Below are 54,412 nucleotides of genomic sequence, written 5' to 3'. Positions count from 1 at the left end.
GGACGTGGTCGGCATCGCGACCGACTACTGCGTGCGCGCCTCCGCGCTGGACGCGATCGAGCACGGGCGCCACGTGCGGATCCTCACCGACCTGGTGGCCGGTGTCGCCGCCGAGTCGTCCGAGCGGGCGCTCGCGGAGCTCGCTCACGCGGGTGCGGCGCTCGCGGAGTCGGGCGCCTGAGCCGCGGAGGTGGAAGGGTGGGCCCCGTGGGGCTCGAACCCACGACCCGCGGATTAAAAGTCCGATGCTCTACCGACTGAGCTAGAGGCCCTCAGCCTCCAGCCTACTTGGGCCACCGCATCCTCCCGCACACGACGAAGCCGCCGACGCGCGGTGCGTCGGCGGCCTCATCTCGTGATCACATCGGGGGCATGAGCACCGTGTCGATGAGGTAGACCGTGGCGTTCGCGGTCTGGACGCCGCCGCAGATGACCGTGGCGTCGTTGACCATCAGCTCGTCACCGCTGCCGGTCACCTCGAGGTCCGCACCCTGCACGGTGGTGTGGGTCCCCACGATGTCGGCCGGCTCGATCTGGCCGGGCAGCACGTGGTACGTGAGGATCGACGTGAGGGTCTCGCTGTCGGTCTTCAGCGACTCGATCGTCGCGGGGTCGATCTTCGCGAAGGCGTCGTCGACGGGGGCGAAGACGGTGAACTCGTCGCCGTTGAGCGTGTCGACGAGGTTGACGTCGGGGTTGAGCTCGCCGCTCACGGCGGCGACGAGGGTCGTCAGCATCGGGTTGTTGGATGCGGCGACCGCGACCGGGTCCTGCGACATCCCCTGGATGGAGCCGTCGCCGTCCGGCACGGCTGCCGCGTAGTCGGCGCAGCCGGCGCCGACGAGGTTGGCCATGGGGTCGTTCTCCATGGCGGTTTCGCTGGGCTCGGACGAGGGCATCGACTCGGCCGAGGTGTCCTCGGACGGCGTCGAGGACGACCCGCCCATGGAACAGGCCGAGAGGGCGATGGCAGCGGCGAACGCGAGCGCGATCCCCGTGGTGGCACGTGACGTGGTGGTGAGCATGGCTTCCTCCGGTGTCGGAGAGTCCGAGGACTCGGGCTGTGCGGTCCGAGGACCTGTCCGCCGGTTCGGCGTGTACAGGTGGTTCGGCGCCCCGTGGCGATCGGATTGCCGGGTCGCCGAGATCAATCCGTTCGGCCGCTCCTGCCGAACAACCCCCGACGCAAAGGGGGAGCGCATGTCGCTCATCATCATCGGCCTGCTCGGCGGGCTCATCACGGGGATCTCCCCGTGCATCCTGCCGGTGCTGCCGGTCATCTTCCTCACCGGCGGGGCACAGTCGGCCCGATTCGCCGACGAGCCGGCGCCCGCGTCGCGATGGCGGCCGTACCTGGTGATCCTCGGCCTCGTCACGAGCTTCACGATCGTCACCCTCATCGGCACCCTCATCCTGGGCGCCCTGCACCTGCCGCAGGACATCATCCGGTGGTTCGGCATCGGCGTGCTGGTGCTCATCGGCGTCGGCCTGCTGGTGCCCAAGGTCGAGCAGCTGCTCGAGAAGCCGTTCCAGTGGATCCCGCGGCGCGAGGTCTCGAACAAGGGGAGCGGCTACGGGGTGGGACTCGCTCTGGGAGCCGTCTTCGTCCCCTGCGCCGGACCCGTGCTCGCCGCGATCATCGTCGCCGGATCGACCGGGCGCATCGGCGCCGACACCGTGCTGCTCACCGTCTCGTTCGCGGTCGGCGTCGCCCTGCCGCTGCTGTTCTTCGCCCTCGCCGGCCGCGGCCTCATCGAGCGGATGAAGGCCTTCCGCACCAGGGAGCGGGGGCTGCGGATCGCGGCAGGCGTGGCGATGCTCGCGCTGGCCGTCGGTCTCGCGTTCAACGTGCCGCAGGCGCTGCAGCGTCTCGTGCCCGACTACACCGCCGGCCTGCAGAAGGAGCTCACCGACAACCCTGACGCGCAGCGCGCGCTCGACCTGGGCGGGCTCGTCACCGACGAGAATCGCGACCTCGACCAGTGCACCAACGGTGCGGACGAGCTCGAGTCGTGCGGCACCGCCCCGCGCATCCGCGGGATCGACCAGTGGCTGAACACCCCGGACGGCGCCGCGATCGACCTGGCAGACCTGCGAGGGAAGGTCGTGCTCATCGACTTCTGGGCGTACTCGTGCATCAACTGCCAGCGCTCGATCCCGCACGTCGTCGCGTGGGATGAGGCATACCGTGACGCCGGGCTGCAGGTGATCGGCGTGCATTCGCCTGAGTACGCGTTCGAGAAGGACGCGGGCAATGTCGCCGCGGGCGCGAAGAGCTTCGGCATCGAGTACCCGGTCGCCCTCGACAACAATCTGTCCACGTGGACGAACTACCGCAACCGGTACTGGCCTGCTCATTACCTGATCGACGCGGAGGGCACCGTGCGCCACATCGCGTTCGGCGAGGGCAACTACGCCGCGACCGAGAAACTCATCCGCGAGCTCCTGCAGGACACGGATCCGGATGCCGAGCTGCCGCCCGCGACAGAGGTCGCCGACACCACGCCCGATGCCGGCTCGACGACGCCCGAGACCTTCCTGGGCTCCTCGAAGGACGTGAACTTCGCCGGGGATGAGCCCTATGGAGCGGGCGAGGGCGATTTCGCGCTCCCCGAGGACCAGCAGGCCGACTCGTTCGCGCTGGATGGGCGCTGGCGGATCGAGACCCAATACGCGACGCCTGGGACGGATGACGGCGGCGGCATCCGACTCGATTTCCACGCGGATGAGGTGCGGATGGTGCTGGCCGGTGACGGCGAGGTGCGCGTGCGCGTCGATGACGGCAGCGAGCAGATCGTGCCGGTGTCGGGAACACCCCGGTCGTACGAGGTGGTGACCGGACACGGCGGCGGCGCCGGTGTCGCCGAGCTCACCGTCTCGCCGGGCGTCGAGGTCTACTCGTTCACGTTCGGCTGAGTCCGGCGCGAGGAACCTGGCGGCGGTCACCCCGGATAGGGAGGTCCTAGGGCATGCTGGTTGACGTGGTGATCGACGGCGTGGACGTGCCCGAGGAGGGCAGTGACCGCGTCGACCACGCCGGCGACCTGATCGAGCGCGTCGCCGGCGGAGACCAGACGGCGTTCGCCGGGCTCTACGACATGCTGTCCTCGCGGGTCTTCGGCCTCATCCTGCGCGTGCTCGTCGACCGGTCGCAGAGCGAGGAAGTGCTGCAGGAGGTCTTCCTGGAAGTGTGGCAATCCGCCGGGCGGTTCGCTCCGAACAAAGGTCAAGGCAGGTCCTGGGTTCTCACGATCGCACACCGCCGGGCCGTCGACCGCGTGCGGTCGGCGCAGGCGAGTGCCGACCGTGACGTCAAGGTCGGCCTGCGCGAGGTCGAGGTCGCATATGACGGCGTCGCGGAGCAGGTGGAGCTTCGGATCGAGGGGAGGCGCGTCTCACGGGCGCTGACCGCCCTGCCCGACCCGCAGCGGGAGGCGATCGTTCTCGCCTACTACGGAGGTTACAGTCAGAGCGAAATCGCGGCTCTCGTGGGAGCGCCGCTGGGGACGATCAAGACACGGATGCGCGACGGACTGTCGCGACTGCGCACCGAGATGGGGGTGACATCGTGACAGAGCAGGAGTTCGCCGAACTGGCAGCAGGACACGCGCTGGATGCGCTGTCACCGGTCGACGAGGCTGCCTACCAGACCGCGCTCGCCGCTCACCCGGAGTGGGCTGCCATCGCGGAGCAGGATGCCGCGGCCGCCGCCTTCCTCGCCGACGGCGTCGCCGAGGTCGCGCCCCCGGCCGGACTGCGCGATGCGCTCGTGGCCCGGATCGCGGAGGATGTCGCCGCCGCGTCCGTGCCGCCCGTGCCGGAGGTGCCGGCGCCCGTGGCGGCGGAATCCGCCCCGGAGCCGCCGGCGCAGAGCTCGGCGCCGTCGACCGAGGAGATCCAGACGGTCGAGCGCCGCACCTGGACGCGCGGGCTGCTCGCGCTGGCAGCATCCGTCGTCCTCCTCGTCGGCATCGGCTTCGGCGCCGCCACGATCGGCAATCTGCTGACCACGCCGCCCGCTGTCTCGGCGCTCGCCCAGATCGAGGATGCGCCGGACGCGCAGGAGGTCAGCGCCGACGTGGTCGACGGCGGCACCGCGACACTGCACTGGTCGGAATCGGTCGGCAAGGCCGTGCTCGTCAGCGACGGGCTCCCGGAGATCACCGACGAGCAGACCTTCCAGCTCTGGTTCGTCCGTGACGACGGGGCGGTCTCCGCCGGCACGTTCACCGCCGAGGACGGCGAGACGGCCGCGCTGCTGGAGGGCGACGTGGAGACCGGCGACACCGTCGCGGTCACGGTCGAGCAGGCGGGCGGATCTCCGACCGGCCAGCCCACGACCGAGCCGATCACAGCGATCCCCACCGCGTAGCGTCAGCGGGCGCGCGAGACCGTTCGCCCGCCAGGGGAGCGGATGCGGCGCGAGGCGTCTACCCTGGCATCCATGTCAACGATCCGCGACCGCAGCACCTACGACGATGACGAGATCGCCGGCGCGCACGCGTGGTTCTACGCCGCAGCGGAAGCGGCCCGAGACGCCGGCGACGACGTGCGCCTGGCTGAGGCGCTGCTGCTGAGCCTGGACCGCTGGTTCGTGCACCGCCAGCGCGAGGTGGCCGGCGACGGCACGAACCCGCTCACCGAGCTCGGGCTCGTCGTCTCCGGCATCATGTCCGGCGGCACCTTCATGCCGGCCGACGGAATCGACTACCGGCCGGAGGACTCCGTGCTGGGGATCCGCGCGGGCGCCCAGTTCTCCCTCACGCTCGACGATGCCGAGACGCTCGCGGGCGCCTTCTTCGGCGAGCTCGAGGCCCGATTCGGCGAGTAGCCTGGATGGGTGAGTGACGCCTCCAGGGACTTCCACAAGCCGGTGCGCCGCCCCGCCGAGGTCTTCGACCGGCTGTTCGCCTCGCAGGATCCGGCGGACGTGTCGCGGGCGGCCCACTCGACGGCCCATGCCCTGCTCGCACGGGTCCGGGCCGAGCCGCAGGTGGAGGTGATCGACCGCCTCGTCGCGTTCACCGACCTGCATGGCATCGACGACATCGCCGAACTGTGGTCGCGTTCGCCTGCGCGAAGCCTCCCGGGCGCGCTGTGGCGCCTGTACCTGCTGCAGCTCATGATCCACGACGACCCGCAGACGGCGGCACTGCTCTACGAGCGAGGTCGGGTCGAGATCGGGTCGGCGGATCCCGTCGTCGCCGGTGCTCCGACGCCCGCGGCCCCCGAGGAGCTCATCGCCCTCGTCGACACCATCCTGCGCGGACTCTTCGAGGGCGACTTCGCCGTGGCGCTCGACCGTGCGGCGGCGTTCTGCCGGGTGCAGGCGTCCGGCGCCACCCATCTGGCCGATGACTACGAGGCCACGGAGTCGGAGCGTGCGACGGCGCTGACCACGCGCGCGCTGCGTCTGTCGACGTACGCGGCAGATCTCACCGCCTGCGCCGGGCTCTGGCGCCGCGACAGCCTGACCTGAGCCGGGCAGAGTGAAGCCGGGCCGCAGAACGCCTCTCGGCGCAAGGCCGCTCATAGCGGCAGAAGATGGAGCCCGGGGTTACTGCGGCCCGGCCGATCCAGTGTAACCGACGTGCACGGCACCGTATTCCCCGCGGCGTAGGCTCATGGCATGGCCGCGCGCTTCGCCCTCGTGATCGACCCCGCAGCATCCGACGACCCGCGGACCGACTTCGCCGACACGTTCACCGTGATCGACCCGGGCGCGCCGGCGCTGAGCGTCAGCGAGCTCAGCACGCAGCGCGGCGACGGCATCTTCGAGTCGATCGGCGTCATCGACGGGCATGCCCAGGAGGCTGACGCACACCTGCAGCGACTCGCCCACTCCGCGCGACTCTGCGACCTGCCGGAGCCTCATCTCGTGCAGTGGAGCCAGGCGGTCGCCCGGGCGGCGGAGTCGGCCGGCGACGGTGAGGCGGTCATCAAGCTGATCCTCAGCAGGGGAATCGAGCACGGACCCACCCCCACCGCGTGGGTCACGGCGGCGCCCGCGGCCGACTTCTCCGGCCCGCGCAGGGACGGCATCCGCGTCGTCACCCTCGACCGGGGCCTCGACAGCGGGGCGCCCGCTCGGGCGCCGTGGCTGCTGCTCGGCGCCAAGACCCTGTCGTACGCCGTGAACATGGCCGCGATCCGCGAGGCGCACCGCCGCGGAGCCGACGACGCGGTGTTCGTCTCGTCCGACGGCATCGTGCTCGAGGCGCCTACGGCGTCGCTCATCCTGAAGGTGGGGGAGCGGTTCGTGACGCCCGCCCCCACCGGCGGCATCCTGCACGGCACGACGCAGCTGAGCCTGTTCGAGCACCTGGAGGCGCGGGGTGCGTCGACCGCCTACGAGACCGTGCCCGCGGCGGCCCTCCGCACGGTGGATGCCGCCTGGCTCGTCTCGAGCGTCCGGCTCGCCGCGCCCATCACGTCCATCGACGGACTGCCGGTCGCGGTCGACGCCGAGCTGACCGCATCCTTCAACGAGTACCTGCTGAGCCCCCGCGTCTGACGGCCCCGCAGCCTCTGCCTGCCGACGCGCACCCGCGGTCTGCATCTGGCCGCGCCACTTCGCGTCATCCGCGTCATGAATTCCTGGCGCGGATGCGACGAACTGGAGCGCGTCCGGGCGCGAGCGGAGGCCGCCGCCCGGGGAAGTCGGCGAGACGGCGCCGCCCCCGCCTTACCCGAAGCGACCGGAGACGTAGTCCTCGGTGGCCTGCACGGCGGGGGTGGTGAAGATCGTCGACGTGTCGTTGTACTCGATGAGCTTGCCCGGCTTGCCGGTGCCGGCGATGTTGAAGAACGCGGTCTTCTCCGACACGCGCGAGGCCTGCTGCATGTTGTGGGTGACGATCACGACCGTGTACTCGTTCTTGAGCTCGCCGATCAGCTCCTCGATCGCGTAGGTCGAGATCGGGTCGAGGGCCGAGCACGGCTCGTCCATCAGCAGCACCTGCGGCTCGACCGCGATCGCCCGCGCGATGCACAGACGCTGCTGCTGGCCGCCCGACAGACCCGAGCCGGGCTTGTCGAGGCGGTCCTTAACCTCGTTCCAGAGGTTCGCGCCCTTCAGCGACTTCTCGACCAGGGCGTCGGCGTCCGACTTGGAGATGCGCTTGTTGTTGAGCTTGACGCCCGCCAGCACGTTCTCCTTGATCGACATCGTCGGAAACGGGTTGGGCCGCTGGAAGACCATGCCGACCTGGCGACGCACGAGCACCGGGTCGACACCGGGGCCGTACAGGTTGTCGCCGTCGAGGAGGACCTCGCCCTCGACGCGTGCGCCGGGGATGACCTCGTGCATGCGGTTCAGCGTGCGCAGGAAGGTCGACTTGCCGCAGCCGGACGGGCCGATGAAGGCCGTCACGGTGCGCGGCTCGATCTCGAGGCCGACGCCTTCGACCGCGAGGAAGTCGCCGTAGTAGACGTTGAGGTTGTTGACTTCGATGCTCTTGGACACAGTTTTCCTTCGGCGGTGCGGGTCAGCGACCCGTCTTGGGCGAGAAGATCTTCGCCACGAGACGGGCGACGAGGTTCAGCACCATGACGATGATGATGAGGGTGAGGGCGGCGGCCCAGGCGCGGTCGACATAGGCCTGGGCGGGGGTGCCCTGGTTCATGTACTGGGTGTAGGTGAAGACCGGCAGCGTCTGCATGCGGCCGTTGAACAGGTCGTAGTTGACGGATGCGGTGAACCCGGCCGTGATGAGCAGGGGCGCCGTTTCGCCGATGACCCGCGAGATCGAGAGCATGATGCCCGTGGTGATGCCCGCGATGGCGGTCGGCAGCACCACCTTCGCGATCGTGAGCCACTTCGGCACGCCGAGGGCGTACGACGCCTCACGCAGCTCGTTCGGCACGAGGCGCAGCATCTCCTCGCTGGAGCGGACGACAACGGGGATCATCAGCACCGCGAGGGCGACCGCGCCCATGATGCCCATCCGGATGCCCGGGCCGAAGAAGAGCGCGAAGAGGGCGTAGGCGAAGAGACCGGCGACGATCGACGGGATGCCGGTCATCACGTCGACGAGGAAGGTGATGCCGCGGGCGATCCGCTTGCCTTCGCCGTACTCGATCAGGTAGATCGCGGTGAACAGGCCGATGGGGATCGAGATGACGGCGGCCGCGAGCGTGATGAGCACGGTTCCGACGATCGCGTGCACCGCGCCGCCGCCCTCGCCCACGACGCTGCGCATCGAGTAGGTGAAGAACATGGCGTCGAAACGGGCGATGCCGTAGCTGACGACGGTCCACGCCACCGAGATCAGCGGCACCATCGCGATCGCGAAGGCGCTCGTCACCACGCCGAGGACCATCCGGTCCACCGCGCGGCGCGTGCCCTCGACGATCGACGAGATCACCGTGATCAGGACGAGGTAGATGAGCGTGCCGACGATGATCCAGCCGGCCACGCTGAACTCGGCGCCCTCGGCCATCGCGAAGATCGCGAACACCGGCAGGGTGAGCAGGAGCGACGCTCCGAGCAGGCCCCACGGCACCCACGCGGCGAGGCGGCCGCTGGTCAGCCCGCGCGGCTTGTCGAGCGCGGGCGCCTGGGGACGGGTCTCAGTGATGGTCATGTCAGTTGGCCCCCGAGAATTCCTTGCGCCTGTTCACGATGTAGCGCGCGACGGCGTTGACCGCGAAGGTCACGATGAACAGGATGAGGCCGGTCGCGATGAGCACGTTCACGTTCAGGCCGTAGGCCTCGGGGAAGCGCAGGGCGATGTTCGCGGCGATCGTGGAGGGGTTGCCCGAGGTGAACAGGGCGAAGGTGATGCCGCCCGAGACGGAGAGCACCATCGCGACCGCCATCGTCTCGCCGAGCGCGCGGCCGAGGCCGAGCATGGCGGCCGAGACGATGCCGCTGCGTCCGAACGGGAGCACAGCCATCCGGATCATCTCCCAGCGGGTGGCTCCCAGCGCGAGGGCGGCCTCCTCGTGGAGGGTGGGGGTCTGCAGGAAGATCTCGCGGCAGATCGCCGTGATGATCGGGACGACCATCACGGCCAGCACCATCGCGGCGGTGAAGATCGTGCGTCCGGTGCTCGAGACGGGGCCCGCGAAGAACGGGATCCAGCTGAGGTTGTCGACGAACCAGGAGTAGACCGGCTGGACGGCCGGGGCGAGCACGCCGATGCCCCAGAGGCCGAAGACGACCGACGGCACCGCGGCGAGCAGGTCGACGACGTAGCCGAGCGCCTGCGCCAGCCGGCGGGGCGCGTAGTGGGAGATGAACAGGGCGACGCCGAGCGAGAGCGGGACGGCCATGAGCAGCGCCAGCGCGGCGGCCCAGACGGTGCCGAAGACCAGCGGCCAGACGTAGTCCCAGAAGTTCGTGGAGAGCAGCGACGCGGTTTCGGGGGTGGCGACGAACGCGGGCAGCGACTGCACGATCAGGAAGATCGCGACCGCGGCCAGCGTGACGAGGATCATGATGCCCGCGAACAGCGCGGTGCCCGAGAACCAGCGATCGCCGGGGCGCTGCTTCCCCTGCATCTGGGCGGCGGCCGGAGGCGCCGCGGGGACTGTCGTCATGTCTCGAACCTTCGTGTGCTCAGTGGATGTCGTGAGAGTGCCCGGCTCCCACCGCACGGGCGGTGGGAGCCGGGCGGGCTCCCGTTACTTGATGACCGCGATCGCTGCTTCGATCTCGGTGCGCAGCGTGTCGGAGATCGGCGCGTTGCCGGCCTGAGCGGCGGCTGCTTCCTGACCCTCGGCGCTGGCGGCGTAGCTGAAGAAGGCCTTGACGAGCGTGGCCTGCTCGGCGTCAGCGTACTCGGCGCAGCCGATCAGGTAGCTCACGAGCACGATCGGGTAGGCGCCGGCCTCGGTCGTGGTGCGGTCGATGGCGATCGCGATGTCGCTGTCGGCGCGGCCCTCTTCCTCAGGCGAGGCGTCGATGACGAGCGCGGCGGCCTCGGGGGAGTAGGAGACGAACTCCTCGCCCACCTGGATGGCGACGGTGCCGAGCTCGGTGTCGGCGACGCGCGAGGCGTCGGCGTAGCCGATCGCGCCCTCGCCGCCCTGGACGGCCTCGATGACGCCGGAGGTGCCGTTCGCAGCCTCGCCGCCCTTCAGCGGCCAGACGCCATCGGGCTCGTTCGTCCAGACGTCGCCCGCCGTCTGGAACAGGTAGTCGGTGAAGTTCTCGGTGGTGCCCGAGTCGTCCGAGCGGTGAACCGGCGTGATGGCGGTGTCGGGCAGGTCCACGCCGTCGTTGAGGGACGCGATCGCGTCGTCGTTCCACGTGGTGATCTCGCCGGCGAAGATGCCCGCGACGGTGGCGGCGTCGAGGTTCAGCGACTCGACACCGGGCAGGTTGAAGGCCACGGCGATGGGGGAGATGTAGGTCGGGATCTCGACCAGGTCGGAGCCGTCGGCGCAGACCTCCCACGGGCCGGCCTCGATCTCGTCGGTCTTGAACGCGCGGTCGGAGCCGGCGAACTGCACGGCGCCGTTCTGGAACGACTCGCGACCGGTGCCGGAGCCGGCCGGGTCGTAGTCGACCGTGAAGTCGGGGTTCGCGGTCTGCAGGCCGGCGGCCCAGGTCTGCACGGCCACTTCCTGCGACGACGCGCCGCCGCCGACGAGGGTGCCGGTGAGCGTGGCGGCCTCGGATGCGTCACCCGACGGGCTGGTGGCGGGCGTCTCGTTGGCGGCGCACGCGGTGAGTGTGAGGGCCGCGACGGCGGCGACAGCGCCCAGCTGGGCGAGGCGTGAGATCTTCACTGTGGATCCTTACGGGTCAAGGGGTTCGAACCTCGGTGCGGGGTTCGGCACGACCGTAGAGGGCGACTCTTAAGAGATTGGGCGACGAGGGTGAACGAGAGGTGAACGGCCCCGGACTTACAGGGCTCGCGAGGGGGTCCTCACCGCACCGGTGAGAGCCCGATCAGTCCTTCGGGACGTGCGTCTCGATCGCGACGATGCCCGAACCGGGGCTGTCGACGGAGAGGTGCACGACCGAGAATGCGCCGGTCTCGAGGGCCGAGGCGCTGCCCAGATAAGAGCCCCGGAGGGTGCCGGTGGCGAGCGCGAGCTCGCTGAGGATGTCGGGCAGCACGGGACCGTGGCTGCACAGCAGGGCGGGCTGGCGCGCACGCACGCGCGCGCCGACGACGGTGCGGCAGTCCGACCTGCCCTCCTCCCACGCATCCTGGCTGATCATCGGGGTGGTCTCGATCTCGCCGCCGATCGCCTTCGCGAGCGGCTTGACGGTCTTCACGCAGCGCACGGCCGGGCTGGAGATGATCTTGCGCACACCGAAGCTCTGCAGCGGCCCCACGATCGAGTGCGCCTGCACCTTGCCGCGTGGGGCGAGCGGCCGCGCCGCATCCTCGCCCGTCCAGCCGTCGCGGGGCTCCGCCTTCGCGTGCCGCAGCGCGATGAGGGGGAAGGTGCGCAGCACCCCGTCATCGACCAGCTTCAGGAAGTTCTCCACGATCTCGACGTCGACCGGGTAGCTCAGCTTCTTCAGGGCCTTCTTCGGCGAGATCCACTCCAGGCCGGCGATCTCGCGGTTCGGCACGAACGCCGACGCCCGGATCGCGTCGTCCGACGCCTCCGCCGCCCAGTAGTGCACGATCTTCTGCTTCTTGCTCGGCAGGCGATATCGCGAGACGCCGACCGGGACCCCCAGGTGCACCCGGATGCCGGTCTCCTCGAAGATCTCGCGCACCGCGGTCTCGGCGAGCATCTCGCCGGGGTCGACCTTGCCCTTGGGCAGGGTCAGGTCGCGGTACCGCGTGCGGTGGATCAGCAGGATGCGCAGCTTGCCCTCGATCAGGCGCCACACCACCCCGCCCGCGGCGTACACGGCGGTGTCGGTCATCGCACCGCCCGTGCGCGGCGCTTGCGCTGCACGCCGGCCATCGTCTTGTCCTGGAGGTCGTTGAGGGGCTTGCCGTGCTCGTCGAGGTGATGGCGCGTCCACACGCCGTCCTCCCCGAGGTGCCACGAACTGGTCGTGTCGCTCATGGCGAGGTCGAACAGCCCGACCATCTCCTTGAGGTGCGCCGGTTCGGTGACGCGCACCAGCGCCTCGACGCGGCGATCCAGGTTGCGGTGCATCATGTCGGCGCTGCCGATGAACACCTGCGGGTCGCCGCTGTTGTGGAAGGCGAAGATGCGCGAGTGCTCCAGGTAGCGACCCAGGATGCTGCGGACGGTGATGTTCTCGCTGACGCCCTCGATGCCCGGCTTGATCGAGCAGATGCCGCGCACCCACACGTCGACCTTCACGCCCGCCTGGCTGGCCCGGTACAGCGCGTCGATGATCTGCTCGTCGACCATGGAGTTCACCTTGATGCGCACGTGGGCGGGCTTGCCGTCCACCGCGTGACGGCGCTCGCGCTCGATCTGGCGCAGCAGGCCCTTGCGCAGGTGCAGCGGGGCGACCAGCAGGCGCTTGAACTTCTTCTCGATCGCGTAGCCGCTCAGCTCGTTGAACAGGCGGGTGAGGTCGCGCCCGACCTGCTCGTCGGTCGTGAACAGGCCGAAGTCCTCGTACAGCCGGCTCGTCTTGGGGTTGTAGTTGCCGGTGCCGATGTGGCTGTAGCTGCGCAGCATCCCGTCCTCCTCGCGGATGACGTGGAGGAGCTTGCAGTGGGTCTTCAGCCCGACCAGCCCGTACACGACGTGCACGCCGGCCTTCTCGAGCTTGCGTGCCCACACGATGTTCGCGGCCTCGTCGAACCGGGCCTTCACCTCGACGAGGGCGAGCACCTGCTTGCCCGACTCCGCGGCGTCGATGAGTGCCTTGACGATGGGGCTGTCACCGGAGGTGCGGTACAGCGTCTGCTTGATGGCGAGCACGTGCGGGTCCTTCGCCGCCTGCTCGAGGAATGCCTGCACGCTGGTCGCGAACGACTCGTACGGGTGGTGCACGAGCACATCGCCCGCGCGGATCGCGGCGAACAGGTCGGCGCGCCCTGCCTGCTCGCCCGGCTGGAAGGCGAGGGCGGTCGTCGGCACGTGCGGGGCGTAGTGCAGCTCGGGCCGGTCGATGCGCGCGAGGTCGAACAGGCCGCGCAGGTCGAGCGGACCGGGGAGGCGGTAGACCTCCTGCTCGGTGATGTCGAGCTCGCTGATGAGCAGGTCGAGGGTGAGGCGATCCATGTCGTCGCCGACCTCGAGGCGGATCGGCGGACCGAACCGGCGGCGCAGCAGCTCGGCCTCGAGCGCCTGGATGAGGTTCTCGGTCTCGTCCTCCTCGATCTCGACGTCCTCGTTGCGGGTGAGGCGGAAGGCGTGGTGATCGAGGATCTCCATTCCAGGGAAGAGGTCGGCGAGATTGTGCGAGATGAGGTCTTCCAGCGGCAGATAGCGCACGCGCTCGCCGTCGCGGCTCACCTGCACGAACCGGGGGAGCATCGGCGGCACCTTGAGGCGCGCGAACTCCTGCCGGCCGGTCCGCGCGTTGCGGATGCGGATCGCCAGGTTCAGCGACAGGCCGGAGATGTAGGGGAACGGGTGCGCCGGATCGACCGCCAGCGGCATGAGCACAGGGAAGACCTGCTCCTGGAAGTACTCGTACAGCCGGTCGCGCTCCTCCTCGGCGAGGTCGTCCCAGACGATGACCTCGATGCCCACGTCGGCGAGGGCCGGCTTGACGTGCGTCGCCCAGGTCCCGGCGTGACGCAGCTGCAGGGCGTGGGCGTCGCCGGAGATGTCGGCCAGCACATCGTGCGGTGAGCGGCCGACGTTGGTCGGCACGGCCAGACCCGTCAGGATGCGGCGCTTGAGGCCGGCGACGCGGACCATGAAGAACTCGTCCAGGTTGCTCGCGAAGATGGCCAGGAAGTTCGCCCGCTCGAGCACGGGGACGGTGGGGTCCTCTGCGAGCTCGAGGACCCGCTGATTGAACGCCAGCCAGCTCAGCTCGCGGTCGAGATACCGACCGTCGGGCAGCTGTGCATCGTACGCCTCGTCCAGGTCGAAGTCGTCGTCGTCCGCATCGCCGAGTCCGGCGTCCAGCACCTCGTGTTCCAGCATCCCCTCATCATTGCAGTCTGAGGTGACGGACGGGTTAACCCGGTCAGGAGACGGTGCGCTCGCGCGGAGCGGGCACCTGGTCGTCCTCGTACACGTTGAAGCGGTAGCCGACGTTGCGGACGGTTCCGATCAGCTGCTCGAGGTCGCCGAGCTTCGCCCGCAGACGGCGCACGTGCACGTCGACCGTGCGGGTGCCGCCGAAGTAGTCGTAGCCCCACACCTCGCTGAGCAGCTGCTCGCGCGTGAACACGCGCGACGGATGCGTGGCGAAGAAGTGCAGGAGCTGGAACTCCTTGTAGGTGAGGTCGAGCGGCTTGCCGTGCACCTTCGCCGAGTACGAGGACTCGTCGATGGTGATGCCGGAGGTCTGGATGCGGGTGGACACCTGATCAGCGGTCTGCCGGCCGATGGCGAGCCGCACCCGCGCGTCGACCTCGGCGGGGCCCGCCGTCACCAGGACCACGTCGTCGACGCCCCAGTCGGTCGACACCGCGGTCAGACCGCCCTCGGTGACGATGAGCAGCAGCGGAGCGTCGAGCCCGGTGGTGTTGAGGATCTTGCACAGCGACTTCGCGCCCACGAGATCGACCCGCGCATCGACGAAGATGACGTCGGCACTGGGGGCGTTCACGAGCTGTGCCGGCTCGGCCGGGATCTGCCGGACGCGGTGGCTCAGCAGTTCGAGCGCGGGCAGGGCAGGCCCACCTCCGGGTGCGGAGCTCAAGACCAGAAGCTGTGCCAACTCGCCGTCCTCTCGGCGCGCGAACACGCACCGTGTGCTGACAGTTTAGGGCGTGACACAATGGGCTCGTGGCCGTCCCTGAACTCGCTCCCCGCCGCACGTTCGGCGGAGTGGTCGCGGTGTGGGTGGCCGCGGCGGTGATCGGGGTCGCGATCGGGCTGTTCGTGCCGGAGGACGACCGCGCCGCGTGGCTCACGCTGGGCCTCGGGTTCAGCCTGGTCCTGGCGTTCGCCGTGCAGCTGTCCGCCGGGCGGTCGCAGGGGTTCATCCGGCGGGTCGCGCTCAGCATCCTGGGCGCTCTTCTCGCGCTCGGTGTGATCAGCGTCGCGTTCGGGCTGGCCGCACTGGTTCCGGGATAGAGTGGGCCTATGGATCTCGTCGCGCTCGAACTCTTCTTCGTGGGCCTGCTGGCACTGGCGTCGCTGGCGATCGCGTTCGTCTCGGGCGTGGTGATCAAGAACCTCTACCGCGGCCAGCGCTGACGGGCGCCCCGTGCTCGATCTTCCGACCGATCTCCCCGCCGACCTCGCGCCGCTGTCGTGGCTCGTCGGCGTCTGGGAGGGCTCCGGCGTCATCGACTACGAGACCGCGGAGCACCGCTACGCCGGCGAGTTCGCCCACCGGGTCAGCTTCAGCCATGACGGCGGCGCGTACCTGAACTACTCGGCGACGGCATGGATGCTGGATGCCGACGGTCACAGCGACGTCCCCCTCGTCTCGGAGATCGGGTTCTGGCGGCTCTCCCGGGTCGCGGACGACAGTGATGCCGGTCCCGGGCTGCTGCCCGCTCGCTCCGCAGCGTCGGCGCCGCGCACCGCCGACGACGTCGAGGCGCTGCGCAACGCGGCCGGCGGCTTCGACATCGAGGTCTCGCTCGTGCACTCCGACGGCGTCACCGAGCTGTACCTCGGCCAGATCAAGGGACCGCGCATCGACATCGCGACCGACGCGGTCGTGCGCACGGCGGCGGCGAAGCCCTATACGGCGGCCACCCGCATGTACGGTCTCGTCGACGGACATCTGCTGTGGGCGTGGGACATCGCCGCCCTCGGCAGCGAACTCGCCTCGCACGCGTCCGCGCGCCTCGCGCGGGTGGACTGATGACGAGCCCGTTCGCGCGCGTGCCCGGCGCCGTCGTCGACGAGGGCGGCGTGCTGCAGCACCTCGGCGCACCCCTCGCGGAGCAGCGCGCCCTGGCCCGCGGCACGGCGATCGCGCCACTCGGCGACCGGGCGGTGCTCGCAGTCCCCGGCGAGGACAGGCTGAGCTGGCTCGACTCGCTCACGTCGCAGGCGGTGACGGCCCTCGCGCCCGGTGAGGGCAGCGAGCTGCTGGTCCTCGACCCTAACGGGCGTATCGAGCATGCGGCCGCGATCGTCGACGACGGGGAGACCGCGTGGCTGATCGTCGACCGCGCCGACGCGGAGGCCCTGCTGGGCTGGCTGCGCAGGATGCGGTTCCGGCTGCGCGTCGACCCGCGCGACGCGAGTGCCGAGTTGGCCGTCGTCGGCGGAACCGCCGCGGCCCTCGCGGCGGTGCATGCGGCCGCACCCGCCGGGGTGCCGCTGGTCTGGCGCGACCCCTGGCCGGCGGTGAGCGCCGGTGGGCACGCCTATGCCGCGATCGCGCCGCACCCCGGCGCCGACCGCGAGTGGAGCGAGGCGCTCGTCGCGCCGGAGGAGCTCGACCGCATCGCCGACGAGGCGACCGCCGGCCGGATCGCCCTGGCGGGCGCCGCGGCGGCCGATGCGCTGCGCGTCGCCGCCTGGCGGCCGCGCTGGGCGGCCGAGGTCGATGAGCGTGCCCTGCCGCACGAGACCGACTGGCTGCGCACCGCGGTGCACCTGCAGAAGGGCTGCTACCGCGGCCAGGAGACCGTCGCCAAGGTGCACAACCTCGGCCACCCGCCGCGCCGCCTGATCGCGCTGCACCTCGACGGCAGCGACAGCGTGCTGCCGGTGCGCGGCGCTGAGGTGCGCGTGGGTGACGACGTCGTAGGTGCGGTCACCTCGACCGCGCTGCACTACGAGGAGGGTCCGATCGCCCTCGCGATCGTCCGCCGGTCGACGCCGATCGACGCCGCACTGGTCGTCGCGACCGACGACGGCGACATCGCCGCGGCCCAGGAGGTCATCGTCCCGCCCGAGGCGGGAGCGACGGCTCAGGTGCCGCGCATCACCCGTCTGTCGCGCCGCGCCGCGGCCCAGTGAGCGCCGGATGACCGACGCGCCGCCGCCGCTGACCGTCCAGGTCCCGACCGGCTGGCGCCGCCGCCTCGATCCCCGCCCCGGCCTCGCACGGCTCCGGGACTCGGCGGCTGCGATCGTGCAGATCGTGGTCGCGGCGACCGGGGCGTACGTGTTCGCGAACATGGTGCTGGGCCATCCGGCGCCGCTGCTCGCGGCGACCGTGACGATCTCCAGTCTCGGCCTCGTGCGCGACGCGCGCCCGCGGCGGGTGCTCGAGACGGTGCTCGGGATGCTGGTGGGCATCCTCGTGGCCGAGCTGCTCCTGATCGTCGCGGGCTCCGGCTGGTGGCAGCTGGGGCTCGCGCTGGCGCTGACGCTCACGGTGGCGCGGTTCCTCTCGCCCCAAGCGAGCTTCGCGATCGCCGCCGCCATCCAGTCGCTCATCGTGATGGTCTCGCTCGGGGCCCCGTTCCTGCGGCTGGTCGACGGCATCGTGGGCGGGGTGGCTGCGCTGCTGGTCACCGCGCTCGTGCCGCGGAGCACGGTGCGCGTGGAGGTCCGTGACGCCCGGCGGCTGTTCACGGCGGCCGACGGCGTCATCGCCACCCTCGCGTACGCGCTGAGCCGGGGCGAGCGGCTCCGTGCCGAGCGGGGGCTGGAGAAGGCGCGAGCCGTGGGATCGGTCGTGGACGCCTGGCGCACCTCGCTGGAGTCGGGCGCGGCGATCGCGCGGATCTCGCCGTTCCTGCGCCGCCAGCGCGACGAGCTGGCCCGTCATCAGCGCATCTGCCAGTCGGTGGATCTCGCCACCCGCAACCTCCGGGTCGTGGCGCGCCGCGTGGTGTACCTCTCCAGCGACGGGCAGCCGCGGCCGGTCGCTGCGAGCATCCTCACCGATCTTGCGAGGGGGATGCAGCTGATCGCCGCCTCCCTGGAGGACATCTCGCTGGAGCCCGCGGCGCGGGAGTCGCTGCGCGCCGTCGCGGTGCGCCTGGATCCGCCTCGGCTGCTGCCGGGCGCCGGCCTCGGTGAGCACAACCTCATCGTCGCGATGCGGCCGCTCGCGGTCGATCTGCTCATGGCGACGGGCATGAGCTCCGACGAGGCGCACGCGACGATCCCGCGGATCTGATCGGGCCGCTCAGGCGGGTGCGACCGCCGCCCAGGGCACCGTCACCTCGCCGAGCCGCCAGCGTGACCGTGCCTGCAGCGGCCACCCGGCCGCAGTGAGCGACGAGAGCGCGCCGACCCAGCGCTGCGCAGGGCCGAAGGTCGACAGCGCGGCCGCGCGCTCCCACTCCAGGTCGAGCGCCGCGAGGAAGTCATGCACACGCTCGCCGCTCACATTGCGGTGGATGAGCGCCTTGGGCAGCCGCTCCGCCGCGACCGAGGGGCGTTCCAGTCCCGCGAGCCGCAGCGAGACGCTGAACGTGCGGGGTGCGGCATCCGCGCCGACGGCCACCCACGTCATGATGCGGCCGAGCTCGTCACAGGTGCCCTCGACGAGCAGGCCATCAGGGGCGAGTCGGCCGGCCATCTGATCCCACGCGCCGCGCACCTGCGCCTCGTCGTACTGGCGCAGCACATTGAAGGCCCTGATGACGGCCGGGCGGCGCTCGCCGGTCGGGACTTCGAACCCGCCCGCGGCGAACGACACCAGGGCGTCCGGGGCAAATGTCGAGCGCCCTGCCCGCACCTCGCCCAGCTGCGCCCGTGCCCGGGCGACCCGCTCCGGCGCGATCTCCAGGCCGAGCACCTCCACGTCCGGCCGCGCGCGAGCCAGGCGCGCGTGCAGCTCGAGCGCGGTGACCCCGCTGGCGCCGTATCCGAGGTCGATCACGAACGGGTCAGCGCTGCGCAGCAGCGCCGGATGCCGGGCGATCCACCGGTCGACGCGGCGCAGGCGATTGGTGCCCGTCGTCCCGCGGGTGACCTGTCCGACAGGTGCGGATCCACGGGCCATGGCCCCATGATCCCACGGCTATCATGGGGCCATGACTGCGCCTTACACGCTGATCCTCCTCCGCCACGGGCAGAGCGAGTGGAACCAGTCCAACCAGTTCACGGGCTGGGTCGATGTGCGCCTGACGGAGCTCGGCAAGAGCGAGGCTCAGCGCGGCGGCGAGCTGCTGAAGGAGTCGGGTCTGCACCCCGACATCCTCTACACCTCGGTGCTCAGCCGCGCGATCCAGACCGCGAACATCGCGCTGGATGCGGCCGATCGCCTGTGGATCCCGGTGAAGCGCTCCTGGCGCCTCAACGAGCGCCACTACGGCGCCCTGCAGGGCAAGGACAAGGCGCAGACGCTCGAGGAGTTCGGCAACGACCAGTTCATGCTCTGGCGCCGCTCGTTCGACGTGCCGCCGCCCGAGCTCGCCGACGACGACCAGTACAGCCAGATCGACGACCCGCGCTACGCCGGCATCGACGGCGAGGTGCCGCGCACCGAGTCGCTGAAGCTCGTCATCGACCGGCTGCTGCCCTACTGGGAGAGCGAGATCGTCCCCGACCTCCGCGCCGGCAAGACGGTGCTCGTCACCGCGCACGGCAACTCGCTGCGCGCGCTGGTCAAGCACCTCGACGGCATCAGTGACGCGGACATCGCCGAGCTCAACATCCCGACCGGGATCCCGCTGGTCTACCGCCTCGACGAGGACCTGAAGCCGATCGGCGCGGGCGAGTACCTCGACCCCGCCGCTGCGGCCGCCGGCGCGGCCGCCGTGGCGAACCAGGGCGCGAAGCACTAGAACACGACACGACGCAGAAGAGCGGATGCCCCTTCGGAGGGCATCCGCTCTTCTGCGTGTAGGGGCGCGGTGGCGCTCAGGCGCCGCCCGGCTGCCCGGCGACCGCGCTGTCGACCGTCGTCCAGTCGCCGGTCGACAGGTAGAGCACCTTCTTGGCGACCGATACCGCGTGGTCGGCGAAGCGCTCGTGGTAGCGGCTGGCGAGGGTGGCGTCGACCGTCGCGGCCGCCTCGCCCTTCCACGAGTCGCTGAGGACCTTCTCGAACACGCTGGCGTGCAGCTCGTCGAGCTCGTCGTCGGCGTTGCGGATGAGGTCGATCAGCGAGTGGTCCTCTGTGCGCAGCAGCTCGGTGAGCTGCCGTGCCACCTCGACGTCGAGCTCGCCCATCTTGGTGAACGTCGACTTGAGGCCGCGCGGGATCGCGCGCTCCGGGAACCGCATGCGCGTCAGCTGCGCGATGTGCTCGGCGATGTCGCCCATGCGCTCCAGCGACGCGCTCACACGCAGGGCGCTGACGACGATGCGCAGGTCGCGGGCGACCGGCTGCTGCCTGGCCAGGATCTCGATCGCGAGCTCGTCGAGGGCGATGGCCTTCTCGTCGATGATGTCGTCGGCTTCGATCACCTCTTCGGCCAGCGCCACGTCGCTGGTCCCGAACGCACGGGTCGCCTTGTCGATCGCCTCGGCGACCAATTCGGAGATCTCGACCAGCCGCGCCTGGACGTCCTCAAGGGACTGATGGAAGACTTCGCGCATTGCCGCACCTCTCTGATCCGCGCACGCACCCGCATCCGCGTCTGCGGCGATTGTCGCCAGCGAAGGTTAACGAACGGTGCTGCGCGAGTGAATAGTATCCGCCGTGCCCCCGCAGCGACGGCTTCCGGCGGATCGTCCGTTCACCTGCCCTCTACGCTGGAGCCATGGATACGGTGCAGCTGGCGCTGCTCGCCCTGCTTCTGGGCGTGGCGATCGGCGGCTCCGTGACGGCGATCATCGTGGCCGCGCTGCGCACGCGCGACCGGGCGCGGACCGTCACCTCGGTCGCCATTCCCGAAGGCGTCCTCGATGTGCTGCACGGTCTGGACGACCCGGCCGCGGTCGTCGACTCGTCCTCGACGGCGGTCGCCGCATCCGATGCCGCTCGTGTCTTCGGCATCCGCGAGGGTGAAGCGATCGTCGAGCCGGCGCTGCGCACGCTCGCCCGCCAGGTGCGGGATGCCGGCACCACCGCGACGGTCACCCTCCGGCTGCGACGCGCGGGCCGCACGGCGGAGCCGCGCCTCGTGTCGGTGCGCGCCACGCGCATCACGCCGCGCCTCTCGCTGCTCGTCCTGCGCGACATCACCGAGCACGAGCGGGTCGAGCAGATGCGCCGCGACTTCGTCGCCAACACCAGCCACGAGCTGAAGACGCCCGTGGGCGCGGTCAGTCTGCTGGCCGAGGCGATCGAGTCCGCCGCGGACGACCCGGATCAGGTGCGCATCTTCACGGCGCGGCTGAGCGCCGAGGCGGCGAGGCTCGGTCTGCTGAGCTCCCGCATCATGGACCTGTCGCGGCTGCAGTCGGCCGACCAGCTGATCTCCCAGCGGACCGTCGCGGTCGACGAGGTCGTCGTCTCGGCGCTGGAGGCGCACGCCATCCAGGCCGATGCCGCCGGAGTCGATGTGGTGCGAGGAGGGCAGCGGGGCCTCCACGTGCAGGGCGACCCCCAGGTGCTCAGCGAGGCCGTCGGCAACCTGGTCGCCAACGCCATCGTCTACTCGCCGAAGGGCGCGAGCGTCGGCGTCGGCGTGAAGGAGGTCGAGGGGGCGGTGGAGATCGCCGTCACCGACCGTGGCATCGGCATCCCCGAGGCCGACCAGGAGCGCGTGTTCGAGCGGTTCTACCGCACCGATCAGGCCCGTTCGCGCCGCACCGGCGGCACCGGGCTCGGGCTCTCGATCGTCAAGCACGCCGTGCAGAGGCACGGCGGCGATGTGCGCGTCTGGTCGCAGCCGGGGCAGGGATCCACCTTCACGATCCGGCTGCCCATCAGCGGACCGCCGGAAGAGCTCACGCCCGGTGGGCGCAAGGAGCGCAAGCCCAAGAAGAAGAAGAAGAAGCGCGCCCCCGCGGTGCGCATGAACGGAGAACCCGCATGACCCGCGTACTGATCGTCGAGGACGAGCCCGACCTCGCCGACCCGCTGGCCTATCTGCTGCGGCGGGAGGGCTACGACGTCGACATCGCCGAGGACGGCCCGAGCGCGCTGACGTCCTTCCGCGAACGCGGCGCCGACATCGTGCTGCTCGACCTGATGCTGCCCGGCATGTCCGGCACGGAGGTCTGCCGCCAGATCCGCAGCACCTCCGGTGTTCCGATCATCATGCTCACCGCGAAGGACTCCGAGGTCGACATCGTCGTCGGGCTGGAGCTCGGCGCCGACGACTACGTCACCAAGCCGTACTCCGCCCGCGAGCTGCTCGCGCGCATGCGGGCGGTCCTGCGCCGTCAGGTGCAGGTGGGCGACGACCTCGACGAGCGGGTGCTCGACAGCGGCCGGGTGCTCCTCGACGTCGACCGGCACACCGTCGCCGTCAACGGGGCGGAGATCAGCATGCCGCTGAAGGAGTTCGAGCTGCTCGAGTTCCTGATGCGCAACGCCGGACGCGTGATGACCCGCGGTCAGCTGATCGACCGGGTGTGGGGGAGCGACTACTTCGGCGACACGAAGACGCTGGACGTGCACATCAAGCGCATCCGCTCGCGCATCGAGCAGAACCCGGGCGAGCCCGAGCTGCTGAAGACCGTGCGCGGGCTCGGATACCGCTTCGAAGGCTGAGCGTCAGGGCGCGAGCGCGGAGTACTGCGGCAGCGTGCCGTCCAGCACGGGCACGCTCACGAGTGCGCCCTCGCCGTCGCCGGACTGCACCAGCATCGTGATGTCGCTGCCTGCGGGGGTGTCGATGCCCTCGAGGAGCAGCGGCTCGTCCTCCCCGCCGAGGGAGAGGGTCGTGCGCGCGGGCACCAGGATCGTCTCGGTGATCGACGGGTCCTCGGAGTCGAGGGTGACGGTCTGCGCCTGATCGGTGTCGTTGACGAGGGCCGCGACGAAGTTGCCCTGCGCGCCGGTCTCGTCGGTGACGATGAGGGCGTTGCGCACCTGCACGGGCCCCGAGCTGTTCGGAACATTGACGCCATCGGACGCCGAGTAGGGGATGGTGGTCGCCTGCGTCGACATGAAGCTGCAGCCGGTGGTCCCGGCGAGGACGGCGGCACTCAGGGCGAGCGACGCGATGAAGCGCGAATTCACGGATCCTCCCAGGACGGATGACGGCACTCAGTCATTCTATGACCACGCTGTTCCCGGCATCGACGTGCCTCGACTCCCAGCGGCGGAACTCTAGCGTATGTCGCCTGTGGTATCATTAAGGTTGCCGAAAGGACATAACTGCATGCTTTTTGAGGTTGGCGAGACGGTCGTTTACCCGCACCACGGGGCCGCGACGATCATTGAGGTCAAGGACCGGGTCATCAAGGGCGAGACCAAGAAGTACCTGAAGCTCAACGTCACGCAGGGCGATCTGATCATCGAGGTCCCCGCTGAGAACGTCGACTTGGTCGGCGTCCGTGATGTCATCGGCAAGGAAGGCCTCGACAAGGTGTTCGAGGTGCTCCGCGCGCCGTTCACCGAGGAGCCGACCAACTGGTCGCGCCGGTACAAGGCGAACCTCGAGAAGCTGGCGTCCGGTGACGTGATCAAGGTGAGCGAGGTCGTCCGCGACCTGTGGCGCCGCGATCAGGACCGCGGACTGTCGGCCGGAGAGAAGCGGATGCTGGCGAAGGCCAAGCAGATCCTGGTCTCCGAGCTGGCGCTCGCCGAGAAGACCGATGAGGAGAAGGCTTCGGTCATCCTCGACGAGGTCCTCGCCTCCTGAGCCGGCCACCGTCGAGCGCGTAGTCTCGGTGGGGTGAGCATCACCCCCGTTCCGCGTGTCGGCGTCATCGTGGTCGCTGCGGGCTCCGGCTCGCGTCTCGGTGCCGATGCCCCCAAGGCGTTCGTCGGCCTCGACGGCCACACCATGCTTCGCCATGCCCTCCGGGGCGTGTTCGACGGCCCGACCGCGCAGGTCGTGATCGTCGTGCCGCGCGGACGCGAGGGCGACGCGCGCACCGACGCCCTCGAGGCCGCCGGCGACCGCCGCGACCTCGTCACCGTCGTGACCGGTGGAGACAGCCGCCAGGCGTCCGTCGCGGCCGGGCTCGCTGCCCTCTGGGGAGACGTCGAGGTCGTGCTCGTGCACGACGCCGCGCGCGCGCTCACCCCTGCGGCGGTGTTCGCGCGCGTGGCGGATGCCGTCGCCAACGGCCGCGGGGCGGTGCTGCCGGTGCTGCCCGTCGTCGACACCATCAAGCAGGTCGACGGCGACGCCGTCGCCGCAGCCGTCGATCGCGACGTCCTCGCGGCCGCGCAGACGCCGCAGGGCTTCCGTCGCGACATCCTCGACACGGCCTATCGGGTCGCGGACCGCGACTACACCGACGACGCCGCGCTGGTCGCCGCTGCGGGGCATCAGGTCTTCACGGTGGCCGGCGACCCGCTCGCGTTCAAGATCACCACCCCTGCCGACCTCGAGCGGGCGCGAGCCGTGCTGACACCGCGGACCACGGTGCCGCTGCCGCGCGTCGGCGTGGGCACAGACGTGCACGCGTTCGGCGGCGAAGGCACCCTCTGGCTCGCGGGGATCGAATGGCCCGGTGAGGCGCCGCTGTCCGGGCACTCCGACGGCGATGCCGTCGCCCACGCGATCGTCGACGCGCTGCTCTCCGCGGCCGGCCTCGGCGACATCGGCACCCACTTCGGCACCGACCACCCCGAGTACGCGGGCGCGCATGCGGACGCCTTCCTGACCCGCACCCTCGCCCTGCTCGCTGAGGCCGGCTGGCGGGTGGGCAACGTCTCGGTGCAGGTGCAGTCGAACCGTCCGAAGTTCGCGCCGCGGCGAGCGGAGGCCGAGGCGGCGCTGTCGGCCGCGCTCGGGGGAGCGCCGGTCTCGGTCGCCGCGACGACGACCGACGGCCTGGGGTTCACCGGTTCGGGCGAGGGCGTCTCCGCCTTCGCGGTCGCCCTGATCGTCCCGGGGTGAGCGTCAGAGCGTCAGGGTCATGAACACGGAGTGCCGGTCGGGCACGTAGCCGTCGAACGGCCCGCACTCCACGAAGCCCTCCCGCGCGTAGAGCGTGCGCGCAGGGACGAACTCCTCGGTCGCGCCGGTCTCCAGCCAGAGGCTCGCGAGCCCGCGCGCCCGGGCGTCGGCGACGATGTGCCGCAGGATGCTGCGCCCCACCCCGCTGCCGCGGAACCGGTCGTCGACCCGCATCGACTTGAGCTCGCCACGGCGCGTGTCGAGCATCTTGAGCGCGCCGATCCCGGCGACCTGGCCGTCGATCCAGGCCGACCAGAACGTGATCGACGGGTCACGCAGCGCGTCGACATCGAGCGCGTGGACGCTGTCGGCCGGAGAGGTGGCGTGCATCCCGTCGAGGTGGAACGCGATCAGTCGGCGGGTGGCGTCGCCGGAGAGGTCGTCGACGCGGATCTCGAGGGTGGTGCTCATGGCGTGCTCCAGTGTGCCACCGCGGTGTTTCGGAGCGGTTTCAGGCCTCCACGGCGAACGGCGCGGGGTCGCGGGTGGTGCGCGAGCCCCACGCGAGGAGCACCAGGCCGGCGCCCAACACGATGAGCCCGACGATCGCGAGCACGCTCAGCCGTTCCCCGAGCACCACGATGCCCAGGATGCTCGCCGTCAGCGGCTCACCGAGGGTGAGGGTCGCGGCGGTCGCGGCCGTGAGTCCGCTCAGGCCCCACGTGAACAGCACGTACGCGATCGAGATGGTGGCCAGGCCCAGCCACAGCGCCATGGTGAGACCCGTGGACGTCGCGAGCCAGGTGACGTCGACGAACGGGAGCACGAGCGCCGCCAGCGCCGCCGAACTCGCGCCCATGGCACCCACCACGGTGAACGGATCCCATCCTTCGTCGAGCAGTCGCCGCTGCACGTTCGCGATGACCGCGAACGTGGCGCCGGCGCCGACCGACCCCAGCAGCCCGACCGGATCGGTGCCCGTCGTGGCACCGGCTTCGCCCCCGAAGCCGAGCAGCACGACCCCGGCGGTCGCGAGGGCGGTCGCGCCCATCCAGGTCGGGCTCGGCAGACGGCGAGTGAGGGCCCACTCGAGCAGCCCGGCGAGGATGGGCGCCGAGCCGAGCGCGATCACCGTGCCCACGGCGACGCCGTTTCGTGCGGTGCCCAGGAAGAAGAGCGGCTGGTAAAGCGCCAGGCACAGCCCCGTGACCGCCATCAGCGCCAGCGTCCGCGCGTCGAGCCGGGGCCGGTCGGTCGGCGCGGTGCGGCGGGCGTGCCGTGCCGCGAGCGTGAACGCGAGGAGCGCGAGACCGGTGCCGCCGATGACCATGCGTATGACCCCGATCGACAGCGGGGTGGTCCCGTCGGGGCCGAGGGCCTGCGAGGTGCCGGTGGTGCCGAAGAGCATCGCGGCGGCGAGGACAGCGAGGACGTGGAGCATCGTTCCCATTTGTACCGCAAACCCGGCCGGTAGGCTGGGGAGGTGACGGTACGGCTCTATGACACCAAGGCGCAGGCGCTGCGCGACTTCGTGCCCCTCGATCCGGAGAACGTCACGATCTACGTGTGCGGTCCGACGGTGCAGTCGGGGCCCCACATCGGGCACCTGCGCGGTGCGCTGAGCTTCGACATCCTGCGCCGCTGGCTCACCCACCGGCACGGCCGGGTCACGTTCGTGCGCAACGTCACCGACATCGACGACAAGGTGCTGGCCAACGCGACCGACGGCGAGCCGTGGTGGGCGCTGGCCTACCGGATGGAGCTCGAGTTCACGCGCGCGTACAGCGCGATCGGCATCCTCCCGCCGACGTACGAGCCGCGGGCGACCGCATCCATCCCGCAGATGCACGAGATCATCCAGCGGCTGATCGACGCGGGGCACGCCTACGCGTCGGCCGGCGACGTGTACTTCGACGTGCGCTCGTGGCCCGCGTACGGCGCGCTGACCAATCAGTCGCCCGATGCGATGGAGGCTGCGGAGGATGCTGATCCTCGCGGCAAGCGGAGCCCGCAGGACTTCGCGCTCTGGAAGGGCGGGAAGAGCGACGAGCCCGCATCGGCGACATGGGACTCGCCGTGGGGTGCCGGGCGACCGGGCTGGCACATCGAGTGCTCGGCGATGTCGCGCCGGTACCTCGGACCGGAGTTCGACATCCACGGGGGCGGACTCGACCTGCGATTCCCGCACCACGAGAACGAGCTCGCGCAGTCGACCGCGGCCGGCGACGCGTTCGCGCGGTACTGGGTGCACAACGGACTCGTCACGGTCAACGGCCAGAAGATGTCGAAGTCGCTGTTCAACTTCGTCCTGGCGGAGGATGTGCTGCGCGAGCACGACCCGCTGGTCGTGCGCTATGCGCTCGCAGCCGCGCACTATCGCTCGAGTCTCGACATCACCGCGTCGACGTTCACCGAGGCCGAGGCGGCGATCGACCGGATCCGCACGTTCCTCGACCGGGTGACGCGCGCCGGCGAATTCGGGTGGCTCTCGTACGGCAACGACGATTTCTCCGCGGCGCTGGATGACGACCTCGGGGTGCCGCAGGCCCTTGCCGTGATCCACGCCCGGGTGCGCGACGGCAACACCGCGCTGGACAGCGGCGACGTCGGCTCGGCGCGCGAGATCGCCGGGGAAGTGGCTGTGATGACCGACGTGCTCGGCATCAACCCGCTCGCCGCTGAATGGGCGTCGACGGATGCCTCGGCCGAGGCCTCCGCGCTCGACGCTCTCGTGCAGAGCCTCATCACCCAGCGCGCCGAGGCGCGCGCCACCAAGGACTGGGCTGCCGCGGATCGCATCCGCGACGCCGTCGCCGCCGCGGGCATCGCCCTCGAGGACACCGCCGACGGCACCCACTGGAACCTCGCCGGGGATCGCCCCGGCACGAAGGAGTAGATCATGGCCGGAAAGCCGGGGCGCCCGGGCGCCAGCAAGGGCAACAAGAAGGGCCCCACGAAGGGCACGGGCGGCAAGAACAAGCGCTCCCTCGAAGGGCGCGGGCCGACGCCCAAGGCGGAGGACCGCGCCTGGCACCCCGCGGGCAAGCGCAAGGCCGCGGCCGAGCGCTACGCCGCGGCGGGCGGGCGGGGGAAGCCGGCCGGCCAGTCGCAGTCGCGGCCCCGTGCGGCGAAGAAGGAAGACGACACCGAGACGGTCACCGGCCGCAACTCGGTGCTCGAGGCGCTGCGGGCGAAGATCCCCGCCAGCGCGTTCTACATCGCGCAGCGCGTGGAGATGGACGACCGCGTCAAGGAGATGCTGTCGATCGCGACCCACCGCGGCATACCCGTCCTCGAGGTGACCCGTCCGGAGCTCGACCGCATGGCCGGCTTCGACGGCGTACATCAGGGCGTCGCCCTCAAGGTGCCGCCGTACGAGTACGCGCACCCGCAGGACCTGCTCGAGCAGGTCATCGACCGCGGCCAGGTGCCGCTGTTCGTGGCCCTCGACGGCATCACCGACCCGCGCAACCTCGGCGCGATCATCCGCTCCACCGCCGCCTTCGGCGGGCACGCGGTGATCCTGCCCCAGCGCCGCTCCGCGAGCGTGAACTCCGCCGCCTGGAAGACCAGTGCGGGAGCGGCCGCCCGCGTGCCCGTGGCCATCGCGGCGAACCTGACCGCGATGCTCAAGGAGTTCAAGAAGCAGGGCGTGTTCGTCCTCGGCCTCGACGGCGGCGGCGATGTGTCGCTGCCCGCGCTCGAGCTCGCCGACCGGCCCGTCGTGATCGTCGTCGGCTCCGAGGGCAAAGGCCTGTCGCGCCTCGTCACCGAGAACTGCGACCAGATCGTCTCCATTCCGATCTCGGCATCGACCGAGTCGCTGAACGCCGGCATCGCCGCATCCGTCGCGCTGTACCAGGTCGCGTCGCTGCGCGCGGGAAAGGACGCCTAGCATGACCCGCATCGCCGTCATCGGCGGAACCGGCTACGCCGGCCGCCACATCGTCGTCGAGGCCGTCCGCCGCGGACACGACGTCGTCGCCGTCTCCCGCAAGATCCCGGCCGAGCGCATCGAGGGCGCCACCCACATCGAGGGGACGATTCTCGACGTCCCAGGCCTCCTGCACGAGCTGCAGGGCGTCGACGCGATCGTGACCGCGATCGCGCCGCGCGGCGACATGGCCGATGCGGCCGTCCCCGGCGTGCTCGAGCTCGCCGAGAACCTCGCAGGCACCGGCATCCGCCTCGGCGTCATCGGCGGCGCAGGCAGCTCGCTGTCGGCACCGGAGGGTCCGCGCCTCATGGAGCTCGACTTCCCGGAGGAGTACCTGTTCGAAGCGCAGACCGGCCTCGATTCGCTCGAGGGGCTGCGCGCCACGCCCGCGTCGGTCGACTGGTTCCTCGTGCACCCGGCCGAGACCTTCGGCGCCTGGAACCCGGGTGAGCGCACCGGCGCCTACCGCGACGGGGGACAGGTGGTCGTGCGCGACGCGGACGGGGTGTCGAACATCTCCGGCCCCGACCTGGGCGTCGCCGTCGTGGACGAGATCGAGAGCCCGCAGCACCGCCGCGAGAACTTCACCGTCGGCTACTAGACCAGGTCGCGCCAGTCGACGTCGGGCTCGTCGTCCTCATCGGCGACGACGGCCCTGCCGCTGCGTGTGATCACGGGCAGTGACATGGTCTCGGTGGTCGGGCCCATCACCGTCGCCTCGTCGCGGCGGTGCCTCAGCACGTTGTCGATGTAGCTGCTGAGGGCCTCGGCGAGCGGCACCGACTTTCCCTTCGCCTGCGAGAGATACCAGCGGTGCTCCAGCAGCTGGTGGAACACCTCCGCCGGCTCGAGCTTCGCCCGCATGTCGAAGGGGACGGCCTTCACGACGGGTTCGAACACCCGTGTGAGCCACTCGTGCGCGGCCATCTCCTCCTCGTCGCCGAGGCGCGAGATGCGCGCGCGGAACTCGTCGAGGTCGTTCAGCAGGCGCCTGGCCTGGTTCTCCTCGACGTCGAGCCCGGTCAGGCGCAGCAGACGCCGCTGGTGGTGACCGGCGTCGACGACCTTCGGCTCGATCGACACCGTGGTGCCGTCGTCGGTGGCCTCCATCGACATCTCGCCGATGTCGAAGCCCAGGTCGTTGAGGCGACGCACCCGCTCGGTGATGCGCCACGACTCGTCGACGGCGAACGTCTCCGCGGCCGTGAGCGCGGCCCACAGCGAGTGGTACGACGAGACGATGCCGTCGGCGATGGCGATCGCATCCACCCCGCCCTCGAGGCGGCCGCCGGCTTCGAGATCCATGATCTCGCCGGCGATGTTGGTGCGGGCGACGTCGAGGTCGTGCGCCCGCTGACCCGGGGTCAGGCCGCTCTCGTGCAGCTCGCCGGTCTCGGCGTCGACGAGGTATGCGGCGAATGCGCCCGCGTCGCGGCGGAAGAGCGTGTTCGACAGTGACACGTCGCCCCAGAAGAACCCCACGTTGTGCAGGCGGACGAGCAGCACCGCGAGCGCATCCACCAGCCGGCCCGCCGTGTCCGGCCGCAGCACCTGGGTGAAGAGGGCGCGATAGGGAAGCGAGAAGCGCAGGTGCGTCGTGACGAGAGCTGCCGGCAGCGGCTTGCCCGCAGCATCCGTCCGACCGGCGATGACGGCCGCGCGCTCGACGCAGGGCGAGTTCAGGCGCGTGAGATGGCCGAGCATGTCGTACTCGCGGCGGGCCATCTCCTCGGTCGTCTCCTTGACGGCGACGACGCCGCCGGAGAGGTTCGCGAACCGGACGAGGTGGCGGGAGAGACCCTTGGGAAGGTAGACGATCGTGCTGGACGGCCAGTCCGCCAGGGGCGTCGACCACGGCAGGGCGAGCAGGCCCGGATCGACGGTGCGGGCGGTGATGCTCAGCGACTGGGGGGCCATGCGCGCCTCTCGACGAAACACCGCGGCGCGGGCGGTCGGTGACGCGCCCGCGCCGCGGTGGTTGATCCGGTCAGGCCGAGGCGATCGCCTTGTCGGTCAGGCGCTCGCCCGACTCGACGTCGAACACGTGCACGTGTCCGGGGACGGCGGCCAGGACGACCTTGTCGCCCGCGTTCGGGTGACGGCGGCCGTCGACGCGCGCGACGATGTCGGTGCGCTTGCCGTTGATCTCGGTGTGGCCGTAGAGGTAGCCGTCCGCGCCGAGCTCCTCGACGAGGTCGACATCCACCGGGAGGCCCTGGCCGTCCGACGGGTTGACGACGATGTCCTCGGGACGCACGCCGATGGTGACCTGGGAGCCGTGCGCCCGGGCGAGCGTGTCCGCCTCGACGCCGACGACCGACGAGCCGAAGCGCACGCCGCCCTCGGCCAGGTCAGCCGGGAACAGGTTCATCGCGGGCGAGCCGATGAAGCCGGCCACGAACACGTTGTTCGGCTTCTCGTACAGGTCGCGCGGCGTGCCCACCTGCTGGAGGAGGCCGTCCTTGAGCACCGCGATGCGGTCGCCCATCGTGAGCGCCTCGGTCTGGTCGTGCGTGACGTAGACCGTGGTGACACCCAGGCGACGCTGCAGCGACGCGATCTGGGTGCGGGTCTGCACGCGCAGCTTGGCGTCGAGGTTCGACAGCGGCTCGTCCATGAGGAACACCTGCGGCTGGCGGACGATCGCGCGGCCCATGGCGACGCGCTGACGCTGGCCACCCGAGAGGGCCTTCGGCTTGCGGGTGAGGTACTCCTCGAGGTCGAGGAGCTTCGCGGCCTCGAGGACGCGCTGTGCACGCTCCTCCTTGCCGACGCCCGCGATCTTCAGGGCGAAGCCCATGTTCTCCGCGACGGTCATGTGCGGGTAGAGCGCGTAGTTCTGGAACACCATCGCGATGTCGCGGTCCTTGGGCGGGACGTCGGTGACGTCGCGATCGCCGATCAGGATGCGGCCCGAGTTGACCTCTTCGAGGCCGGCCAGCATGCGCAGCGAGGTGGACTTTCCACAGCCGGACGGACCGACCAGGACGAGGAATTCGCCATCGGCGACCTCGAGGTTGAGCTTGTCCACGGCGGGGCGAGTGCCCCCGGGGTACAGGCGGGTTGCGTTGTCGAACGTGACGGACGCCATTTTCTTCTCCTTCACCGGCAGGTACGTGCCGGACGATCCGTTGTGAGGAATGTGCGGGGGCTTTCCCGCGCGCCCCTGATGGGACGTGATGCCAGTATGGCATGCGCCCCTGTGCAGGGGCCGTGCATGCTGTGTCTGGGCTTTTCCCAGCCTGTCTCGTTAGCATCGTTTCGGCCGCGTGTCCGTTGCGCCCCGGGTTCCCGTGCCCGATTCCCCGAGAGGTTCCATGTCCAGCGACGAGAGTTCCCAGTCGTCCTCGAGCGACCGCCGAGAGGCGGTGCGTGAGAAGGCGCTGCAGGTGCAGACCCAGCAGTCGCGCATGCGGATGCTGCGTCGCGGCACGATCGGCGCCGTCGTGGTCGCCGCCATCGTCGCGACCACGGTGATCATCACCTCGGTGGTGTCCTCCGCGGTCAAGCCCAACCTCGTCCCGGCGAACGCGGCCGACGACGGCTTCGTGGTGACCTCGTTCGACGGCATCCCGGCGGGTTCGGGTGCGATGGACGTCTCGGCCACGCCGAAGGCGAGCGAGGACACGGGGAAGTCGTCCACCCCCGCGGCGAGCGACCAGGCCGTCGTCGACATCCGCGTGTACGTGGACTACCTGTCCGAGGGCTCTGGCATGTTCCAGCAGGCCAACGTGCAGCAGCTGGCCCAGTGGGTCGGCACCGACACCGTCTCGCTCACCTACTACCCGGTCGCGATGCTCACCGCCAAGTCCAACGGCACGAAGTACTCGCTGCGCGCCGCGAGCGCGGCGGCCTGCGTGGCCGGCTACGCGCCCGAGCGGTTCGCCGCCTACAACCACACGCTGCTGACGCAGCAGCCCGCGGTTGACAGCGGCGGGTACAGCGACACCGAGCTGGCCGACATGGCGCAGGCGTCGGGCGTGAGCAACCCCAAGCCGGTGCGCGCATGCATCGAGGACGAGAAGTACCTCAGCTGGGCCAAGGAGGCGACGGAGCGCGCCCTCGAGGACCTGCCGGACACCGACGGGCTCGTGCTCACCGGCACGCCGACCGTGCTTGTCAACGGCATTCCCTACATCGGCGCCCTCGACGACGCGCAGGAGTTCTCGCAGTTCGTCATGACCAGCGCGAGCGACGCGTACTACCAGACGCCGAGCCCGACGCCGACGCCCTCCGACTGACCGGGTCCTGTGCCGCCTGTCGGATTCGAACCGACGACCTTCGCTTTACAAGAGCGCTGCGCTACCACTGCGCCAAGGCGGCATGCCGCGCTCGGGGCACGGCGGCATCGAGTCTAGTCGGCCCTGCATGATGGGATGATGACCCGACGCCGTCTTCCCGTCTGGCTCGCGCTCGGCGGAGCCGTCCTCATCGGCGTGCTCACCGCCCTGCAGGCCCGCATCAACGGCCAGCTCGGCGTGCGCCTCGACGACGGGTTCGCCGCGGCCGTCGTCTCGTTCGGCTCGGGCCTGGTGATCCTCCTCGCCCTGTCGGCGCTGCTGCCGTCGGGGCGGCGAGGGTTCGCGACGCTCGTCACCGAAGTGCGCGGGCGCCGGATCCCGTTCTGGATGCTGTGCGGCGGAGCGGCGGGCGCCCTCACCGTCGCGACCCAGGGGCTCGCCGTCGGGATCATCGGGGTGTCGCTGTTCACGGTCGGGGTGGTGGCCGGCCAGGCCGTGTGCGGTCTGGTGATCGACCGGATCGGGTACGGCCCCGCCGGCATCGTCGCGGTCACGCTCGGCCGCGTCGGCGGTGCCGCGCTCGCGCTCGTCGCCGTCGGCGTCTCGCTCACCGGCTCCGGGGTCCATGATGTGCCGGCATGGATGCTGGTGCTCCCCGTGCTCGCCGGCGCGGGCATCGCGTGGCAGCAGGCCACGAACGGACGGCTCCGGCAGCGCGTCGGCACCCCGTTGACGGCGACGCTCGTCAACTTCATCGGCGGCACGCTGCTGCTGGCGATCGCCGCGGCCGTCCACATCGCGATCGACGGCCCGCCCGCGGCCTTCCCGACCGACCCCTGGCTGTACCTGGGCGGCGCAACGGGAGTCGTCTACATCATGCTGTCGGCGGGACTCGTGGCGCACACGGGCGTGCTGCTGATGGGCCTGGCCTCCGTCGTCGGACAGCTGTCCATGTCGCTCATCCTCGACCTGACGTGGCCGGCGCCGGCGAGCCCTGGTCTCGCGCAGGAGCTCATCATGGTGGCGATCGCGATGGCCTCGGTGGTCGTCGCGACCGCGCGGCGGCGCCGTGGTCAGGCGGGCATGCGCGAGAGGAGCGGGCGGGCGTCCAGCGCCTTGCGGCGTCCGCCGCCCGAGCGCTCCGGCTTGCCGCCGACGTAGAGCCAGCCGAGCAGCTCCTCGTCCTTGCCGAGGCCGTGCGCCTTCGCGACCGCCTTGCTGCGCGTGTAGTGCCCCGTGCGCCAGATGACGCCCCAGCCCGCCTCGTCCAGCAGCAGGCTCAGCATGTGCGCGACGCCGGAGGCGACCGCCTCCTGCTCCCAGCGGGGCACCTTGCCGCTCTTGCGGTAGCTGGCGACCACGGCGATCAGCAGCGGCGCGCGCAGCGGCTTGGTCGAGTGGCCCTTCTCGCCGTCCGCCTTGTGGATGGCACGCCCGAGCACCTCCCGGTCACTGCCGCGCAGCTCGATGAGCCGCCACGGTCGCAGCGACGAGTGGTCGGCGACCCGGCCGGCAGCGGAGACGAGCCGGAGCAGCTCCGCGTGAGTGGGTGCGGCATCCGTCACCTTCGACCAGGAGCGCCGCGCCCGCACCGCCTCGAGGGCGCCGGTCACTGCTCCTCCGGGGCGAACGACAGCGACAGCGAGTTCATGCAGTAGCGGTCGCCGGTCGGGGTGCCGAACCCATCGGGGAAGACGTGGCCGAGGTGCGAGCCGCAGTTCGCGCAGCGGACCTCGGTGCGCAGCATCCCGTGGCTGCGGTCCTCGATCAGCTGGACGGCGTCCGGCCGCACCGACTCGTAGAAGCTCGGCCACCCGCAGTGCGAGTCGAACTTGGTGCCGCTCTGGAACAGCTCAGCACCGCACGCGGCGCAGGTGTACAGGCCGGCGCGGCTCTCGTCGAGCAGCTCGCCGGTCCACGGCCGCTCGGTGCCCGCCTCGCGCAGCACCGCGTACTGGTCGGGGCTCAGCTCGGCGCGCCACTGGTCATCGCTCTTGTCCACGGCGTAGGTCATGGGTTCCTCCTGGTTCGCTCCTATTCAACCGCAGCCGCCTGCCGCCTGTTCCGTGGTCGCTGGGCGTTCGCCGCGAGAATGGGGGAATGGACCACGACCTCTCCGCCGTCGCCGACCGCTACCGCCGGTTCGCGCAGACGGAGGCCCCCGGCCGCTCTGCGCTGTACGGCGAGTGGGCGGCGGGAGTGGCCGCGGACGTGGAGATCGCGGGCATCATCGCGCGCATCGACGCCGCGCGCCGGCAGCCGCCGCTCGTCTTCGCCGTGACACGGATGCTGGGAGCCCCCGAATCCGGGTACCCGGCTTGGGCCGCGTGGCTGCGGGCGAACGCGGACGCCGTCGTTCGAGAGTGCGGGCGCCGTGCGCTGCAGACCAACGAGCCCGGCCGATGCGCCGCGCTGCTGCCCGCGCTCAGCGCCATCCGCGGCCCGATCGCCCTGCTCGAGCTGGGCGCGAGCGCCGGCCTGTGCCTGTACCCGGACCGCTACTCGTACCGCTACCGCGGCGGCCCCGACCTCGACCCCGCGGACGGCGCCTCGACGGTCGTCCTCGAGGCCGAGGCCCGGGGCGCGTTGCCGGAGCTCCGGCTGCCCGAGGTCGTCTGGCGGGCTGGCGTCGATCTGCACCCCCTGGATGCCGCCGACCCGGACGACCGCCGGTTCCTGACCACCCTCGTCTGGCCGGGGGAGGACGGCCGTGCCGAGCGCATCGCTGCCGCGCTCGACATCGTCGCCGCCGACCCGCCGCTGCTGATCGGCGGGGACGCGACGGATCCCGCCGTGCTCGATGCCGCGATCGCTCTCGCGCCGCGGGAAGCCCGTCTCGTGATCACCACGCCCGGCCTGCTGCCGCACGTCCCGTGGGCCGCCCGCGAACGGCTGTTCGCGCACCTGCGCGAGGTCGACGCGGAGTGGGTCACGATCGATCCGGTCGGCCTCCACACCCAGTGGGAGCCGGCGCCGGCCGCGGACCTGACGGGGTTCGTGCTCGGCCGCAACCGGCGAGCGCTCGCCGTGGTCGACCCGCTCGGCGGTTTCGTGGAGTGGCGCGCGGGCGCTGAGCCCGTGGATGGCTAGCGTGGAGGGGTGCCCCTCTCCGACCGCGATCGCGCCATCCTGGCGTTCGAGACCGAGTGGACCAGGCACGCGGGTGCGAAGGAAGAGGCCATCCGCGCGCAGCTGAGCCTCTCGCCCGCCCGGTACTACCAGCTGCTGGGCCGCCTCATCGAGACGGCCGATGCGCTCGAGCACGATCCCATGCTCGTCAAGCGGCTGCGCCGCATCCGGGACGCCCGCGCGCGGACACGGCTGGAGCGTGCCGCCCGGTAGCATCGTGGGGTGGCGAAATCGACGTACCCCAGGGATCGCTTCGACGACCTCCCGGCGGACGCCGGCCGGATCGGCGCCCATCGTGCCGAGAACCCCCGCATGAACGGCTGGGTCGTGATGATCTGGGCTGTCGTGGCCACCGTCGTGCTGGTGGCCGCCGGCATCCTCGGCACCCTCCTGGCCACCGGGCGGATCGACCTGTTCCCGGCCCCCGAGGCGACCGTCGCCTCGACCCCCGCGCCGGAGATCACGCCGGTGCTCGACCCGACCTACACGGTGCTGGTGCTCAACGCCACGTCGCAGGACGGTCTCGCCACCGAGGTGAAGACCGAGATCGAAGCGGCCGGCTGGGCCGCGGAGGACGTGCTGGCCAGTGAGGCCAGCCAGGACGACTTCGAGACGACCACCGTCTACTACGCGTTCGAGGAGGACGCCGCGGCCGCCGCAGGACTCGCGGATGTGCTCGGCGGCGCCCTCGTCGCCCAGAGCGACCAGTATCTCCAGACGGCCGCCGGCGAGGGCGACGAGCAGCCCAAGCAGCTGACGGTCGTGCTCGGCATGGACCGCGTCGAAGAACCCTGATTCCGGGGCGTGTTTCGCGCCGGTAAACACTTGGATGCGGCCATGTCAACAGTTCCGCATCTGGCGCGAAGCGCGGATTCTCCCTGCATACGATGACGTTGTCGCACCAGCAACAGGAGATTCGCATGACCCAGGGCACCGTCAAATGGTTCAACGCTGAGAAGGGCTTCGGCTTCATCACCGCAGAGGGCCAGGACGTCTTCGTCCACTACTCGAACATCGACATGACCGGCTTCCGCGTCCTCGAAGAGGGGCAGACCGTCGAGTTCACGGTCGGAGCCGGGCAGAAGGGCCCGCAGGCCGAAGCCGTGCGCGTCGTCGCCTGACACGGCGCGGCTCTCGATATGCTCCGCGGGTGACCTCCCGACCCCTGCGCCGCAGCGCACTCGTCGCACTCGCTCTGACCGCCGTGCTGCTGGCCGGCTGCACCGGTGCGCCGGAGGCGGCCGTGACGTCGGCGACACCGTCGCCGACGGCGACCGAGACGCCCACTCCGACGCCGACCCCCACACCGACGCCGAAGCCGACGACCGGCAGCTCGCCGCTCACGGGCGAGGAGGTGGCGCTGGGGAAGATCACCGGGCCGTCCCTGGCCGCGAAGATCGACAACCACTGGGACGCTCGCCCGCAGTGGGGGCTCGACCACACCGACATGCTCTACGAGGAGCTCGTCGAAGGCGGGCTGACGCGGTACGTGGCGGTGTGGTTCTCGGATGTGCCGAAGGAGATCGGGCCGGTGCGCAGCATCCGTCCCATGGATCCGGACATCATCAGCCCGCTCGGCGGGATCGTGGCCTATTCGGGCGGCAAGCCCCAGTTCGTCGCGATGATGCACGACACCCCGGTCCACAACGCGGTCCACGGCGGCGCGGACGACGAGTACATGTTCCGCTCGAACGCGAAGTACGCGCCGCACAACGTCGTCGTCAACGCGCGGGAGCTGCGCGCCGCGTACAAGGACATCGACCCGCCGCAGCAGCAGTTCGCGCACGCGAAGATCGCCGAGACGGCATCGGCGACCGTGTACGGGACGCCGGCGAAGGGCATGGACGTGGCGTTCTCGCCCGTGTCCGCCCGCGGCTGGCGCTGGAACGCGCACTCGGCGACGTACCTGCGCACGCAGGACGGCAACAAGGACATGGACTCGGCGGGCAAGCAGCTGCGGGCCACGAACGTCGTGGTGATGCAGGTCGACATCGACTGGTCGTACGGAATCGTGCCGCGCACCGTCATGGTCGACTCGGGGAAGGCCTGGGTCTCCACCGGCGGCAAGGTCGTCAGCGCCACGTGGTCGAAGAAGAGCAAGACCGCGCCGATCACGCTCACCAACGAGCACGGCGTGGACATCTACCTCGCTCCGGGCAACACCTGGATCGAGCTGGTTCCGACGAGCGGCTCCGTGAAGGTCGTCCGCTGACCCACCGCCCTCGCGGCGGCTTGCACTCGACTGGGGCGAGTGCCAGAATGAATTAGCACTCACTCTTGTTGAGTGCTAATGACTGATCCAACGTCCGGGAGGGACGACACACACATGGCAAAGATCATCGCTTTCGATGAGGAAGCCCGCCGTGGCCTCGAGCGGGGCCTCAACATCCTCGCCGACGCCGTCAAGGTGACCCTCGGCCCGCGCGGCCGCAACGTCGTGCTCGAGAAGAAGTGGGGCGCCCCCACGATCACGAACGACGGCGTCTCGATCGCGAAGGAGATCGAGCTCGACGACCCGTACGAGAAGATCGGCGCGGAGCTCGTCAAGGAGGTCGCCAAGAAGACGGATGACGTCGCGGGCGACGGCACCACCACCGCCACCGTGCTCGCTCAGGCGCTCGTGCGCGAGGGCCTGCGCAACGTCGCCGCCGGCGCCGACCCCATCTCGCTCAAGAAGGGCATCGAGAAGGCCGTCACCGCCATCACCGACGAGCTGCTGGCCTCGGCCAAGGAGGTCGAGTCGAAGGAGCAGATCGCCGCGACCGCGTCGATCTCCGCCGCAGACACCTCGATCGGCGACCTGATCGCCGAGGCGATCGACAAGGTCGGCAAGGAGGGTGTGGTCACCGTCGAGGAGTCCAACACCTTCGGCACCGAGCTCGAGCTCACCGAGGGCATGCGCTTCGACAAGGGCTACCTGAACCCCTACTTCGTGACCGACCCGGAGCGTCAGGAAGCGGTCTTCGAAGACCCCTACATCCTGATCGCGAACCAGAAGATCTCGAACATCAAGGACCTGCTGCCGATCGTCGACAAGGTGATCCAGGACGGCAAGGAGCTCCTCATCATCGCCGAGGACGTCGAGGGCGAAGCCCTGGCCACCCTGGTGCTGAACAAGATCCGCGGCATCTTCAAGTCGGCTGCCGTCAAGGCTCCCGGCTTCGGCGACCGTCGCAAGGCGCAGCTGCAGGACATCGCGATCCTCACCGGCGGCCAGGTCATCACCGAGGAGGTCGGTCTCAAGCTCGAGAACGCCACCCTCGACCTGCTCGGCCGTGCGCGCAAGGTCATCATCACCAAGGATGAGACGACCATCATCGAGGGTGCCGGCGACGCCGCGCAGATCGAGGGTCGCGTGACCCAGATCCGCCGCGAGATCGAGAACACCGACAGCGACTACGACCGCGAGAAGCTGCAGGAGCGCCTCGCCAAGCTCGCCGGCGGCGTTGCCGTCATCAAGGCGGGCGCGGCCACCGAGGTCGAGCTCAAGGAGCGCAAGCACCGCATCGAGGACGCCGTTCGCAACGCGAAGGCGGCCGTCGAGGAGGGCATCGTCCCCGGTGGTGGCGTGGCCCTCATCCAGTCCGGCCGCAAGGCGCTGGCCAGCCTCGAGCTGACCGGTGACGAGGCGACCGGCGCGAACATCGTGCGCGTCGCGATCGAGGCCCCGCTCAAGCAGATCGCGCTGAACGCCGGTCTCGAGCCGGGTGTCGTCGCGAACAAGGTGGCCGAGCTGCCCGACGGTCACGGCCTCAACGCCGCGACCGGCGAGTACGGTGACCTGTTCGCACAGGGCATCATCGACCCCGCCAAGGTGACCCGCTCGGCGCTGCAGAACGCAGCCTCGATCGCCGGCCTGTTCCTCACGACCGAGGCCGTCGTCGCCGACAAGCCGGAGAAGTCGGCGGCTCCGGCCGGCGACCCGACCGGTGGCATGGACTTCTGATCCAGCGCTCGTCGTAGCAGTTCAGGAAGGCCCCTCTTCGGAGGGGCCTTCCGTCGTCGGTGGGGGTTCGTGTCGGCGGATGTCCGGCGGACCGAACTCAGAGCGATGGGTGTCGACACTCCCATGGCGGATGCCGGCGCCCGGCGTGTCGGCGACGATCTCACTCGGTTCTGCTCGCCACCCCTGCGCCGTCGGCCCAGAGTGCGCCGAGGATCGCGGCCTCGACCAGGTCCCAGTCGTGCACGACCATGGCGTAGTCGAACCGCAGAGTGCGGTAGCCCCAGGCCGCCGCATGGGCGTCCCGCACGAGATCCTTGTGCCGGTGCGATGTGTCGTCGTGGTTGTCCCTGCCGTCGACCTCGATGATCAGGCGATCACCCACGAGGAGATCGACCCGACCGACGCCGAACACCTCCGCCTGCGTGCACACCCGCAGTCCGTGCCCCCGCAGCCGCCAGCGGACGAGCGACTCCAGCCCGCTGTCGGCATCGGATCTCGCCAGGCGCATCGCGGCGCGCGCTGCCTCGTTGGTGTGCGTGTGCAGCCACTGGTGGCCCTCCGCGGTGAGGAGCCGTTGACGCAGCGCAGACTCGAGGGCCACGAAGAACTCCTCGACCCCACGGCAGGACAGGATCTGCCGCAGCACTCTCGGAACCGACGGAGTGCCGAAGGAGTCGACGGGCGGACCGTCGTCCCAGTGCTCCGTGCACCCGCACGGCGAGGGCAGTCGCGGATGATGACGACGGCCGTTGCGATGCATCCAGACGTGCACGTCGGCACTGTCATCGAGCACCCACAGGCCCAGATGCCTGGCGGCGCTCACACATCCGAGCACCCCGCCGTGCGCGACCGCCTCGGTGAGCGGGAGGCAGGCGCCCGCACTCGCATAGACCCCGCGGCGCAGCATCCGCCAACGCCCGTCCTCGACCGCGGAACTGATCGCTCGGCGACTCATCCCCGTGGCGCGGAGACGCCCGAAGGACTGCACGGAGTCGCCCGCGGAGCACATGCCCACAACCCTGGCCGGGGGTGAGGCAGAGGAGGGGGCGGCCGCTCGATCGGTGGACGTCTCAGAGGGCCGGCCCTCCTGAGGAGGAGCGGCTGGCGGAACCGAATCGCGAGACATTCGCGGCGACGCGCCGAGGACGGATGCTGCCCCGCGGCGTGTCGCGGACGATCTCTCTCATTCGTGCTCGCGCGGGCGGCGTCACTCCTGGGGGGAGGGGGAGCCGGGCTCGGGCACGCGCAGTCGGCTCGTCCAGGCGAACAGACGCTCCACGGCCAGCGACGCTGCCACGCCGATGAACGCACCCGACAGCAGCAGCAGGAGCTGCATGAACGTCTGACCCGACGGGTCGGTCCAGCGGGCGAGTCCCTCGCCGAGCTGGAACTGCTGCGCGAGCCCGGCGTACGTGAGCGTCCAGGCGACCGAGTCGACCCACTCGTGCTCACCGTCGCCCTCGACGGTGACGCTCGTCGCCTCGACCACGTCGCCGGCCGGGGTGACGGTGAGGTCGAGCAGATCGTTCGGACCCGCTTCCAGCACGGCGGTCAGCGTCGAGTACCGGCCGGGGTCGACGATCGCGAAAGACACCGCGGGGTCGACGATGCCGCCGGTGAGCATGTTGATGGCGGGGCTGCGCGACGTGCTCTGGCCGGCCAGCGCGGTCGACCACTCGCGCACGGGGTGGCCGCGGATCTCGACGACATCGGCGTCGATCGTCATCACGAAGAGCTGACGCGCGGGCAGGCCGTCCATCGCCGCGCTGTCGCAGGCGGCCTCGTCGCCGTCCTCGGCGACCTCGACGCCATCGGGCAGCGCGAGAGCCTCGAGCCGGGCATCGCAGGCCAGCGAGATCGCGATGCGCGCCCGGGTGGCGGCCGGGAAGTCGGCCGGCACCATCGTGCCCGGAGACGCCATCGCGGCGCTCAGCAGCACATCGCCGTCGCGCTGGAGGCGCCAGGTCACCTCGACCGCCGCATCCTCGGTGCCGGTGGCGACCGAGACGGTGTCGTTGACCGTGACACCGAGGTCGACGGTGGGGACGGTCGTGGCGGCGAGCCCCATCCAGACGCCGACCGCGCCGATCGCGGCCACCGCCGCAGCCGACAGTGCGACGCCGATCCTCCCGCGGACGCTCACGGGGGAATGCTAGCGGCCGCGCGCCGGCCGGGTGGCTACTTCGGGACGGCGAAGATGACGACCCAGTAGTGGCCGTAGGGGCCGCCGTGGACGTATCCGACGCCCACGCCGCGGTAGGACTTGCCGAGGATGTTGGCCCTGTGACCGCTCGAATTCATCCACGCTCTCATGACGGACGACGCCGTGGGGTAGCCGGCGGCGATGTTCTCGCCCGACGATCTCCAGGTCGCCGTGCCGATCTTGGCCATGCGCCACGTCGACGTGCTGTGCTTGAAGATGCCGTTGGTCGCCAAGTGCTTCGCCCAGGTCTCGGCCGCGGATCGCAGGGATGCGGTGACCTTCAGCTTGGGCAGGCCGGCGGCGGCGCGCTTCTGGTTGATGAACGCCGTGACTCTCTGCTCGGGAGTCGTGCCACTGGTGGCCGAGACCGCGAACTGACTCGTGAGCGCGCCCGAGGCGGGGGTCGAGGCGGCGGATGAGGCGGGGGCGACGGGCGGTGCCGCGGCGGCGGAGGTCGCGGCGGAGCCGGCGACGAGGGTGACGGTGAGGGCGAGCGCGCTGAGCGCGCGCAGGGGCGTGGTGGGGAGGCGCACGAAGACTCCTGTGCGGTCGGGGGACGCACCCGCGGGGCGACGGGCACATTCCACGGTAGCCACGACCACCGCCGGATCCCGGCCTCGATCAGGAGAATCTCACGCCCTTCTCACGCGAGCGGTCACCGCGAGCGGGCTCCGCGCACGCTCATCGGAACAGGCTCATCGACGCCTGCTCGGCGTCGGCATACTGCCTGCCGGCCACGCCGAGTGCGGCGTTCACGCCCACGATCGCCTCGTCCACGTGACGCTGCGCGGCGCGCCACTGGTCGACGACGCCCTGGAACGCGATCGAGGCGGCGCCGGTCCACGTGGACTGCAGCTGCGTGAGCTGGGCGAGCATCGCCTGGTTCTCGGACTGCACGCGCTCGATCGTGCCGCGCATCGCGGCGGTGGTGGTGAGGACGGCGTCGCTGTCGACGGAGTAGACGGCCATGGCGGATCTCCTGTCTGGAAGGTGATCAGCCCACGGTACGAGCGGGCGGAGTGCGCATACCCCCGAACCGGGATGCTGCGCACACCCCCGTGCGCGAGCCCCGCTGGGGAGGAGTCAGCCCTCGGCAGGTAGCTGCGGTCGCGGGATCGGCTGGGTCTCGATGAACAGGTGGTCGGCCGCATCCCTCGTGTGATCGAGCGGGAAGGACACGCGGAAGGTGGCGCCGCCGCCCGGGGTGTCCGACACGGCGACCGCTCCGTGCAGCGCCTCGACGATGGAGGCGACGATCGACAGGCCGAGGCCCGTGCCGCCGGTCTCGCGCGCCCGTGAGGTGTCGGCTCGCCAGAAGCGCTGGAAGATCTTGTCCTTGATCTGGTCGGGGACGCCCTCGCCGTGATCCGCCACCTCGACCCAGCCCATGCCGGCCTCCGCATCCACCCCGATCCGCAGCTCGATGGGCGAGGTCTCGACCGTGAACCGACGGGCGTTGCCGAGCAGGTTCGCGACGACCTGCCTGATCCGGTTCTCGTCGCCGAGCACGACAGGGGCGAGCACCGGAGGCACCGCGACCGGCTGCGTGATGGGTGCGTGCGCGGTGGTCTCGTCCGGCGCCGGCTTGCGGCGGCGCAGGATCGACAGGGCCTCGCCGGCGCGGGCGATCGGCGCGGCCCGCCTGCGCGGCGCGGTGGTGGTCGGCACGGCGGTCGGCGAGACGCGGGAGGGCTGCGCATCGCGCGCCGTGGTGTCGATCACGGTGACCGGGCGCTGCGGGGAGGCGGCACGGACGTCCAGCGCCGCATCGCGGGCGACCGGGCGCAGGTCGACGGGCCCGATCACGACGTCGCGACGCTCGTCGAGGCGGGCGAGGGCGAGCAGGTCCTCGACCAGGAGGCCCATGCGCACAGCCTCCTTCTCGATGCGCTCCATCGCCTGGGAGACGTCCTCGTCGGAGTCGATCGCTCCCATCCGGTACAGCTCGGCGTAGCCGCGGACGGTGACGAGCGGGGTGCGCAGCTCGTGGCTGGCGTCGCCGATGAACCGGCGCATCTGCTGCACGGTCGAGTCGCGCTGGGTGATCGCAGCATCCACCCTGCCGAGCATCGTGTTGATCGCCGCCTTGAGTTTGCCCACCTCGGTGCGCGGCTCGATGTCGGTCATGCGCTGGCTGAAGTCGCCCGCGGCGATGGCCATCGCGGTGGATTCGACCTGACCGAGGCTGCGGAACGTCAGGGTCACGAGCCACCGGGTGAGCAGGGCACCGGCGAGGATGATGACGAACGCCAGGATCAGGTAGATGCCGATGTACGTCGCGACGATCCGGTTGACCTGCGAGGTGGGCTGGGCGATCAGCTGGGTGTAGCCGATCCCGGTGCCGGCGACCTCCTGCGCCGACACGCTCGCGTGGAACGGCGCCCCGCCCTCCGCGCTCGGCAGGTTGAACGGCTCGACGCCCTGCTCGATGGTCTTGGCGAGCGGGTACGACTGCGGGAAGACCGGGGGCATCTCGCTGCCGTCGCCGCCGCCGGTCGCGAGACGCTCACCGGTGGGGCCGTAGACGGCGATGAAGAACTCGACGGCGGCCGCCGACTCCTTCGGGGTGAAGGTCAGCTGTCCGCCGTCGACGCTGATGTCGAACAGAGAGGTCGTCACGTCCGTGCTGGCCGCCTGCATCAGCTGCGCGTCGAGGCTGTCGATCAGGGTGGAGCGCAGGAACGCCATCGTGCCGAAGCCGGCCGCGAACACGCCGACCGCGAGCAGCATTACCGTGACGCCGGTGACCTTCGCGCGCAGGCTGATGCCGCGCCACCACCGGGTGATCGCGTCGCTCTTGCCCACATGGGCGCCCACGGCCACGGATCAGGCGGGCTTGCCGGCCTTGAGCATGTAGCCGAAGCCCCGCTTCGTCTGGATCAGCGGCTCGGTGGAGTGCGGGTCGATCTTGCGCCGCAGGTAGGAGATGTAGCTCTCCACGATGCCCGCGTCGCCGTTGAAGTCGTACTCCCACACGTGGTCGAGGATCTGCGCCTTGCTGAGCACCCTGTTGGGGTTGAGCATGAGGTAGCGCAGCAGCTTGAACTCGGTGGGGCTGAGGTCGATCGACGCGTCACCGACCAGCACGTCATGCGTGTCCTGATCCATCGTCAGCTCGCCCGCGCGGATGATCGACTCCTCGTCGGCCTGCATCGTGCGGCGCAGGATGGCCTGGATGCGGGCCACGATCTCGTCGAGGCTGAACGGCTTGGTGACGTAGTCGTCGCCGCCGGCGTTGAGGCCGGTGATCTTGTCCTCGGTGTCGTCCTTCGCGGTGAGGAACAGGATCGGGGCGGTGTATCCGGCGCCGCGGAGGCGCTTGGTGACGCTGAAGCCGTTCATGTCCGGCAGCATCACGTCGAGCACGATCAGGTCGGGTTCCTCTTCGAGGACGGCCGAGATCGTCTGGGCTCCGTTGGCGACGGCCCTGACCTGATAGCCGGCGAAGCGCAGGCTCGTGATGAGCAGGTCGCGGATGTTCGGCTCGTCGTCGACGACGAGGATGCGCGGTGCGGTCATGCCCTCATTATGGCGACCCTTTCCCTGCGCAGGCTGGATATCGCACGGAGCGGTCGACACCGGGGCGCCCGCCGCCCTACTGTCGGGAGCACGGCGACCCCTGAGGAGGCACGGTGCTGGCGGTGATGGCGATCGTCAACAGGACGCCGGATTCCTTCTACGACCGCGGGGCCACGTTCGCCCTGGACGCCGCGGTGGCGGCGGGCGTCGCCGCCGCGGAGGCGGGCGCCGGATACGTGGATGTGGGCGGCGTGAAGTTCGCGCCGGGACCCCCTGTGCCCGTTGACGAGGAGATCGCGCGGGTCGTGCCGGTGGTGCGGGAGCTCTCGCCGATCGTGCCGGTGAGCGTGGACACGTTCCAGCCCGCGGTCGCGCGGGCGGCCATCGCGGCCGGGGCCACGGTGATCAACGACACGACCGGGCTGCGCGACCCCGAGATGGTCGCGGTCGTCGCCGACAGCGACGCGAGCATCGTCATCGCGCACAGCCTGGCGCCGCCGCGCACCTCCTACCCGCAGCCGCAGTACGACGACGTCGTCGCCGAGGTCCGCGAGGCGCTCCGCAGCCGCAGGGAGGCCGCGCTCGCCGCGGGCATCGCGCCCGACCGGATCATCCTCGACCCCGGTCACGACCTGAATAAGAACACCCTCCACTCGCTGGAGCTCACCCGCCGGCTCGGCGAGCTGGCCGATCTCGGCTCGCCCCTGCTCGTGGCGCTGTCGAACAAGGACTTCGTCGGGGAGACGCTCGACCGGGCGCGGGGGGACCGCGTCGCCGGCTCGCTCGCGGCGGCGGTGTTCTGCGCGCTGCAGGGCGCGCGGATCTTCCGCGCGCACAACGTCCCCGAGACGGTCGACGCGCTGCGGATGGTCGAGGCGATCCTCGGATGGCGCGAGCCCGCGTACCTCCGCCACAACATGCGACCGGAGGGGAACGACTGATGCCGACCCGCGACGAGCTCTTCGCCGCCTACGCCCTGGCCGATCGCACCACCCCGCGCGTGCGGATGAACTTCGTGCAGAGCGCGGACGGCGCAGCGACCATCGACCGTCGCAGCGGAGGTCTCGGGGGTCCGACCGACCGGGAGCTCATGACGGTGCTGCGCACGATGGCGGACGTCGTGCTCGTCGGCGCGGGCACGGTGCGGGCAGAGGGCTACGGCGGCATCCGGGTGCCGGAGGCGGATGCTGCCTGGCGCCGGGAGCGCGGACTGCCCGCGCAGCCGGCGCTCGCGGTCGTCAGCGGCGACCTCGGCCTCGAGCCGGGCGACGGGGTGTTCACGCGGGCCGAGAGCCGGCCGATCGTGATCACCCGTGCGGAGGCGCCGCAGGCGCGCCGTGCCGCCCTCGCGCAGGTGGCCGACGTGTGGGAGTGCGGCGCAGCATCCGTCGATCTGAACGGGATGCTGCGCGCCCTGGCCGCGCGCGGCCTCACGCAGGTGCTGTGCGAGGGCGGGCCGCACCTGTTCGGCGCGCTGCTCGACGCGGGCCTGGTCGACGAGGTGTGCCTGACGATCGCGCCGCGCGCGGTGGGGGGCAGCGCGGGGCGGATCGCCCGCGGAGCGGAGGAGGCCGACCGGCCGCTGCAGCTGCTCGGCGCGATCACCGACGACGAGGGATTCGTCTTCCTGCGCTACGCGGCGCAGGCCCGCGCGTAGGACATCATGGAGGGATGACGACGCCCCCGCTCGCGCCGCCCGTCGCGGTGCCCCTGCTCCCGCCGGACGCGACCGAGGGCGGGCTCGCGTTCCACCGGCTGGTGTTCGCGCGGCGTCGCTCCGGATGGTGGACGCCGCTGGTCGTGGGACTGCTCGGCGCCGCCCTGTACCTGGCCATGCTCGTCGTCGTGACGCTGGGCATGTTCCTCCTGATGCTGTGGAACTCCGGCGTCGCCGATTCGTTCCTGCGGATGACGTCCGGCGCTGCTGTCATCTTCGACCTCACCGATCCGCTCATGCTCGCGTTCATGCTGGTCACCATCGTGCTGATGCTGCCGGCCTACGTGCTGGCCTCGCTCATCGTGAACGGCCGCAGACTGGGGCTCATCTCCTCGGCGGCGGGCCGACTGCGCTGGGGCTGGCTGCTGCTGTGCACCGGCATCGCGGTCGTCGTCATGCTCGTCGTCTCGGGGCTGTCGCTGCTGCTGCCCGCCGATGCGTCGGGCGATCCCGGCTCGGTCGTCGCGCCGAGCGACAACCCGCAGCTGTGGGTCTCGCTGGCCGTCATCCTGCTGCTCATCCCGCTGCAGTCGGCGGCCGAGGAGTACGTGTTCCGCGGGTACCTGCAGCAGGCGATCGGACGCTGGCTGCGGCATCCGCTCTTCGCGATCCTGCTGCCGGTGCCCCTGTTCGTGCTCGGCCACCTGTACGACCCGCTCGGTCAGGCCGGCGTCGCGGTGTTCGCGGTCGTCGCGGGCTGGCTCACCTGGCGCACGGGTGGGCTCGAGGCGGGCATCGGCCTGCACATCGTGAACAACCTGCTCGCGTTCCTGCTCGCCCTCGCCGGGCTCGGCGACGTGAACTCGAGCTCGCCGGGTGTGGCGGGCCTGCTCGTCTCGACCGTCACGGTGGTCGGGTACGCGGTGGTGGTCGAGCTGGTGTTCCGGCGGTCGCACATCCACCGCACGCTGCTGCTGCAGGTGCCCGCGCCGCAGCCGGTGCCCGCGCCGGTGTCCGAGGTGCTCACCCCGGCGGTCGCGGAGGGCGACGGGATCGACGCGACGACGCCGCGCTGACCGTCGCGAGATAAGGAGAAGACGCGGGCGGAGGAGCGTCTGGCCACCTGCGCCCCTCCCGTCGCCACATCTCCTTGTCTCGCGACACGGGGGCAGCGGGCGGGATCGACGCGACTACGCCGCGGTGATCGACTCCGCGTCGAGGATCGTGTAGCTGTAGCCCTGCTCGGCGAGGAACCGCTGACGGTTCTGCGCGAAGTCCTGATCGACGGTGTCGCGGGCGGTGAGGGTGTAGAAGCTCGCCGTGTTGCCCGACTCCTTCGGACGCAGCAGGCGCCCGAGGCGCTGGGCCTCCTCCTGGCGTGACCCGAAGGATCCGGAGACCTGGATGGCGACGGACGCCTCCGGCAGGTCGATCGAGAAGTTCGCGACCTTCGAGACCACCAGCAGCGAGATCTCGCCGACCCGGAACGCCTGGTACAGCTCCTCGCGCTCGTCCACGGGCGTGGCGCCGGTGATCTTGGGAGCGTTGAGCGCCTCGGCGAGCGTGTCGATCTGGTCGAGGTACTGGCCGATCACCAGGATGCGCTCACCCTCGTGCTTGGCGACGAGGTCGCGGACGACCCGGATCTTCGCCGGTGCGGTCGCGGCGAGCCGGTAGCGCTCCTCGTCGGCGGCCGCGGCGTACTCCAGCCGGTCGCCGGCGGGCAGGTCGACGCGCACCTCGTAGCAGGCGGCGGGGGAGATGAAGCCCTGGGCTTCGATCTCCTTCCACGGCGCGTCGAACCGCTTGGGGCCGATGAGGCTGAACACATCGCCTTCGCGGCCGTCCTCGCGGACGAGGGTGGCGGTGAGCCCCAGGCGGCGCCGCGCCTGCAGGTCGGCAGTGAGCTTGAACACCGGCGCGGGCAGCAGGTGGACCTCGTCGTAGACGATGAGGCCCCAGTCGAGCGCGTCGAGGAGGGCCAGGTGCGCGTACTGGCCTTTCCGCTTGGCGGTGAGGATCTGGTAGGTCGCGATCGTGACCGGCTTGACCTCCTTGGCCTGGCCGGAGTACTCGCCGATCTCCTCTGGTGTCAGCGAGGTGCGCTTGAGCAGCTCGTCGCGCCACTGCCGCGCGCTGACCGTGTTGGTCACCAGGATCAGGGTGGTGGTCTTCGTGTCGGCCATCGCGCCGGCGCCGACGAGCGTCTTGCCCGCGCCGCAGGGGAGCACGACGACGCCGGATCCCCCCTCGGTGAAGGTGTCGACCGCGTGGCGCTGGTAGGGCCGCAGCGACCAGCCGTCCTCGGCCAGATCGATCGGATGCGGTGTCCCGGGCGTGTAGCCGGCGAGATCCTCGGCGGGCCAGCCGATCTTCAGCAGCTCCTGCTTGATGTGACCGCGGGCCCACGCGTCGACGATGTAGGTGTCGGGGGAGGGGTGGCCGATCAGCAGGGGCTGGATGCGCTTGTTGCGCGAGACCTCGGCGAGCACGGGCTCGTCGCTGGAGCGGAGCACGAGGGTGCCCTCGTCGTCGCGCTCGATGACGAGCCGGCCGTAGCGGCCGACGCTCTCACGGATGTCGATCGACACGGACGGGGGCACGGGGAAGCGCGACCAGCGCTCGAGGGTCGCGAGCATGTCTTCGGCGGCATGTCCTGCGGCGCGCGCATTCCACAGGCCGAGGCGCGTGATGCGGTACGTGTGGATGTGCTCGGGAGCGCGCTCGAGCTCCGCGAACACCGCGAGCTCGTGCCGGGCGGACTCGGCGTCCGGATGGGCGACTTCGAGCAGCACCGTCCGGTCGCTCTGCACGATGAGGGGACCGTCAGCCATAACGGTCAATCCTATCGGCCTGGGGAGGCCGGGCGGCGCTCAGGGGACCGGACGCACCGCGACGATGCTCGATACCGGCAGCGTGCGCTCGACGTCGGCGGCACGATCGCGTCCGCGCAGACGGCCGCCGCCGAGGCCGGTCGCCTCGACCGTGAAGGCGCGCTCCGCGCCGTCGGGCATCCGCACCGCGACGACGATGACGGAGCGCGAGCGCACCGCCTGCTCGAGCTCGCGGGTCAGCCACGCCGCGTCCGTGTCGGCGTCGTCGCCGCCGCGCAGCCGCTCGATGAGAGGGCCGTACAGCTCGACCGGCGTCGGGATGGGCGCGCCGGACCCGGGTGCGACCCGGCGGTGCAGCGCCTCCGGCTCGCCGTCCGGGTCGAGGGCGACCACGGGGTAGCGCGCATCGGCGAGCGCCCAGTAGACGGAATCGCGCGAGACCCGCGACAGCAGCGCGTCGCCGACCGGGATGAGTCCGAGCGCCCGCAGCGCCTGGTCGACCGCGATCGTCTCGCGGAGTCCCGAGTCGGCGCTGGTCACCTCGGTGCGCCCTGAGACCTCGTCGGCGCGCACGCGCACCTGACCGTGGCGGGCGGCGGTGCTCTGGATGAGGTACTCCAGCGGCTGCGGGATGCCGGTGAGCGACAGCGACGCCAGGAACGCGCGGATCGACCCGGCGGTCTCGCCCTCGGTCATCCCCGCGCCGATGGTGTCGGCGCTGAACCGGTACGTCGAGGCCTGCGCGCGCGATTCGCGGCGGGCGAGCCCGCGCAGGCGCAGATCGAGCGCGGGCACGAGCGGCCCGGGCGCGATCGCGGTCAGGTCGGCCTGCAGGTACACCCGGTCGATCTCGGCGGGGAGGTGTGCGCTCAGCATCCCGGTGTCCAGTGGAGCGCCCGTGCGGAGGGTGCGCGTCCATTCCGGTTCCGCCGCGTCGTCGGTGAGCAGGCCCCACCGGGTCGCGATCGTCCGCTGCTGCGCGGCGAACGCCGGCCAGTCGGTGCGCAGCGGATACGCCGCCACCCAGGATCCGACCGGCAGGATCTCTCCGGAGGGCGTGCGCACGCCGTCCGGAGCGCCGTCGCGGAGCGCCTCGACGACGACCCGCCAGCGCTCGGAGGTCGAGGACTGCAGCCACGCCTCGCCCTCGGGCGTGACGCGCCACTCGCGCTCGGTCGGGCTCAGCAGCCCCGCGATGGCGGCGGACTCGATGAGGTCGTCGAGCTCGTCCGGGGTCGACACCGCACCGGCCTCGACCAGTCGGCGCCGGTCGACGGCGCTCACCGGACCGGCCCCGGTGCGCACGAGGGGCAGGTGCGAGGCGGCCAGCAGCACGTCGGCGAGGGCACCGGTCGTGGTGAACGCGCGCTCGGCGGCTGCCGCGGCGTGCTCATCGTCGGCGAGGGGCGGCTCGGTCGGCTCGTCCGTGGGCGTGAAGGCGTCCGGGCGCGTCTGCCGGGCGACGGCGAGACGCAGGGCGACGGCGGCGTAGGGGGCGCCGGTCTCGTCGGCCAGGGCGAGGCGGGTCGTCGCGGGCGACGACGCGGTCCCGTCAGCGAGGCTCCGCAGCGCGGTGCGCGGGAGACGGGCCAGCGCCCGGTCGACCGAAGGGGCATCGAGCAGCGCGGCGGCCGTGTCGAAGAAGTCGCGCCAGGGTGCGGCGGGCGACATGCCCCGCTCGGCCAGAGTGCAGGCGAGCGCGACGTCGTCCTGGCCGGACAGCCAGGTCGCCAGAGCGCGCTCGTCGCTGACCACTCAGGTGCCCTTGTTCGCTCGTGCCCTCCGCACGAAGCTCATGATGAGCACGGTCACGAGCAGGATGAAGGCCACGATCGGCGCGATGTAGACGAGCACGCCCAGGAACGGCCACACGCCCGTCGCGAAGTCGGCGCCCGTCGCGGAGCCGATCATGATCGCCAGGAAGGCGACGATGGACAGCAGAAGCAGACCCAGCGACATGAACGCCAGGATGCGGTCGATACGGCGGATCGGGACGTCCTCGCCGGGGGTGCGCGTGCTCATCCGGATCAGCCTATCGCCTGGGGTCCTTCGTCGGTGCGTGCCGGTAGGCTGGAGGGAGGGACGCACCGGTCCCGAATTCCGTCATGCCCGCCGTTCGCGGCGGCGCGATACCCAGCGAGGTCTCCATGCCCACCGGCAAGGTCAGGTTCTACGACGAGGAGAAGGGGTTCGGCTTCATCACCACTGATGACGGCCAGGACGTCTTCCTGCACGCCACTGCCCTCCCCGCAGGCACGCCCGCCCTCAAGCAGGGCACCCGTCTCGAGTTCGGCGTCGCCGACGGCAAGCGCGGCCTGCAGGCGCTGTCGGTGCGGGTCCTCGAGGCCCCGGTGAGCCTCTCGAAGCGCTCTCGCAAGCCCGCTGACGACATGGCGATCATCGTCGAAGACCTCGTGAAGCTGCTCGACGGCATCGGGGGCGACCTGCGCCACGGACGCTACCCGAGCGGCTCGCACGCCAAGAAGGTCGCCGCCGTGCTGCGCAAGGTGGCCGATGAACTCGACGCCTGAGCCCGACCCCGTCCTGGTCGCCGCGCGCGACCTGGCGCTGGCCGCGCTGAGCGAGGTCACGCCGGCCAGCTCCATCGGCGAGCCGGCCGACTACCGCGTCGAAGACGACGGCGTCGTCTCGCTGCGGTTCCACAACCGTCTCCCCGGCTACCCGGGGTGGTACTGGACCGTCTCGCTCGCGCGGGTCGAGGATGCCGAGCCGAGCGTCCTCGAGGTCGAGCTGCTGCCGGGCGACGGCGCGCTGCTCGCACCCGAGTGGGTGCCGTGGGCCGAGCGTCTGGCCGACTACCAGGCCGCGCAGGCGGCGCAGGCCGAAGCGGATGCTGTCGACGGCGATGACGAGGGTCTCGCCGACGACGAGCTCGACGATGACGAGCTCGACGATGACGACCTGGACGATCTGGACGCGGCCGACTTCGATCAGGACGGCTCGCCGATCCTGCACTCCGGCGATGTCGACGGCGTCGACATCGACGTGCTCTCCGACGAGCCCGAGGACGATGTCGACGAGGTCGACGACGCCGGCTTCGCGGACGACGAGTCGGAGGATGACGCGGACGACGACGACGAGTCCGAGGACTCCGACGACGACGACTCCGACGACGAACACTCCGACGACGAAGAGCCCGAGGGCGACTCAGCCGACGAGGACTGAGCCGCCGCTCAGCCCGCGACCGTGAACCGCGCGGTCAGCAGGTCCTCGTCGCGCGACGACGCTCCCACGAGCAGCTCGAACGTCCCGGCTTCCACGATGCGGTTGCCGGCAGCATCCACGATCGTGCACTCCGCCACCGGCAGACGCAGCTCGACCGTCGCGCTCTCACCGGGTGCCAGATCGACCGTGCGGAACGTCTTGAGCTCCTTGTCGGCCCAGCTGACCGACGTCACCTCGTCGCGCACATAGACCTGCACGACCTCGCGCGCGGGGCGGCTGCCCGTGTTGCGCACCGTGACCTCGGCGCGCACGACGTCGCCCTTCACCACCGTGGGCTGCGGGATGCGCAGCTCGGCATATTCCACGCTCGTGTACGACAGGCCCTCGCCGAACACGTGTGCGGGGCTCTGCGTGAGGTCGGCGTAGCGGTCGCCGTGCTGGCCGCGGATCTGGTTGTAGTAGGTCGGCTGCTGGCCGACGTGCCGGGCGAACGAGATCGGCAGGCGGCCGGTCGGCTCGATGCGGCCGAGCAGCAGCTCAGCGATCGCACGGCCGCCCTGCATGCCGGGGCTCGCCGCCCACACCAGCGCGGCGGCGCGTCGCACCGACTCGGGCAGCACGAGCGGCTTCGAGGCGAGCAGCACCACCACGAGCGGCGTGCCGGTGGCCACGAGCGCCTCGAGCAGGGCGATCTGGCCGCCGATGAGCTCGAGCGTGGCCGTCGAGCGGCCCTCGCCGACCAGCTCGATGCGGTCGCCGACGACGGCGACCACGACGTCGGCGGCCTCCGCGGCCGCGACGGCCTCGGCGATGAGCGCCTCGTCGGGCTGCGTCGGCACGACCACCTGCGGGCGGGGCTGGCCGTCGGGGAAGAAAGCCCCGGCCGGATCCTGCTCCAGGGTGAGGATGTCGGAGCCGCGCGCGTAGTCGACGCTCCAGCCGGCCGGCACCTCT

Annotated in this window: 59 protein-coding genes and 2 tRNA genes (2 of these 61 running past the window's edge); 32 read left to right on the top strand and 29 right to left on the bottom strand. The window is 70.9% G+C overall.

Features of this window, described 5'->3' with window-relative positions; translation table 11 throughout:
• Positions 1 to 181: the end of an isochorismatase family protein gene (locus tag Microterr_RS10160; protein WP_263798062.1), read on the top strand. 401 nt of this gene lie to the left of the window's left edge; the window shows 181 of its 582 coding nt (coding positions 402–582); its start codon lies off the left edge, out of view; the stop codon is at positions 179 to 181.
• An 18-nt stretch (positions 182 to 199) separates the two neighbouring features.
• On the opposite strand, the gene Microterr_RS10155 is transcribed toward Microterr_RS10160, so the two are convergent.
• A tRNA-Lys gene (locus tag Microterr_RS10155) sits at positions 200 to 272 on the bottom strand.
• Between the two features lie 87 nt (positions 273 to 359).
• Positions 360 to 1,025 carry a fasciclin domain-containing protein gene (locus Microterr_RS10150; protein ID WP_263798063.1) on the bottom strand — a complete coding sequence of 222 codons (666 nt, stop codon included), beginning with the start codon at positions 1,023 to 1,025 and terminating at the stop codon, positions 360 to 362.
• A gap of 175 nt (positions 1,026 to 1,200) precedes the next feature.
• Here Microterr_RS10150 and Microterr_RS10145 point away from each other — a divergent pair, with 175 nt between their 5' ends.
• The 6 genes from Microterr_RS10145 to Microterr_RS10120 all read left to right on the top strand — a co-directional run bounded on the left by Microterr_RS10145 (position 1,201) and on the right by Microterr_RS10120 (position 6,514).
• Positions 1,201 to 2,916: a cytochrome c biogenesis protein DipZ gene (locus tag Microterr_RS10145; protein WP_263798064.1), complete on the top strand. Its 1,716-nt coding sequence runs from the start codon at positions 1,201 to 1,203 to the stop codon at positions 2,914 to 2,916.
• Between the two features lie 53 nt (positions 2,917 to 2,969).
• Positions 2,970 to 3,572, top strand: coding sequence for an ECF RNA polymerase sigma factor SigK (gene sigK / locus Microterr_RS10140; RefSeq protein WP_263798065.1), 603 nt, complete (start codon positions 2,970 to 2,972; stop codon positions 3,570 to 3,572).
• Positions 3,569 to 4,372 carry an anti-sigma factor gene (locus tag Microterr_RS10135; RefSeq protein ID WP_263798066.1) on the top strand — a complete coding sequence of 268 codons (804 nt, stop codon included), beginning with the start codon at positions 3,569 to 3,571 and terminating at the stop codon, positions 4,370 to 4,372. The genes sigK and Microterr_RS10135 overlap by 4 nt, the downstream gene beginning before the upstream one ends.
• A 72-nt stretch (positions 4,373 to 4,444) precedes the next feature.
• Positions 4,445 to 4,831 (top strand): hypothetical protein, encoded by a 387-nt coding sequence (locus Microterr_RS10130; RefSeq protein WP_263798067.1) that lies wholly within the window; start codon positions 4,445 to 4,447, stop codon positions 4,829 to 4,831.
• Positions 4,832 to 4,840: 9 nt separating this feature from the next.
• Entirely contained in the window at positions 4,841 to 5,479 is a 639-nt protein-coding gene (locus tag Microterr_RS10125) for a DNA-directed RNA polymerase subunit beta (RefSeq protein ID WP_263798068.1), read from the top strand.
• A gap of 150 nt (positions 5,480 to 5,629) precedes the next feature.
• Positions 5,630 to 6,514, top strand: a complete 885-nt coding sequence (locus Microterr_RS10120) for an aminotransferase class IV (protein WP_263798069.1) — start codon at positions 5,630 to 5,632, stop codon at positions 6,512 to 6,514.
• A 171-nt stretch (positions 6,515 to 6,685) separates the two neighbouring features.
• On the opposite strand, the gene pstB is transcribed toward Microterr_RS10120, so the two are convergent.
• From pstB to Microterr_RS10085, 7 genes are all read right to left on the bottom strand, one after another.
• Positions 6,686 to 7,465 (bottom strand): phosphate ABC transporter ATP-binding protein PstB, encoded by a 780-nt coding sequence (pstB, locus tag Microterr_RS10115; protein ID WP_263798070.1) that lies wholly within the window; start codon positions 7,463 to 7,465, stop codon positions 6,686 to 6,688.
• Between the two features lie 22 nt (positions 7,466 to 7,487).
• Entirely contained in the window at positions 7,488 to 8,585 is a 1,098-nt protein-coding gene (gene pstA, locus Microterr_RS10110; protein ID WP_263798071.1) for a phosphate ABC transporter permease PstA, read from the bottom strand.
• 1 nt (position 8,586) lies between these two features.
• Complete coding sequence (pstC, locus tag Microterr_RS10105) at positions 8,587 to 9,543, bottom strand: phosphate ABC transporter permease subunit PstC (RefSeq protein ID WP_263798072.1); 957 nt, start codon at positions 9,541 to 9,543, stop codon at positions 8,587 to 8,589.
• A gap of 84 nt (positions 9,544 to 9,627) precedes the next feature.
• A complete protein-coding gene (pstS, locus tag Microterr_RS10100) occupies positions 9,628 to 10,737 on the bottom strand; it encodes a phosphate ABC transporter substrate-binding protein PstS (RefSeq protein ID WP_263798073.1) in 1,110 nt (369 codons plus the stop codon).
• A 163-nt stretch (positions 10,738 to 10,900) separates the two neighbouring features.
• Complete coding sequence (locus Microterr_RS10095; protein WP_263798074.1) at positions 10,901 to 11,839, bottom strand: NUDIX hydrolase; 939 nt, start codon at positions 11,837 to 11,839, stop codon at positions 10,901 to 10,903.
• The gene (locus Microterr_RS10090; protein ID WP_263798075.1) at positions 11,836 to 14,001 is read right to left on the bottom strand and encodes an RNA degradosome polyphosphate kinase; all 2,166 of its coding nucleotides are present in this window, start codon (positions 13,999 to 14,001) and stop codon (positions 11,836 to 11,838) included. Before Microterr_RS10090 ends, Microterr_RS10095 begins: the two co-directional genes overlap by 4 nt.
• 43 nt (positions 14,002 to 14,044) lie before the next feature.
• The gene (locus Microterr_RS10085) at positions 14,045 to 14,743 is read right to left on the bottom strand and encodes a response regulator transcription factor (protein WP_263798076.1); all 699 of its coding nucleotides are present in this window, start codon (positions 14,741 to 14,743) and stop codon (positions 14,045 to 14,047) included.
• Positions 14,744 to 14,811: 68 nt separating this feature from the next.
• On the opposite strand from Microterr_RS10085, the gene Microterr_RS10080 reads away from it, so the two are divergent.
• From Microterr_RS10080 to Microterr_RS10065, 4 genes are all read left to right on the top strand, one after another.
• Complete coding sequence (locus Microterr_RS10080; protein WP_263798077.1) at positions 14,812 to 15,102, top strand: hypothetical protein; 291 nt, start codon at positions 14,812 to 14,814, stop codon at positions 15,100 to 15,102.
• Positions 15,103 to 15,235: 133 nt separating this feature from the next.
• The gene (locus tag Microterr_RS10075) at positions 15,236 to 15,844 is read left to right on the top strand and encodes a nitrobindin family protein (RefSeq protein WP_263798078.1); all 609 of its coding nucleotides are present in this window, start codon (positions 15,236 to 15,238) and stop codon (positions 15,842 to 15,844) included.
• Complete coding sequence (gene ygfZ / locus Microterr_RS10070; protein WP_263798079.1) at positions 15,844 to 16,953, top strand: CAF17-like 4Fe-4S cluster assembly/insertion protein YgfZ; 1,110 nt, start codon at positions 15,844 to 15,846, stop codon at positions 16,951 to 16,953. The genes Microterr_RS10075 and ygfZ overlap by 1 nt, the downstream gene beginning before the upstream one ends.
• A gap of 7 nt (positions 16,954 to 16,960) precedes the next feature.
• Complete coding sequence (locus Microterr_RS10065; RefSeq protein WP_263798080.1) at positions 16,961 to 18,064, top strand: FUSC family protein; 1,104 nt, start codon at positions 16,961 to 16,963, stop codon at positions 18,062 to 18,064.
• A gap of 9 nt (positions 18,065 to 18,073) precedes the next feature.
• Here the strand turns inward: Microterr_RS10065 and Microterr_RS10060 are convergent, their stop codons facing one another.
• Positions 18,074 to 18,895: a class I SAM-dependent methyltransferase gene (locus Microterr_RS10060; RefSeq protein ID WP_263798081.1), complete on the bottom strand. Its 822-nt coding sequence runs from the start codon at positions 18,893 to 18,895 to the stop codon at positions 18,074 to 18,076.
• Positions 18,896 to 18,926: 31 nt separating this feature from the next.
• Between Microterr_RS10060 and Microterr_RS10055 the strand changes: the two genes are divergently transcribed.
• Positions 18,927 to 19,679, top strand: coding sequence for a phosphoglyceromutase (locus Microterr_RS10055; RefSeq protein ID WP_263798083.1), 753 nt, complete (start codon positions 18,927 to 18,929; stop codon positions 19,677 to 19,679).
• A 76-nt stretch (positions 19,680 to 19,755) separates the two neighbouring features.
• On the opposite strand, the gene phoU is transcribed toward Microterr_RS10055, so the two are convergent.
• Positions 19,756 to 20,436 carry a phosphate signaling complex protein PhoU gene (gene phoU / locus Microterr_RS10050; protein ID WP_263798084.1) on the bottom strand — a complete coding sequence of 227 codons (681 nt, stop codon included), beginning with the start codon at positions 20,434 to 20,436 and terminating at the stop codon, positions 19,756 to 19,758.
• 164 nt (positions 20,437 to 20,600) lie between these two features.
• On the opposite strand from phoU, the gene Microterr_RS10045 reads away from it, so the two are divergent.
• Entirely contained in the window at positions 20,601 to 21,821 is a 1,221-nt protein-coding gene (locus Microterr_RS10045) for a sensor histidine kinase (protein WP_263798085.1), read from the top strand.
• Positions 21,818 to 22,501: a response regulator transcription factor gene (locus Microterr_RS10040; RefSeq protein ID WP_263798086.1), complete on the top strand. Its 684-nt coding sequence runs from the start codon at positions 21,818 to 21,820 to the stop codon at positions 22,499 to 22,501. The genes Microterr_RS10045 and Microterr_RS10040 overlap by 4 nt, the downstream gene beginning before the upstream one ends.
• Before the next feature lie 3 nt (positions 22,502 to 22,504).
• Here the strand turns inward: Microterr_RS10040 and Microterr_RS10035 are convergent, their stop codons facing one another.
• Entirely contained in the window at positions 22,505 to 22,972 is a 468-nt protein-coding gene (locus tag Microterr_RS10035; RefSeq protein WP_263798087.1) for a DNA modification methylase, read from the bottom strand.
• A gap of 142 nt (positions 22,973 to 23,114) precedes the next feature.
• Here Microterr_RS10035 and Microterr_RS10030 point away from each other — a divergent pair, with 142 nt between their 5' ends.
• The gene (locus Microterr_RS10030; protein ID WP_263798088.1) at positions 23,115 to 23,597 is read left to right on the top strand and encodes a CarD family transcriptional regulator; all 483 of its coding nucleotides are present in this window, start codon (positions 23,115 to 23,117) and stop codon (positions 23,595 to 23,597) included.
• A 33-nt stretch (positions 23,598 to 23,630) separates the two neighbouring features.
• Positions 23,631 to 24,806: a 2-C-methyl-D-erythritol 4-phosphate cytidylyltransferase gene (ispD, locus tag Microterr_RS10025; protein WP_263798090.1), complete on the top strand. Its 1,176-nt coding sequence runs from the start codon at positions 23,631 to 23,633 to the stop codon at positions 24,804 to 24,806.
• Between the two features lie 3 nt (positions 24,807 to 24,809).
• Here ispD and Microterr_RS10020 read toward each other — a convergent pair whose 3' ends face one another.
• The gene (locus Microterr_RS10020; protein ID WP_263798091.1) at positions 24,810 to 25,277 is read right to left on the bottom strand and encodes a GNAT family N-acetyltransferase; all 468 of its coding nucleotides are present in this window, start codon (positions 25,275 to 25,277) and stop codon (positions 24,810 to 24,812) included.
• Between the two features lie 40 nt (positions 25,278 to 25,317).
• Positions 25,318 to 26,247, bottom strand: a complete 930-nt coding sequence (locus Microterr_RS10015) for a DMT family transporter (protein ID WP_263798092.1) — start codon at positions 26,245 to 26,247, stop codon at positions 25,318 to 25,320.
• A 42-nt stretch (positions 26,248 to 26,289) separates the two neighbouring features.
• Here Microterr_RS10015 and cysS point away from each other — a divergent pair, with 42 nt between their 5' ends.
• Genes cysS through Microterr_RS10000 form a run of 3 tightly spaced genes read left to right on the top strand, consistent with a single transcriptional unit; the run spans position 26,290 to position 29,344 of the window.
• Positions 26,290 to 27,702 (top strand): cysteine--tRNA ligase, encoded by a 1,413-nt coding sequence (gene cysS / locus Microterr_RS10010; RefSeq protein WP_263798093.1) that lies wholly within the window; start codon positions 26,290 to 26,292, stop codon positions 27,700 to 27,702.
• 3 nt (positions 27,703 to 27,705) lie between these two features.
• A complete protein-coding gene (gene rlmB, locus Microterr_RS10005; RefSeq protein WP_263798094.1) occupies positions 27,706 to 28,701 on the top strand; it encodes a 23S rRNA (guanosine(2251)-2'-O)-methyltransferase RlmB in 996 nt (331 codons plus the stop codon).
• 1 nt (position 28,702) lies between these two features.
• Positions 28,703 to 29,344, top strand: a complete 642-nt coding sequence (locus tag Microterr_RS10000; RefSeq protein WP_263798095.1) for an NAD(P)-dependent oxidoreductase — start codon at positions 28,703 to 28,705, stop codon at positions 29,342 to 29,344.
• Here Microterr_RS10000 and Microterr_RS09995 read toward each other — a convergent pair.
• Together Microterr_RS09995 and Microterr_RS09990 are read right to left on the bottom strand one after the other, a co-directional pair.
• Positions 29,341 to 30,660, bottom strand: a complete 1,320-nt coding sequence (locus tag Microterr_RS09995) for a DUF4032 domain-containing protein (protein ID WP_263798096.1) — start codon at positions 30,658 to 30,660, stop codon at positions 29,341 to 29,343. The genes Microterr_RS10000 and Microterr_RS09995 overlap by 4 nt on opposite strands.
• 70 nt (positions 30,661 to 30,730) lie before the next feature.
• Entirely contained in the window at positions 30,731 to 31,834 is a 1,104-nt protein-coding gene (locus Microterr_RS09990) for an ABC transporter ATP-binding protein (RefSeq protein WP_263798097.1), read from the bottom strand.
• Positions 31,835 to 32,060: 226 nt separating this feature from the next.
• Here Microterr_RS09990 and Microterr_RS09985 point away from each other — a divergent pair, with 226 nt between their 5' ends.
• Positions 32,061 to 32,984, top strand: coding sequence for a DsbA family protein (locus tag Microterr_RS09985; RefSeq protein ID WP_263798098.1), 924 nt, complete (start codon positions 32,061 to 32,063; stop codon positions 32,982 to 32,984).
• Between the two features lie 10 nt (positions 32,985 to 32,994).
• Here Microterr_RS09985 and Microterr_RS09980 read toward each other — a convergent pair.
• A tRNA-Thr gene (locus tag Microterr_RS09980) sits at positions 32,995 to 33,066 on the bottom strand.
• 56 nt (positions 33,067 to 33,122) lie between these two features.
• Between Microterr_RS09980 and Microterr_RS09975 the strand changes: the two genes are divergently transcribed.
• Positions 33,123 to 34,145 carry a DMT family transporter gene (locus Microterr_RS09975; protein WP_263798099.1) on the top strand — a complete coding sequence of 341 codons (1,023 nt, stop codon included), beginning with the start codon at positions 33,123 to 33,125 and terminating at the stop codon, positions 34,143 to 34,145.
• Here Microterr_RS09975 and Microterr_RS09970 read toward each other — a convergent pair.
• The gene (locus Microterr_RS09970; RefSeq protein ID WP_263798100.1) at positions 34,058 to 34,597 is read right to left on the bottom strand and encodes a nitroreductase family protein; all 540 of its coding nucleotides are present in this window, start codon (positions 34,595 to 34,597) and stop codon (positions 34,058 to 34,060) included. The genes Microterr_RS09975 and Microterr_RS09970 overlap by 88 nt on opposite strands.
• Positions 34,594 to 34,998 (bottom strand): peptide-methionine (R)-S-oxide reductase MsrB, encoded by a 405-nt coding sequence (msrB, locus tag Microterr_RS09965; RefSeq protein ID WP_263798101.1) that lies wholly within the window; start codon positions 34,996 to 34,998, stop codon positions 34,594 to 34,596. The genes Microterr_RS09970 and msrB overlap by 4 nt, the downstream gene beginning before the upstream one ends.
• Before the next feature lie 86 nt (positions 34,999 to 35,084).
• On the opposite strand from msrB, the gene Microterr_RS09960 reads away from it, so the two are divergent.
• The 6 genes from Microterr_RS09960 (at position 35,085) to groL (ending at position 40,059) form a co-directional block, all read left to right on the top strand.
• Entirely contained in the window at positions 35,085 to 36,074 is a 990-nt protein-coding gene (locus tag Microterr_RS09960; protein ID WP_263798102.1) for a DUF2332 domain-containing protein, read from the top strand.
• A 9-nt stretch (positions 36,075 to 36,083) separates the two neighbouring features.
• The gene (locus Microterr_RS09955; RefSeq protein ID WP_263798103.1) at positions 36,084 to 36,326 is read left to right on the top strand and encodes a DUF3263 domain-containing protein; all 243 of its coding nucleotides are present in this window, start codon (positions 36,084 to 36,086) and stop codon (positions 36,324 to 36,326) included.
• Between the two features lie 9 nt (positions 36,327 to 36,335).
• Positions 36,336 to 36,908 carry a LytR C-terminal domain-containing protein gene (locus Microterr_RS09950; protein ID WP_263798104.1) on the top strand — a complete coding sequence of 191 codons (573 nt, stop codon included), beginning with the start codon at positions 36,336 to 36,338 and terminating at the stop codon, positions 36,906 to 36,908.
• A 125-nt stretch (positions 36,909 to 37,033) separates the two neighbouring features.
• Complete coding sequence (locus Microterr_RS09945) at positions 37,034 to 37,234, top strand: cold-shock protein (RefSeq protein ID WP_263798105.1); 201 nt, start codon at positions 37,034 to 37,036, stop codon at positions 37,232 to 37,234.
• Between the two features lie 29 nt (positions 37,235 to 37,263).
• Positions 37,264 to 38,325, top strand: a complete 1,062-nt coding sequence (locus Microterr_RS09940; RefSeq protein WP_263798106.1) for a DUF3048 domain-containing protein — start codon at positions 37,264 to 37,266, stop codon at positions 38,323 to 38,325.
• Positions 38,326 to 38,439: 114 nt separating this feature from the next.
• Positions 38,440 to 40,059, top strand: a complete 1,620-nt coding sequence (gene groL, locus Microterr_RS09935) for a chaperonin GroEL (protein ID WP_263798107.1) — start codon at positions 38,440 to 38,442, stop codon at positions 40,057 to 40,059.
• A 160-nt stretch (positions 40,060 to 40,219) separates the two neighbouring features.
• Here groL and Microterr_RS09930 read toward each other — a convergent pair whose 3' ends face one another.
• From Microterr_RS09930 to Microterr_RS09905, 6 genes are all read right to left on the bottom strand, one after another.
• The gene (locus Microterr_RS09930) at positions 40,220 to 41,068 is read right to left on the bottom strand and encodes a type IV toxin-antitoxin system AbiEi family antitoxin domain-containing protein (protein ID WP_263798108.1); all 849 of its coding nucleotides are present in this window, start codon (positions 41,066 to 41,068) and stop codon (positions 40,220 to 40,222) included.
• 198 nt (positions 41,069 to 41,266) lie between these two features.
• Positions 41,267 to 42,202: a hypothetical protein gene (locus tag Microterr_RS09925; RefSeq protein ID WP_263798109.1), complete on the bottom strand. Its 936-nt coding sequence runs from the start codon at positions 42,200 to 42,202 to the stop codon at positions 41,267 to 41,269.
• Between the two features lie 35 nt (positions 42,203 to 42,237).
• Positions 42,238 to 42,795 carry a CAP domain-containing protein gene (locus Microterr_RS09920; RefSeq protein WP_263798110.1) on the bottom strand — a complete coding sequence of 186 codons (558 nt, stop codon included), beginning with the start codon at positions 42,793 to 42,795 and terminating at the stop codon, positions 42,238 to 42,240.
• Positions 42,796 to 42,943: 148 nt separating this feature from the next.
• A complete protein-coding gene (locus Microterr_RS09915) occupies positions 42,944 to 43,231 on the bottom strand; it encodes a WXG100 family type VII secretion target (RefSeq protein WP_263798111.1) in 288 nt (95 codons plus the stop codon).
• 114 nt (positions 43,232 to 43,345) lie between these two features.
• Positions 43,346 to 44,992 carry a sensor histidine kinase gene (locus tag Microterr_RS09910; RefSeq protein ID WP_263798776.1) on the bottom strand — a complete coding sequence of 549 codons (1,647 nt, stop codon included), beginning with the start codon at positions 44,990 to 44,992 and terminating at the stop codon, positions 43,346 to 43,348.
• A gap of 96 nt (positions 44,993 to 45,088) precedes the next feature.
• Positions 45,089 to 45,781 carry a response regulator transcription factor gene (locus Microterr_RS09905; RefSeq protein ID WP_263798112.1) on the bottom strand — a complete coding sequence of 231 codons (693 nt, stop codon included), beginning with the start codon at positions 45,779 to 45,781 and terminating at the stop codon, positions 45,089 to 45,091.
• 125 nt (positions 45,782 to 45,906) lie between these two features.
• Between Microterr_RS09905 and folP the strand changes: the two genes are divergently transcribed.
• From folP to Microterr_RS09890, 3 genes are read left to right on the top strand one after another with little or no spacing between them, the layout of a single operon-like run.
• On the top strand, positions 45,907 to 46,722 hold the full coding sequence (folP, locus tag Microterr_RS09900) for a dihydropteroate synthase (protein WP_263798777.1): 816 nt from the start codon (positions 45,907 to 45,909) through the stop codon (positions 46,720 to 46,722).
• Entirely contained in the window at positions 46,722 to 47,438 is a 717-nt protein-coding gene (locus tag Microterr_RS09895) for a pyrimidine reductase family protein (protein WP_263798113.1), read from the top strand. Before folP ends, Microterr_RS09895 begins: the two co-directional genes overlap by 1 nt.
• Positions 47,439 to 47,452: 14 nt before the next feature.
• Positions 47,453 to 48,514 (top strand): CPBP family intramembrane glutamic endopeptidase, encoded by a 1,062-nt coding sequence (locus Microterr_RS09890; protein ID WP_263798114.1) that lies wholly within the window; start codon positions 47,453 to 47,455, stop codon positions 48,512 to 48,514.
• A gap of 114 nt (positions 48,515 to 48,628) precedes the next feature.
• Here Microterr_RS09890 and Microterr_RS09885 read toward each other — a convergent pair whose 3' ends face one another.
• Genes Microterr_RS09885 through Microterr_RS09875 form a run of 3 tightly spaced genes read right to left on the bottom strand, consistent with a single transcriptional unit; the run spans position 48,629 to position 52,294 of the window.
• On the bottom strand, positions 48,629 to 50,272 hold the full coding sequence (locus tag Microterr_RS09885; RefSeq protein ID WP_263798115.1) for a DNA repair helicase XPB: 1,644 nt from the start codon (positions 50,270 to 50,272) through the stop codon (positions 48,629 to 48,631).
• 39 nt (positions 50,273 to 50,311) lie between these two features.
• Positions 50,312 to 52,027, bottom strand: a complete 1,716-nt coding sequence (locus Microterr_RS09880) for a helicase-associated domain-containing protein (protein ID WP_263798116.1) — start codon at positions 52,025 to 52,027, stop codon at positions 50,312 to 50,314.
• A complete protein-coding gene (locus Microterr_RS09875) occupies positions 52,028 to 52,294 on the bottom strand; it encodes a multidrug ABC transporter ATPase (RefSeq protein ID WP_263798117.1) in 267 nt (88 codons plus the stop codon).
• Between the two features lie 125 nt (positions 52,295 to 52,419).
• Between Microterr_RS09875 and Microterr_RS09870 the strand changes: the two genes are divergently transcribed.
• Both Microterr_RS09870 and Microterr_RS09865 read left to right on the top strand, forming a co-directional pair.
• The gene (locus tag Microterr_RS09870; RefSeq protein WP_263798778.1) at positions 52,420 to 52,803 is read left to right on the top strand and encodes a cold-shock protein; all 384 of its coding nucleotides are present in this window, start codon (positions 52,420 to 52,422) and stop codon (positions 52,801 to 52,803) included.
• Positions 52,787 to 53,458 carry a DUF3027 domain-containing protein gene (locus Microterr_RS09865; RefSeq protein ID WP_263798118.1) on the top strand — a complete coding sequence of 224 codons (672 nt, stop codon included), beginning with the start codon at positions 52,787 to 52,789 and terminating at the stop codon, positions 53,456 to 53,458. Before Microterr_RS09870 ends, Microterr_RS09865 begins: the two co-directional genes overlap by 17 nt.
• A gap of 8 nt (positions 53,459 to 53,466) precedes the next feature.
• Here the strand turns inward: Microterr_RS09865 and Microterr_RS09860 are convergent, their stop codons facing one another.
• On the bottom strand, positions 53,467 to 54,412 hold the 3' portion of the coding sequence (locus Microterr_RS09860; protein WP_263798779.1) for an exo-beta-d-1,3/1,6-glucosidase. 1,298 nt of this gene lie beyond the right edge of the window; only the last 946 of its 2,244 coding nucleotides appear in the window; its start codon lies beyond the right edge, outside the window; the stop codon is at positions 53,467 to 53,469.

Origin of the sequence: Microbacterium terricola, assembly GCF_027943945.1 — a bacterium.
GTDB classification, from domain to species: domain Bacteria; phylum Actinomycetota; class Actinomycetes; order Actinomycetales; family Microbacteriaceae; genus Microbacterium; species Microbacterium terricola.
The sequence above is the reverse complement of the archived record's forward strand: the minus strand, read 5'-3'. Positions and strand labels throughout refer to the sequence as shown.

Excerpts from the sequence above, each read along its gene's own strand:
- pstA (WP_263798071.1), bottom strand. The coding sequence starts at position 8,585 with ATGACCATCACTGAGACCCGTCCCCAGGCGCCCGCGCTCGACAAGCCG.
- sigK (WP_263798065.1), top strand. The coding sequence starts at position 2,970 with ATGCTGGTTGACGTGGTGATCGACGGCGTGGACGTGCCCGAGGAGGGC.
- Microterr_RS09915 (WP_263798111.1), bottom strand. The coding sequence starts at position 43,231 with ATGGCCGTCTACTCCGTCGACAGCGACGCCGTCCTCACCACCACCGCC.
- Microterr_RS10020 (WP_263798091.1), bottom strand. The coding sequence starts at position 25,277 with ATGAGCACCACCCTCGAGATCCGCGTCGACGACCTCTCCGGCGACGCC.
- folP (WP_263798777.1), top strand. The coding sequence starts at position 45,907 with ATGGCGATCGTCAACAGGACGCCGGATTCCTTCTACGACCGCGGGGCC.
- Microterr_RS10040 (WP_263798086.1), top strand. The coding sequence starts at position 21,818 with ATGACCCGCGTACTGATCGTCGAGGACGAGCCCGACCTCGCCGACCCG.
- groL (WP_263798107.1), top strand. The coding sequence starts at position 38,440 with ATGGCAAAGATCATCGCTTTCGATGAGGAAGCCCGCCGTGGCCTCGAG.
- Microterr_RS09895 (WP_263798113.1), top strand. The coding sequence starts at position 46,722 with ATGCCGACCCGCGACGAGCTCTTCGCCGCCTACGCCCTGGCCGATCGC.
- Microterr_RS10030 (WP_263798088.1), top strand. The coding sequence starts at position 23,115 with ATGCTTTTTGAGGTTGGCGAGACGGTCGTTTACCCGCACCACGGGGCC.
- Microterr_RS10055 (WP_263798083.1), top strand. The coding sequence starts at position 18,927 with ATGACTGCGCCTTACACGCTGATCCTCCTCCGCCACGGGCAGAGCGAG.
- Microterr_RS09910 (WP_263798776.1), bottom strand. The coding sequence starts at position 44,992 with ATGCTGCTCGCGGTCGGCGTGTTCGCGGCCGGCTTCGGCACGATGGCG.
- Microterr_RS09875 (WP_263798117.1), bottom strand. The coding sequence starts at position 52,294 with ATGAGCACGCGCACCCCCGGCGAGGACGTCCCGATCCGCCGTATCGAC.
- Microterr_RS10000 (WP_263798095.1), top strand. The coding sequence starts at position 28,703 with ATGACCCGCATCGCCGTCATCGGCGGAACCGGCTACGCCGGCCGCCAC.
- pstC (WP_263798072.1), bottom strand. The coding sequence starts at position 9,543 with ATGACGACAGTCCCCGCGGCGCCTCCGGCCGCCGCCCAGATGCAGGGG.
- Microterr_RS10060 (WP_263798081.1), bottom strand. The coding sequence starts at position 18,895 with ATGGCCCGTGGATCCGCACCTGTCGGACAGGTCACCCGCGGGACGACG.
- Microterr_RS10130 (WP_263798067.1), top strand. The coding sequence starts at position 4,445 with ATGTCAACGATCCGCGACCGCAGCACCTACGACGATGACGAGATCGCC.
- Microterr_RS09990 (WP_263798097.1), bottom strand. The coding sequence starts at position 31,834 with ATGGCGTCCGTCACGTTCGACAACGCAACCCGCCTGTACCCCGGGGGC.
- Microterr_RS09960 (WP_263798102.1), top strand. The coding sequence starts at position 35,085 with ATGGACCACGACCTCTCCGCCGTCGCCGACCGCTACCGCCGGTTCGCG.
- Microterr_RS10145 (WP_263798064.1), top strand. The coding sequence starts at position 1,201 with ATGTCGCTCATCATCATCGGCCTGCTCGGCGGGCTCATCACGGGGATC.
- Microterr_RS09890 (WP_263798114.1), top strand. The coding sequence starts at position 47,453 with ATGACGACGCCCCCGCTCGCGCCGCCCGTCGCGGTGCCCCTGCTCCCG.
- msrB (WP_263798101.1), bottom strand. The coding sequence starts at position 34,998 with ATGACCTACGCCGTGGACAAGAGCGATGACCAGTGGCGCGCCGAGCTG.
- Microterr_RS09945 (WP_263798105.1), top strand. The coding sequence starts at position 37,034 with ATGACCCAGGGCACCGTCAAATGGTTCAACGCTGAGAAGGGCTTCGGC.
- Microterr_RS10015 (WP_263798092.1), bottom strand. The coding sequence starts at position 26,247 with ATGCTCCACGTCCTCGCTGTCCTCGCCGCCGCGATGCTCTTCGGCACC.
- rlmB (WP_263798094.1), top strand. The coding sequence starts at position 27,706 with ATGGCCGGAAAGCCGGGGCGCCCGGGCGCCAGCAAGGGCAACAAGAAG.
- Microterr_RS09975 (WP_263798099.1), top strand. The coding sequence starts at position 33,123 with ATGACCCGACGCCGTCTTCCCGTCTGGCTCGCGCTCGGCGGAGCCGTC.
- Microterr_RS09865 (WP_263798118.1), top strand. The coding sequence starts at position 52,787 with ATGAACTCGACGCCTGAGCCCGACCCCGTCCTGGTCGCCGCGCGCGAC.
- Microterr_RS09870 (WP_263798778.1), top strand. The coding sequence starts at position 52,420 with ATGCCCACCGGCAAGGTCAGGTTCTACGACGAGGAGAAGGGGTTCGGC.
- Microterr_RS09905 (WP_263798112.1), bottom strand. The coding sequence starts at position 45,781 with ATGACCGCACCGCGCATCCTCGTCGTCGACGACGAGCCGAACATCCGC.
- Microterr_RS10150 (WP_263798063.1), bottom strand. The coding sequence starts at position 1,025 with ATGCTCACCACCACGTCACGTGCCACCACGGGGATCGCGCTCGCGTTC.
- Microterr_RS09985 (WP_263798098.1), top strand. The coding sequence starts at position 32,061 with ATGTCCAGCGACGAGAGTTCCCAGTCGTCCTCGAGCGACCGCCGAGAG.
- ygfZ (WP_263798079.1), top strand. The coding sequence starts at position 15,844 with ATGACGAGCCCGTTCGCGCGCGTGCCCGGCGCCGTCGTCGACGAGGGC.
- Microterr_RS10065 (WP_263798080.1), top strand. The coding sequence starts at position 16,961 with ATGACCGACGCGCCGCCGCCGCTGACCGTCCAGGTCCCGACCGGCTGG.
- Microterr_RS09995 (WP_263798096.1), bottom strand. The coding sequence starts at position 30,660 with ATGGCCCCCCAGTCGCTGAGCATCACCGCCCGCACCGTCGATCCGGGC.
- Microterr_RS10045 (WP_263798085.1), top strand. The coding sequence starts at position 20,601 with ATGGATACGGTGCAGCTGGCGCTGCTCGCCCTGCTTCTGGGCGTGGCG.
- Microterr_RS09930 (WP_263798108.1), bottom strand. The coding sequence starts at position 41,068 with ATGTGCTCCGCGGGCGACTCCGTGCAGTCCTTCGGGCGTCTCCGCGCC.
- Microterr_RS10120 (WP_263798069.1), top strand. The coding sequence starts at position 5,630 with ATGGCCGCGCGCTTCGCCCTCGTGATCGACCCCGCAGCATCCGACGAC.
- Microterr_RS10090 (WP_263798075.1), bottom strand. The coding sequence starts at position 14,001 with ATGCTGGAACACGAGGTGCTGGACGCCGGACTCGGCGATGCGGACGAC.
- Microterr_RS09885 (WP_263798115.1), bottom strand. The coding sequence starts at position 50,272 with ATGGCTGACGGTCCCCTCATCGTGCAGAGCGACCGGACGGTGCTGCTC.
- phoU (WP_263798084.1), bottom strand. The coding sequence starts at position 20,436 with ATGCGCGAAGTCTTCCATCAGTCCCTTGAGGACGTCCAGGCGCGGCTG.
- Microterr_RS10095 (WP_263798074.1), bottom strand. The coding sequence starts at position 11,839 with ATGACCGACACCGCCGTGTACGCCGCGGGCGGGGTGGTGTGGCGCCTG.